49 protein-coding genes, 1 tRNA gene and 3 pseudogenes (1 of these 53 running past the window's edge) are annotated in these 51,606 nt (G+C 63.6%); 26 read left to right on the top strand and 27 right to left on the bottom strand.

Annotation, left to right across the window (positions count from 1 at the left end):
• Positions 1–2,314, top strand: partial view of a transglycosylase SLT domain-containing protein gene (locus FXB40_RS19765; RefSeq protein WP_187437008.1) — the 3' portion only. Its footprint begins 86 nt before the window's first position; 2,314 of the gene's 2,400 nt are visible here — the last part of the coding sequence; its start codon lies beyond the left edge, outside the window; its stop codon occupies positions 2,312–2,314.
• A gap of 58 nt (positions 2,315–2,372) precedes the next feature.
• Here the strand turns inward: FXB40_RS19765 and FXB40_RS19770 are convergent, their stop codons facing one another.
• Together FXB40_RS19770 and FXB40_RS19775 are read right to left on the bottom strand one after the other, a co-directional pair.
• Entirely contained in the window at positions 2,373–2,714 is a 342-nt protein-coding gene (locus FXB40_RS19770) for a hypothetical protein (RefSeq protein ID WP_148773843.1), read from the bottom strand.
• Between the two features lie 118 nt (positions 2,715–2,832).
• Positions 2,833–4,379, bottom strand: a pseudogene (locus FXB40_RS19775) (porin).
• A gap of 873 nt (positions 4,380–5,252) precedes the next feature.
• Here FXB40_RS19775 and FXB40_RS19785 point away from each other — a divergent pair.
• Positions 5,253–5,345, top strand: a tRNA-Ser gene (locus tag FXB40_RS19785).
• 361 nt (positions 5,346–5,706) lie between these two features.
• Here the strand turns inward: FXB40_RS19785 and FXB40_RS19790 are convergent.
• From FXB40_RS19790 to FXB40_RS19845, 9 genes are all read right to left on the bottom strand, one after another.
• A complete protein-coding gene (locus FXB40_RS19790; protein ID WP_148773844.1) occupies positions 5,707–5,973 on the bottom strand; it encodes a hypothetical protein in 267 nt (88 codons plus the stop codon).
• A gap of 1,576 nt (positions 5,974–7,549) precedes the next feature.
• Positions 7,550–9,034, bottom strand: a complete 1,485-nt coding sequence (gene gatB, locus FXB40_RS19810) for an Asp-tRNA(Asn)/Glu-tRNA(Gln) amidotransferase subunit GatB (RefSeq protein WP_187436995.1) — start codon at positions 9,032–9,034, stop codon at positions 7,550–7,552.
• A 127-nt stretch (positions 9,035–9,161) separates the two neighbouring features.
• On the bottom strand, positions 9,162–10,544 hold the full coding sequence (locus tag FXB40_RS19815) for a patatin-like phospholipase family protein (RefSeq protein ID WP_148773957.1): 1,383 nt from the start codon (positions 10,542–10,544) through the stop codon (positions 9,162–9,164).
• A gap of 110 nt (positions 10,545–10,654) precedes the next feature.
• On the bottom strand, positions 10,655–10,951 hold the full coding sequence (locus tag FXB40_RS19820; protein ID WP_148773846.1) for a hypothetical protein: 297 nt from the start codon (positions 10,949–10,951) through the stop codon (positions 10,655–10,657).
• Positions 10,942–12,417 (bottom strand): Asp-tRNA(Asn)/Glu-tRNA(Gln) amidotransferase subunit GatA, encoded by a 1,476-nt coding sequence (gene gatA, locus FXB40_RS19825; protein WP_148773847.1) that lies wholly within the window; start codon positions 12,415–12,417, stop codon positions 10,942–10,944. Before gatA ends, FXB40_RS19820 begins: the two co-directional genes overlap by 10 nt.
• Entirely contained in the window at positions 12,414–12,629 is a 216-nt protein-coding gene (locus FXB40_RS19830; RefSeq protein ID WP_014494728.1) for a hypothetical protein, read from the bottom strand. Before FXB40_RS19830 ends, gatA begins: the two co-directional genes overlap by 4 nt.
• An 18-nt stretch (positions 12,630–12,647) precedes the next feature.
• The gene (gene gatC / locus FXB40_RS19835) at positions 12,648–12,935 is read right to left on the bottom strand and encodes an Asp-tRNA(Asn)/Glu-tRNA(Gln) amidotransferase subunit GatC (protein ID WP_008548395.1); all 288 of its coding nucleotides are present in this window, start codon (positions 12,933–12,935) and stop codon (positions 12,648–12,650) included.
• A 76-nt stretch (positions 12,936–13,011) separates the two neighbouring features.
• Positions 13,012–14,088, bottom strand: coding sequence for an NAD(P)H-dependent flavin oxidoreductase (locus FXB40_RS19840; protein ID WP_148773848.1), 1,077 nt, complete (start codon positions 14,086–14,088; stop codon positions 13,012–13,014).
• A gap of 17 nt (positions 14,089–14,105) precedes the next feature.
• Positions 14,106–15,083 carry an NAD(P)H-dependent flavin oxidoreductase gene (locus FXB40_RS19845; protein WP_148773849.1) on the bottom strand — a complete coding sequence of 326 codons (978 nt, stop codon included), beginning with the start codon at positions 15,081–15,083 and terminating at the stop codon, positions 14,106–14,108.
• 96 nt (positions 15,084–15,179) lie between these two features.
• Here FXB40_RS19845 and FXB40_RS19850 point away from each other — a divergent pair, with 96 nt between their 5' ends.
• Entirely contained in the window at positions 15,180–16,070 is an 891-nt protein-coding gene (locus FXB40_RS19850; RefSeq protein ID WP_148773850.1) for a LysR family transcriptional regulator, read from the top strand.
• Here the strand turns inward: FXB40_RS19850 and FXB40_RS19855 are convergent.
• Positions 16,057–16,272 carry a hypothetical protein gene (locus FXB40_RS19855; protein ID WP_148773851.1) on the bottom strand — a complete coding sequence of 72 codons (216 nt, stop codon included), beginning with the start codon at positions 16,270–16,272 and terminating at the stop codon, positions 16,057–16,059. The genes FXB40_RS19850 and FXB40_RS19855 overlap by 14 nt on opposite strands.
• A 45-nt stretch (positions 16,273–16,317) precedes the next feature.
• Between FXB40_RS19855 and ruvX the strand changes: the two genes are divergently transcribed.
• Together ruvX and FXB40_RS19865 are read left to right on the top strand one after the other, a co-directional pair.
• The gene (gene ruvX / locus FXB40_RS19860) at positions 16,318–16,809 is read left to right on the top strand and encodes a Holliday junction resolvase RuvX (protein ID WP_148773852.1); all 492 of its coding nucleotides are present in this window, start codon (positions 16,318–16,320) and stop codon (positions 16,807–16,809) included.
• Between the two features lie 3 nt (positions 16,810–16,812).
• Positions 16,813–17,736, top strand: a complete 924-nt coding sequence (locus FXB40_RS19865; RefSeq protein WP_148773853.1) for an AEC family transporter — start codon at positions 16,813–16,815, stop codon at positions 17,734–17,736.
• Between the two features lie 3 nt (positions 17,737–17,739).
• Here FXB40_RS19865 and FXB40_RS19870 read toward each other — a convergent pair whose 3' ends face one another.
• The 3 genes from FXB40_RS19870 to FXB40_RS19880 form a co-directional block, all read right to left on the bottom strand.
• Positions 17,740–18,408 carry a CPBP family intramembrane glutamic endopeptidase gene (locus FXB40_RS19870; protein WP_246207726.1) on the bottom strand — a complete coding sequence of 223 codons (669 nt, stop codon included), beginning with the start codon at positions 18,406–18,408 and terminating at the stop codon, positions 17,740–17,742.
• Positions 18,409–18,634: 226 nt separating this feature from the next.
• Positions 18,635–19,438 carry a CPBP family intramembrane glutamic endopeptidase gene (locus FXB40_RS19875; protein WP_148773854.1) on the bottom strand — a complete coding sequence of 268 codons (804 nt, stop codon included), beginning with the start codon at positions 19,436–19,438 and terminating at the stop codon, positions 18,635–18,637.
• Positions 19,439–19,458: 20 nt separating this feature from the next.
• On the bottom strand, positions 19,459–20,208 hold the full coding sequence (locus tag FXB40_RS19880) for a M15 family metallopeptidase (RefSeq protein WP_246207728.1): 750 nt from the start codon (positions 20,206–20,208) through the stop codon (positions 19,459–19,461).
• A gap of 147 nt (positions 20,209–20,355) precedes the next feature.
• Here FXB40_RS19880 and FXB40_RS19885 point away from each other — a divergent pair, with 147 nt between their 5' ends.
• The 4 genes from FXB40_RS19885 (at position 20,356) to FXB40_RS19900 (ending at position 24,568) form a co-directional block, all read left to right on the top strand.
• The gene (locus tag FXB40_RS19885; protein WP_143845774.1) at positions 20,356–21,303 is read left to right on the top strand and encodes an aspartate carbamoyltransferase catalytic subunit; all 948 of its coding nucleotides are present in this window, start codon (positions 20,356–20,358) and stop codon (positions 21,301–21,303) included.
• A gap of 5 nt (positions 21,304–21,308) precedes the next feature.
• Complete coding sequence (locus FXB40_RS19890; RefSeq protein ID WP_148773960.1) at positions 21,309–22,610, top strand: dihydroorotase; 1,302 nt, start codon at positions 21,309–21,311, stop codon at positions 22,608–22,610.
• Positions 22,611–22,663: 53 nt separating this feature from the next.
• The gene (plsY, locus tag FXB40_RS19895; protein ID WP_148773961.1) at positions 22,664–23,260 is read left to right on the top strand and encodes a glycerol-3-phosphate 1-O-acyltransferase PlsY; all 597 of its coding nucleotides are present in this window, start codon (positions 22,664–22,666) and stop codon (positions 23,258–23,260) included.
• Between the two features lie 150 nt (positions 23,261–23,410).
• Positions 23,411–24,568: a patatin-like phospholipase family protein gene (locus FXB40_RS19900; RefSeq protein WP_187436996.1), complete on the top strand. Its 1,158-nt coding sequence runs from the start codon at positions 23,411–23,413 to the stop codon at positions 24,566–24,568.
• Here the strand turns inward: FXB40_RS19900 and FXB40_RS19905 are convergent.
• Positions 24,560–25,804, bottom strand: coding sequence for an amidase (locus tag FXB40_RS19905; protein WP_148773856.1), 1,245 nt, complete (start codon positions 25,802–25,804; stop codon positions 24,560–24,562). The two genes, FXB40_RS19900 and FXB40_RS19905, sit on opposite strands and share 9 nt — an antisense overlap.
• Before the next feature lie 342 nt (positions 25,805–26,146).
• Between FXB40_RS19905 and FXB40_RS19910 the strand changes: the two genes are divergently transcribed.
• The 3 genes and pseudogenes from FXB40_RS19910 to FXB40_RS19915 all read left to right on the top strand — a co-directional run bounded on the left by FXB40_RS19910 (position 26,147) and on the right by FXB40_RS19915 (position 27,318).
• Positions 26,147–26,572, top strand: coding sequence for a DoxX family protein (locus FXB40_RS19910; protein ID WP_148773857.1), 426 nt, complete (start codon positions 26,147–26,149; stop codon positions 26,570–26,572).
• Positions 26,573–26,676: 104 nt separating this feature from the next.
• Positions 26,677–26,790 (top strand): annotated as a pseudogene (locus tag FXB40_RS50135) (DNA-processing protein DprA); the annotation flags it as partial.
• Between the two features lie 72 nt (positions 26,791–26,862).
• A complete protein-coding gene (locus FXB40_RS19915; RefSeq protein WP_148773858.1) occupies positions 26,863–27,318 on the top strand; it encodes a hypothetical protein in 456 nt (151 codons plus the stop codon).
• Here FXB40_RS19915 and FXB40_RS19920 read toward each other — a convergent pair.
• Together FXB40_RS19920 and FXB40_RS19925 are read right to left on the bottom strand one after the other, a co-directional pair.
• Positions 27,315–28,241: a BstA C-terminal domain-containing protein gene (locus FXB40_RS19920; protein WP_148773859.1), complete on the bottom strand. Its 927-nt coding sequence runs from the start codon at positions 28,239–28,241 to the stop codon at positions 27,315–27,317. The two genes, FXB40_RS19915 and FXB40_RS19920, sit on opposite strands and share 4 nt — an antisense overlap.
• Positions 28,242–28,451: 210 nt before the next feature.
• Positions 28,452–29,441, bottom strand: a complete 990-nt coding sequence (locus FXB40_RS19925; RefSeq protein ID WP_148773860.1) for an IS1595 family transposase — start codon at positions 29,439–29,441, stop codon at positions 28,452–28,454.
• Between the two features lie 99 nt (positions 29,442–29,540).
• Here FXB40_RS19925 and FXB40_RS19930 point away from each other — a divergent pair, with 99 nt between their 5' ends.
• The 3 genes and pseudogenes from FXB40_RS19930 to dprA all read left to right on the top strand — a co-directional run.
• The gene (locus tag FXB40_RS19930; RefSeq protein ID WP_148773861.1) at positions 29,541–29,777 is read left to right on the top strand and encodes a DUF6471 domain-containing protein; all 237 of its coding nucleotides are present in this window, start codon (positions 29,541–29,543) and stop codon (positions 29,775–29,777) included.
• Positions 29,778–29,834: 57 nt separating this feature from the next.
• Positions 29,835–30,722 (top strand): hypothetical protein, encoded by an 888-nt coding sequence (locus tag FXB40_RS19935; RefSeq protein WP_148773862.1) that lies wholly within the window; start codon positions 29,835–29,837, stop codon positions 30,720–30,722.
• 5 nt (positions 30,723–30,727) lie between these two features.
• Positions 30,728–31,764, top strand: a pseudogene (dprA, locus tag FXB40_RS19940) (DNA-processing protein DprA); the annotation flags it as partial.
• Here the strand turns inward: dprA and FXB40_RS19945 are convergent.
• Positions 31,761–32,174, bottom strand: coding sequence for a winged helix-turn-helix transcriptional regulator (locus FXB40_RS19945; RefSeq protein WP_148773863.1), 414 nt, complete (start codon positions 32,172–32,174; stop codon positions 31,761–31,763). The pseudogene dprA and the gene FXB40_RS19945 overlap by 4 nt on opposite strands.
• Positions 32,175–32,257: 83 nt before the next feature.
• Between FXB40_RS19945 and FXB40_RS19950 the strand changes: the two genes are divergently transcribed.
• Positions 32,258–32,866, top strand: coding sequence for an FMN-dependent NADH-azoreductase (locus FXB40_RS19950; protein ID WP_148773864.1), 609 nt, complete (start codon positions 32,258–32,260; stop codon positions 32,864–32,866).
• Between the two features lie 58 nt (positions 32,867–32,924).
• On the opposite strand, the gene FXB40_RS19955 is transcribed toward FXB40_RS19950, so the two are convergent.
• Both FXB40_RS19955 and FXB40_RS19960 read right to left on the bottom strand, forming a co-directional pair.
• Entirely contained in the window at positions 32,925–33,107 is a 183-nt protein-coding gene (locus FXB40_RS19955; RefSeq protein ID WP_148773865.1) for a hypothetical protein, read from the bottom strand.
• Positions 33,108–33,281: 174 nt separating this feature from the next.
• Positions 33,282–34,055 (bottom strand): SDR family NAD(P)-dependent oxidoreductase, encoded by a 774-nt coding sequence (locus tag FXB40_RS19960; protein ID WP_187436997.1) that lies wholly within the window; start codon positions 34,053–34,055, stop codon positions 33,282–33,284.
• Positions 34,056–34,174: 119 nt separating this feature from the next.
• Here FXB40_RS19960 and FXB40_RS19965 point away from each other — a divergent pair, with 119 nt between their 5' ends.
• Positions 34,175–34,642 carry a winged helix-turn-helix transcriptional regulator gene (locus FXB40_RS19965; protein WP_148773867.1) on the top strand — a complete coding sequence of 156 codons (468 nt, stop codon included), beginning with the start codon at positions 34,175–34,177 and terminating at the stop codon, positions 34,640–34,642.
• A gap of 208 nt (positions 34,643–34,850) precedes the next feature.
• Here the strand turns inward: FXB40_RS19965 and FXB40_RS19970 are convergent, their stop codons facing one another.
• Complete coding sequence (locus FXB40_RS19970) at positions 34,851–35,090, bottom strand: hypothetical protein (protein ID WP_148773868.1); 240 nt, start codon at positions 35,088–35,090, stop codon at positions 34,851–34,853.
• Positions 35,091–35,316: 226 nt separating this feature from the next.
• On the opposite strand from FXB40_RS19970, the gene topA reads away from it, so the two are divergent.
• From topA to FXB40_RS19990, 4 genes are read left to right on the top strand one after another with little or no spacing between them, the layout of a single operon-like run.
• On the top strand, positions 35,317–38,076 hold the full coding sequence (gene topA / locus FXB40_RS19975; RefSeq protein WP_148773869.1) for a type I DNA topoisomerase: 2,760 nt from the start codon (positions 35,317–35,319) through the stop codon (positions 38,074–38,076).
• A gap of 8 nt (positions 38,077–38,084) precedes the next feature.
• A complete protein-coding gene (rnr, locus tag FXB40_RS19980) occupies positions 38,085–40,436 on the top strand; it encodes a ribonuclease R (RefSeq protein ID WP_148773870.1) in 2,352 nt (783 codons plus the stop codon).
• Positions 40,430–40,870 carry a DUF983 domain-containing protein gene (locus FXB40_RS19985; RefSeq protein ID WP_148773871.1) on the top strand — a complete coding sequence of 147 codons (441 nt, stop codon included), beginning with the start codon at positions 40,430–40,432 and terminating at the stop codon, positions 40,868–40,870. Before rnr ends, FXB40_RS19985 begins: the two co-directional genes overlap by 7 nt.
• A gap of 32 nt (positions 40,871–40,902) precedes the next feature.
• Complete coding sequence (locus FXB40_RS19990; protein ID WP_148773872.1) at positions 40,903–41,649, top strand: NUDIX hydrolase; 747 nt, start codon at positions 40,903–40,905, stop codon at positions 41,647–41,649.
• 27 nt (positions 41,650–41,676) lie between these two features.
• Here FXB40_RS19990 and FXB40_RS19995 read toward each other — a convergent pair whose 3' ends face one another.
• The gene (locus FXB40_RS19995; RefSeq protein WP_148773873.1) at positions 41,677–43,035 is read right to left on the bottom strand and encodes a metallophosphoesterase family protein; all 1,359 of its coding nucleotides are present in this window, start codon (positions 43,033–43,035) and stop codon (positions 41,677–41,679) included.
• A 73-nt stretch (positions 43,036–43,108) separates the two neighbouring features.
• Positions 43,109–43,651, bottom strand: a complete 543-nt coding sequence (locus FXB40_RS20000; protein WP_148773874.1) for a hypothetical protein — start codon at positions 43,649–43,651, stop codon at positions 43,109–43,111.
• Between the two features lie 209 nt (positions 43,652–43,860).
• On the opposite strand from FXB40_RS20000, the gene FXB40_RS20005 reads away from it, so the two are divergent.
• The 4 genes from FXB40_RS20005 (at position 43,861) to FXB40_RS20020 (ending at position 48,462) form a co-directional block, all read left to right on the top strand.
• Positions 43,861–45,186, top strand: a complete 1,326-nt coding sequence (locus tag FXB40_RS20005) for an LLM class flavin-dependent oxidoreductase (RefSeq protein WP_148773875.1) — start codon at positions 43,861–43,863, stop codon at positions 45,184–45,186.
• A gap of 124 nt (positions 45,187–45,310) precedes the next feature.
• The gene (rpmG, locus tag FXB40_RS20010; protein ID WP_007603295.1) at positions 45,311–45,478 is read left to right on the top strand and encodes a 50S ribosomal protein L33; all 168 of its coding nucleotides are present in this window, start codon (positions 45,311–45,313) and stop codon (positions 45,476–45,478) included.
• A 500-nt stretch (positions 45,479–45,978) separates the two neighbouring features.
• The gene (locus FXB40_RS20015) at positions 45,979–47,811 is read left to right on the top strand and encodes a tetratricopeptide repeat protein (protein WP_148773876.1); all 1,833 of its coding nucleotides are present in this window, start codon (positions 45,979–45,981) and stop codon (positions 47,809–47,811) included.
• A 120-nt stretch (positions 47,812–47,931) separates the two neighbouring features.
• Entirely contained in the window at positions 47,932–48,462 is a 531-nt protein-coding gene (locus tag FXB40_RS20020; RefSeq protein WP_148773877.1) for a hypothetical protein, read from the top strand.
• Between the two features lie 14 nt (positions 48,463–48,476).
• Here the strand turns inward: FXB40_RS20020 and FXB40_RS20025 are convergent, their stop codons facing one another.
• The 3 genes from FXB40_RS20025 to FXB40_RS20035 all read right to left on the bottom strand — a co-directional run bounded on the left by FXB40_RS20025 (position 48,477) and on the right by FXB40_RS20035 (position 51,395).
• Positions 48,477–49,604 carry a DUF6745 domain-containing protein gene (locus FXB40_RS20025; protein ID WP_148773878.1) on the bottom strand — a complete coding sequence of 376 codons (1,128 nt, stop codon included), beginning with the start codon at positions 49,602–49,604 and terminating at the stop codon, positions 48,477–48,479.
• Positions 49,582–49,926, bottom strand: a complete 345-nt coding sequence (locus tag FXB40_RS20030; RefSeq protein WP_210352172.1) for a hypothetical protein — start codon at positions 49,924–49,926, stop codon at positions 49,582–49,584. The genes FXB40_RS20025 and FXB40_RS20030 overlap by 23 nt, the downstream gene beginning before the upstream one ends.
• Before the next feature lie 74 nt (positions 49,927–50,000).
• Positions 50,001–51,395, bottom strand: coding sequence for an ammonium transporter (locus FXB40_RS20035; RefSeq protein ID WP_187436998.1), 1,395 nt, complete (start codon positions 51,393–51,395; stop codon positions 50,001–50,003).
• Here FXB40_RS20035 and FXB40_RS48730 point away from each other — a divergent pair.
• Positions 51,377–51,606: hypothetical protein (locus tag FXB40_RS48730; RefSeq protein WP_210352173.1), on the top strand; the 230-nt coding region annotated here is incomplete at its 3' end. The genes FXB40_RS20035 and FXB40_RS48730 overlap by 19 nt on opposite strands.

A 51,606-nucleotide genomic window follows, 5' to 3' on the forward strand; every position in this document is an offset into this window, starting at 1 on the left:
TCCCAAGGGAACCGATAAGGGAACTGATAAGGGAACCGCGAAGCCTTCAACCAAGCCTGCCGCGAAGGACGCCGCGAAGGGATCGGCCAAGGAGACCGCCAAGGGCGCGAGCAAGGGAGCAGCCTCCGCGCCGGCCAAGGATGCTGCGAACAAGGATGCTGCGAAGAAGCCCGCCGGCAAGGATGCCGCCAAGGACAAGCCGAAGCCCGCTGCTGCCGCCTCCGCGCCAAAAGCACGACCGGCCGCCAATGCTCCGGCCTCCCAAACCACGCCGGCGGTGACGGCCACTGTCAGACCTTCCGCCCCAGCCCCCGCCAAGTCTGTCGCAACGCCAGTGCTGGCGCCTGCAACCCGCCAGCACGCCGCGCCGCGCAAGCCGGTCACGCCGGCCGCGGTTGCTGCGACCTCGTCGACGTCGCAGGCCGACAAGGACACGCTCGAGAACGTCATCGAGTTGGTGCGCAAGCGCAAGGCAGGAGACGCGACCAATTACGCAGACTCGATTTCGGATCCCGTTGCGCGAAAGCTCGCGGAATGGATCATCCTGCGTAGCGAGGACAATGGCGCGAGCGTTGAGCGCTACCGCGCCTTCCTCTCCGCCAATCCGAGCTGGCCATCGCAGACCTTCCTGCGCCGGCGCTTGGAGGCCGCGATGTGGGACGACAGGCGCGACGATTCCGTTGGCTGGTCGTGGTTCGAGAACGAATCCCCTGTTTCGGCCAAGGGCCGCTTCGTGCTTGCCAAGGCGATGCTGGCGCGCGGCGACCGCGCCAATGCCGAGCGGCTGGTGCGCGAAGCCTGGCGCAGCGATCCGATGTCGGAGGACACCGAGAACAACGCGCTCGACCAGTTCGGCGCCCTGCTCACGCCGGGCGACCAGAAGGCGCGGATGGACACGCTGCTCTATGGCAGCGAGACCGAGGCGGCGCTGCGCGCGGCAAAACGGCTCGGCGCCGGCTATGTCGCGCTCGCCAAGGCCCGCATCGCCTCCTTCAAGAAGGCGCCGAACACGCGCGCGCTGCTCGAAGAGGTGCCGCGCGAGCTGCACAGCGATCCCGGCTACATCTTCAGCAAGATCCAGCTGCTGCGCCGCGAGGAGAAGTTTGCCGAAGCTGCCCAGCTCATGCTGTCGGCGCCGAAGGACCCGAACCGGCTCTACAATCTCGACGAATGGTGGATCGAGCGGCGCCTCCTGGCGCGCAAGATGATCGACACCGAGGAATTCCGCAGCGCCTATCTGATCGCACGCGACGCAGCGCTCCCCTCGCGCGACATCTACAAGACCGAACAGGAATTCACGGCGGGCTGGATCGCGCTGCGCTTCCTGAACGATCCCACGGCAGCCGCCCAGCACTTTGCCCGCATCGGCGTTGGCAGCGTCAATCCGACCACGCTGGCGCGCGCCGGTTACTGGCAGGGCCGCGCCGCGGAAGCCGCAGGCCGCCAGCAGGAGGCCCGCAACGCCTACGCTCGCGCCGCCGAGCAATCCACCAGCTATTACGGCCAGCTCGCGCGCGCAAAACTCGGCCTGCCGCAGATCGAGCTGAACAGCCAGCCGCGCGGCCGCGGCGCCGAACGGCTGGAGATCGTGCGCGCCGCGCAATTGCTCTACGAGCTCGACGAGCGCGAGATGGCGGTGCCGATGCTTGCCGACATGGGCGAGAACGGCGATCCCGAGGCGCTGACCGGCCTCGGCGAGCTGACCCAGCGCTACAGCGACGCCCGCGGCATGCTGCTGGTCGGCAAGGCCGCGCTCAATCGCGGCCTGCCGTTCGACTTCTACGCCTACCCCGTCAACGGCATTCCGCAGTTCACGCAGATCGGTCCCGAGGTCGAGCGCAGCATCGTCTACGCGATCGCGCGACAGGAAAGCGCGTTCAATCCGGCCGTGGTCTCGCCGGCGCAGGCCTATGGCCTGATGCAGGTGACGCCAGACGCCGCGCGTTACGTCTGCAAACGGCACGGCGCGACCTATGACCTCTCGCGGCTGAAGAACGATTCGTCCTACAACGCCACGCTCGGGGCGGCTGAGCTCGGCGGCCTGCTCGAGGATTATCGCGGCTCCTACATCATGACCTTCGCGGCCTACAACGCCGGTCGCGGCAGCGTGAAGAAGTGGATCGACCGTTACGGCGATCCCCGCGAATCCAAGATCGACGCGGTCGACTGGGTCGAGCTGATCCCGTTCTCCGAGACGCGCAACTACGTCCAGCGGATCATGGAGAATCTTCAGGTCTACCGCGCCCGCTTCGGCGGCGGCACGCGGCTCCAGATCGAGGCCGATTTGCGCCGCGGCGCCGGCAGCGTGGAATAGCTGCCTTCTCTCTCGCGCGTGTCAGAGTCACGCTCTCGCGATGACAGGCATGCGCGCCTCAAGCCGAAACGACCGTCGCCGACGCAGCAGCAATGAGCGCGAAACGCCATACCGCCGCGCCGTTGCCGCGACGCCATGCTCTCCGGGAGATCTTGAGCTTCTCGTGCTCGGACCAGCGCCGTGGCCAATCCGTGTCCACCACCTCAAGCCGTTCGACTTGGGTTCTCTTGTCGGTCTTTGAACCCGTCCGCTGGATGAAGCCTCGAGCCTCCAATGGCCTCGATTGATGGACCATGAAGGATTGACCTTCAGTGCTTCCGAAACTGACTTGACGGACAATCCCGGCCGTATCCGCTGCATCTTCGATTGCGACAAGGATGGTCCACTGCGGGACCATCAAGTCCAGGGTCTTGGTCCAAGTGCTGGACCAAGTCCTGGACCAGATGTCACATCGCTAAGCAGCAAAAAGCCCCCGGCGGTTTCCCGCCGGGGGCTCGCTATCGATCGAGAGATCGATATTAGAAGGTGCGGTTAGCGCGGAGGAGCAGAGTGAGAGAGTTCTGATCCTTCAGCTCATACGTCGCAGCCGGCTTCGCAAAAGCCGAAATGGCCGGATTGCGATCGTACCAGAGTACTTCTGATCCAGGCGCGACCAGCTCAGGTCAGCCGTGAACGCCAGGTTCTTGACCGGGGTCCAGACGGTGTTGACGCCGACGACGCCGAAGTTGAAGTCCGGGTTACAGGTCGCGGTGGCGGCACCGTAAGCAGCAACAAAGTTGCCGCAGATCAGGGCCTTGGCGTTGCTGGTGTAGCTCAGCTGAGCATAGCCACCGTAGACGGCGCTAACCCAGTAGGGGTTCCAGTTGTGGGTGAAGCCACCACGGACGCCCCAGGTCTTGACGGTCTCGATGCTGCCGCCAGCGCCGAAGACGCCGTCAGCAATTCCAGCGAAACCGACGCTCTGGTAGGCGATGCCCGAACCGCTGTACATGGAGAACTGCTGCGGGAACAGGACCTGGAAATTCTGCCGGCTGTCGCCATCGGTGTAGACCGCCTGCAAGTTGAGCGAGTCACCCGCACCAGTCGGGATGTTCTTGATCGACAACGAACCCTGCACAGCCCAACCCCACTTGTCGGAGGGATGACCAGTCGGTTCCGTCGTGCCGTAGTAGCCGGGATGCAGGTCATGCGCGGCAACCGAGAACTGGGCAAGACCCCAGGCCTGGTCAACACGAACAGCACCGACGATGTCGGGAGCGCGCGTGCCGCCCCAAGCGTTGACACCGTACTGACCCAGGACGAGGGCATTACCAGCGTTTGTAGCAGCGGAAGTGACCGCAATGGCACCCGCGCCACTAACAGCACCGGTGGCTACGAAGCCCGAGGTGTTCCACAGGTTGCCCTGACCATTGGACTGCGTATCGGGGCTTTCCAACGCCAGCGAACCGGTGATGCCCTGACCGAAGTCAGCGGTATAGGCGAACTGGTTGATACCGGTGACATGGTTGGAGCCGCCCGGAATGGTATCGGGACCACCAGCCGGATAGGAATTCCACGGCGCGTCGAAGATCGAGACCGTGCGACCCATGGTGAAGCCAGCGAACTGGATGAACGCATGGTAGAGGCCGAGCGTCGCACCACCTGCGGTGAACGTCGCCGGGCTGCTGCCGACGATATTGCCCGTGTCATAGCTGAAGATCATGTCAGCATAGGTACGAACAACGCCGTATTCGGTCGCCGTGCGGGTATCGACGTTGAGGTCCATACGAGCGCGGGTGTAATAGTAGTTCTGCAGACGGTTGTTCGATCCAGCGTTCTGAGTCGCCGCGCTCTGATTGAAACCGTAGTCGTTGCCGCCGCCGAGAACGGCGTCAGCGCGCAGGTAACCACCCAGCTTGATGCAGGTGTCGGTGCCGGGCATGTAGTAGAAACCCGCACCGTACAGCGAGCAGATCTTCACGTATTCGACCGCTTTGGCCTTCACGGGGAGATCGGCTGCCTGCGCTCCGCCCACGGCGATGAGACCCGCCGCTGAGCCGAGCAAAAGGCTCTTAACCAACTTCATGTTAAACCTCCAAGTTGCTCTTCAGGGAAGGTCATTGACCCGAATGGCCAATTCCCAAACCCCCTTTAAATCACCGCCTTGGCCACCTTCGCGTCTTCGGACACACCCGCATGAACGCGAGGGACTTAAGCGAAAGACCTAAACGGGACGACCTTGGGATGCCACCCTCCGTCGCCCGATCACAATTACCGAACGTCCTTGCACACACAACAACAGAACGCTCCGAAGCGGGCCTATGACGTGTGTTTTCCGACGGGTGTTGCACAAATAACACGCAGATGTGATCGTTCGACGCCTGCAACATGTTGTTTTTGCTGTATTTTTTTGAACGGTTCCATTTGCCCCCGAAATTCCCGATCCGATGGCGCGCGGGTCGGCTTACACACAGAGGCGGCTCTGACACGCTCGAATCGTGGAATCGGCACACAGACTCAGACGATGTGTAATGCGCGGTAACTCTCGGTGATTTCCGGCAGCGCAGACCCCTCATGTAGCTGAAGTCACTCGGCCGATTGGAGAATCGGGCCGGCATCCCCGCTGGCGGAGATGAGCGGTTCGCCGTCGATGCCTCCATTAAGCCGCGAACGGCGCAGCAAGCCGGCATCCTGCCTCGCAGAGCCGACCGCAGCAGGAAATTTCCAGCAAACTCAATCGCTTGAGGGAGAAGACACGACGTCGCCCGCGGAACTGTCTCTGTCACCCCTGCCAAGCGCTTTGGTTCTGCGTCCGCTCTTTTGGCGTGACGTTTCTCGACTGGAAAGCAAACCGTCATGATTGGCCCGCAGTCCTGCGGAAATCGTTGGGAATATTCGAGTGAAAACACACGCTTCCAAATTGACCGGCCCAAGTAATTAGATGCATAAGGCTCGCACCGGAGAGGTGGCCGAGTGGCTGAAGGCAACGCTTTGCTAAAGCGTCATACGGTCTCAAGCTGTATCGAGGGTTCGAATCCCTCCCTCTCCGCCACCCAGCTGCAGAATCCAGGTCTGTTCATCTGAAAGCGACCGTCGCACGGCTGCGACAGCCTGGCGCAAGGATCCGCGCGGCTGAGCCCAGCCCGATTCGCGCTCTCCTTATATATGTGTGCATGTTCCTGGACGCGGGATCGCCAGATCCGCCAATGCGACGGCGATATCAGCACCGCCTCGCCTCTCAAGGCCTTGAACCAGACGCCGGCTCTGCCGGCAGCCAGCGACTCAGTCCTGAGGCATTCCTTTTCGGGATCGCTCATGCCACGCCGGTCTTAAGTGGCGGCACGACGCGGGAACTTGATTGAGCGCAACCCAATCGCCCCGTGAAACCCACGGGGCCGGATGCGCTTCTCACTTCAATGCGCGGACACCCACGCCCGCGCGTCACGCTGCGCGGCCGAGATCTCGGACTCCGACATCTGGCCGGCCACTTCCTGGCGCAGAGCGACGGCGTCCCTGCGGCCCTTCAGCGCAGCGAGGTTGAACCATTTGTGCGCGGCGACGAGGTCGACCAGGCCCGAGCGGCCGCTCGCCCAATAGATCCCACGCTCGAACAGAACGTCCGACAGCGCGCTTGCATCGATCGGCGTTGCCGCATCGAGATCGAAAGTACCCTGAAACATAACGCATCCCCTTTTTCTTGTGCCGCCTCGTTCCCCCGAGCGCGGCTCCCGTCCAACTCTGATTTGCATGACCCCTTCTGGGATCGTGCGCTGTTCAACTCATCCCGAAGTCTTCTTGCCCAATCCGTTTGCCGGCTTGTTGGAGGCGATGATGGCGGGCAAATTTGAATGGCAGTTTAAGTATCGCGATGAAGCAGACGTAAACGGAAGCGCCTGCCACGCGCACAGGAAACTCGAGAAGTCCGTGATTTGCAGGCACTTCTGCGATTCGTCAGATTTGGTTTACCGTGGGATTTTCGGACATCGATAACCATCGCGCGCGGTGGCGCGTGTCCTGTGGTTACAATTTGTGGGAGCGGCGGCGCGGTGGAAGGGTCGCAGGATCGCCTCGCGCTGCGGGCGCCGGCCCCCGGCAGTCATGCCGGCAGGACACGGAGGCGAGACCCGGCGTCGGGGCGATGGCCTTGGCATTGTGCCTGAGTGACCGGCGTCGCGGCAACGAAAGTTTGCCGCACCCTCGCCTGCCTCAAGGCAGCACGGCCCCAGCACGACCATGCAGCACGACGGCGCGGCGCGGCTTGCGTCTAGGTCAGATCAACAATGTCCGGAAAGGGAATGCCGGCAATACCCCGGCCTCAGGGAACGAGGGCGTCGGCGAACACGTCAGGACCAGATTCCAAATTGGCCCGAAGGCCGTCTGTGGAATTGCGGAGCCCTTATTCAAGGCGCCGCACCGAACGAAGAAAACTTGTTTCTTCTGCCGGACCGGACTTTGACGAGCGAGCCCGCAAAAGCTGACGATCCGACCGTTGACCTGATGTCTCGCCGACACCCTCTATCGTCGACCAGAACCTTTTGAGAGGCGCTGATGACGTGCCGGCTCTCTAGGAGCCGGCAACTTCAGAAGCGAAGTTACTTCTTCTTGGCGACCTTGCGGGTCTTCTTCGCAGTCTTCTTCACTGCGCTCTTCGCCTTCTTCGCCTTCTTCGCCTTCTTTGCTTTCTTGGCCATGTTGCCCTCCGATGTGTGAGATGGCTTTAATCGCTGCGTACATTCGGGGATCGAATGCACTCACCCCGAATACACCAACACGACGAAAAAAACATCTTCTCACTTAAGGAAGTGTTGACGACGCAACGCGCGTGCGCCAGCCGCGCTTGATTTGCCGAGACGCAGAGACACGCGTCTGCGATTGCAAATGCTTCTCGCAACGTCGCAGCCGGCAAGCGCATCGATTGCAAGAATACCCTATGCAACAAGTATTATTCTGCGCGCGCACATCACGCATGATCAGTGCGATGACGCGCACCGCAGAGCGCGCGAATGCGTCGTGGAGGTGAGTCGCGGACTCTGAGTCGCGAATTTTGGCAACGAAATTATTTTCATGCTTAACGGCGGAAGCGCTCGTCAGAGCGAGTGCAGGTCGCCGTTTTGTGCGAATCGCGCCACCGCGATTCGCAACTGCATCGTGACCTCAACGGGATGAATCTTGCTGTCGATGACGCGTGAGTGCGTCGCATCGCGAACGCTGATCGAGATGACGAAGCGTGTCGTCACCTCGTCCGAACGCGTGACGTCAGACGCCGAGCTTGGACTTGAGCAGCTCGTTGACCGCCTGCGGGTTCGCCTTGCCGCCGGATGACTTCATCACCTGGCCGACGAACCAGCCGAGCGACTGCGGCTTGTCCTTCACCTGCGCGGCCTTGTCGGGATTGGCCGCGATGATGTCGTCGACAACCTTTTCGATCGCCGAAAGATCCGTGACCTGCTTCATGCCGCGGCTCTCGACCAATGCACGAGGGTCGCCGCCCTCCTGCCAGACGATCTCGAACAGATCCTTGGCGATCTTGCCGGAGATCGTGCCCTCGCCGATCAGGTCGATGATCGCCGCAAGCTGCTCGGCGTTGACCGGAGAGGCCGTAATATCCCGGCCTTCCTTGTTGAGACGGCCGAACAGCTCGTTGATCACCCAATTCGCCGCCATCTTGCCGTCGCGGGCGCGGTTGGCGAGCCTGTCGAGCACCGTTTCGTAGAACACCGCGCTCTCGCGCTCGGCGACGAGCACGCTCGCGTCGTAAGCCGACAGGCCGAAGTCGGCAACGAAGCGCGTCTTCTTCTGGTCCGGCAGTTCGGGAAGCTCAGCCTTCAGCTCGTCGACGAAGCTTTGCGAGAACTCCAGCGGCAGCAAATCCGGATCGGGGAAGTAGCGGTAGTCGTGCGCCTCTTCCTTCGAGCGCATCGAGCGCGTCTCGCCCTTGCTGGGGTCGTAGAGGCGCGTCTCCTGGTCGATCGTGCCGCCGTCCTCCAAAATTTCGATCTGACGGCGCGCTTCGTACTCGATCGCCTGCCCGATGAAGGTGATCGAGTTCATGTTCTTGATCTCGCAACGGGTGCCGAGCGGCGCGCCCGGCTTGCGCACGGAGACGTTGACGTCGGCGCGCAAGCTTCCCTTCTCCATGTCGCCGTCGCAGGTGCCGAGATAGCGCAGGATCGAGCGCAGCTTGGTCACATAGGCCTTGGCCTGCTCGGCGTCGCGGATGTCCGGTTTTGATACGATCTCCATCAGCGCCACGCCGGAGCGGTTGAGATCAACATTGGTCATCGTCGGCGACCGGTCGTGCAGCAACTTGCCGGCATCCTGCTCCAGATGCAGCCGCTCGATGCCGATGGAGACGCTGCGGCCTCCGTCGAGCTCGACCACCACTTCGCCCTCGCCCACCACCGGCGATTTGTACTGGCTGATCTGATAGCCCTGCGGCAGGTCCGGATAGAAATAGTTTTTCCGGTCGAACACCGAACGCAGATTGATTTTTGCGTTGAGGCCGAGCCCGGTCCGGACAGCCTGTCTGACGCATTCCTCGTTGATGACAGGCAGCATGCCCGGCATCGCGGCATCGACCAGCGACACGTGGCTGTTCGGCTCTCCGCCGAATGCAGTCGACGCGCCCGAGAACAGTTTTGAGTTCGACGTCACTTGGGCATGGATCTCCATGCCGATGACGACTTCCCAGTCGCCGGTGGCGCCCTTGAGAAGCTTGTGCGGTGTGACTGACACGTTCATCGATCCGGCTTCCGAACCATTCAAATGTAGGATGGCAAGATATGGGAAGATTTGGGCTTCGCGCAACGGCTGGCGCCAGTCAAGCCGAGGAAGCCGACATTCTGGTGATCAACAGCCGCACCCGGGGTCAAAGCCCCCGGCGAAACGCCTGGTAGGGCTTGCTCTGGCGCAGCGCGTCGGCGCCGCCTTCGATCAGGAGATCGACCTGGTCCGCCGGCAGCGAGAACCGCGTCGGGATCGTATTGAGGATGCCGGCACGCGCGGGCCCGAGCTGCTCGAAATTCACCCGATCGATGAAGAAACTGACATCGTTGCAGCGCCAATTATTGCCGACCCCGAGACGGGCACGGTCCGCCGCCGACAGGCTGCATCGCCAGCGTCTGATCTTCCCCACCCAGTCATTGGCCAGGCCGGTGAATGCCGCGTAACTGGATCGCACGCCTGCATCGATGGCGGTATCGGCTGCCGCCGACACCAGTTCGATGCCGCTTGGCCCTTCGACCCGCTGCGCGAAATCGCCGGAGATACCCCGCCCGGCATCGACGAGAAGGAACATGATCCGCCGCACCTTCACGGCCTGCCGCTCGTTCATCGGCTCGAACGGACGCTGCGCCGCCAGCATCCCGATGCTGAAACCGGACAGGCCGTAATTGTCGACGAGGCCGCCGTCGAGCAGCTTCACATAACGCATCGAGCCATCGTGATAGCGGGCGTTGGCTTCCGCAAACGACCGCAACAAGGGCTGCGCATTCGGATCGCGGCGTGCGCGTTCGATCCAGTTCGGCAGTTGCGTTGCGCAGCCGCCGGGATAGGTCTCGAGCACGATCGGCGCAAAGGCAAGCGGTACCGCCGCGGACGCTGCGACCGCCTCAGCGATGCGATAAGACCGGATATCGCTGCATAGCGCGTCAAAGGTGGTCTTCCCGAACACGAATGGCGTGCGGTTGTAGATGTCGGACGCATTGATCCAGACCCGCGGGCGCCGGTCTTCGCGAAAAATATCGAACCGCGCGCCATCGAACAGGTTTCGATCGAGCCAGTTGGTAAACTGGCTGTCGTTGACGCCGCCGCCGAGTGCGCGCCCGATGTTCCCGAGCGAAACGCTGGTATTGAGACCTTCCTCGGCGTTCCGCAGCAGGAAACGCTCGCGAAAATCCGCAATCGCAGCACGCTGCTTGAGGCCGAAATAAGCTGCCGTAACCGATCCGCCGGAGACGCCGGAGACGAAGTCCACCCGGTCAAGCAGCGTTTTCGCGTGATCGGAGCCGACGCGAGATCGATCGAGTTCGGTCAGCACCCCAAAGGAGAACGCCGCGGCACGCATGCCGCCGCCGGAGAACGACAACCCCAGCAGTAGATCGTCTGCGTAACTCTGAACTTCTCGCCCAAAATCATTGTCGGCCAACGCTTCGCCGAGCGGAGCGTTGCCCGGCAAATTGTAGACCGTCGCGCATCCCGCCAATAACCCCGCGAACGCAACGGCCAACCCGGCCAGGGCCCATCCCCGCATTTTCAACGCTTGCACCCGAATGTCCCGTCGCAGGCCCCACCCTGTCGCCGCCAGTCTATCATGCTCAAAGGTGACATCGGCATGACCCCGAGGCTAGCGCCGATACAGGGTTAACGAGGCAAAAGCGCGGACACGATCCGCTCCCACTCCGCTTCCAATGAATCCTTCGCCGCGGGCTGGCCGGCCTGGCGATACCAGTAGCCGGCATTGCCGAGATCGCCTTCGACACGGTGCAAGTATGCGTGCACCCAGGCGGCGTCGCGGCCATTGTCGTCCTGGACGATCTTGTGCGCCTGGTCCCAATCGCCCTTCGCCGCCCACCAGAGACCGGCGAGCGACGCGCTCAGGTCCGGCGCGGGCGCCGCGCCGTCGAGGCTCGCGATGAAGGCGGCGACATTCACCACCACCTCGCGGGCGTGAAGCGGCCGGCGGCCTGCTCGATCACCTCGCCGAGCGAGAACAGCGTCTCCTCGTCAAAGGGACGGCCGATCAGCTGCAAGCCGAGCGGCAGGCCCTGCGCGTCCTTGCCAGCGGGCACGGCGATGCCCGGCAGGCCCGCCATGTTCACGGTAACCGTGAAGATGTCGTTGAGATACATCTCGACGGGATCGGCGCCGCCCTTCTCGCCGATGCCGAAGGCGGCCGACGGCGTCGCCGGCGTCAGGATCGCGTTGACGCCCTTGGCGAAGCAATCCTCAAAATCCTTCTTGATCAGCGTGCGCACCTTCTGGGCGCGCAGATAATAAGCGTCGTAGTAGCCGGCCGAGAGCACATAGGTGCCGATCATGACGCGGCGGCGCACCTCCGCGCCAAAACCTCTTGCGCGGGTGTTCTCGTATTGCTCGATGATGTTCTTGCCCTGCTCGCGCAGGCCGTAGCGGACGCCGTCATAACGCGCGAGGTTGGACGAGGCCTCCGCCGGCGCCACGATGTAGTAGGCCGGCAGCGCGTATTTGGTGTGCGGCAGCGACACCTCGACGAGCTCGGCGCCGGCCGCCTTCAGCCAGGCCGCGCCCTCGCTCCAGAGTTTCTCGATCTCGGCCGGCATGCCGTCGAGGCGATATTCCTTGGGGATACCGATCCTGAGGCCCTTCACGGACCTGCCGATCGCAGCCTCGTAATCCGGCACGGGCACGTCGACGGACGTGGTGTCCTTCGGATCATGCCCGGCCATCGAGCGCAGCAGCATCGCCGCATCGCGCGTGGTCCGCGCGATCGGTCCAGCCTGATCGAGCGAGGAGGCAAAGGCGACGATGCCCCAGCGCGAGCAGCGGCCATAGGTCGGCTTGATGCCGACAGTCGCGGTGAACGCGGCCGGCTGGCGGATCGAGCCGCCGGTGTCGGTCGCGGTCGCGCCCATGCAGAGCAGCGCCGCCACGGCCGAAGCCGAGCCGCCGGACGAGCCGCCCGGCACCAGCGTCGTGTTGCTTCCCTCACGCCGCCAGGGATTGCCGACGGGGCCGAAGCACGAGGTCTCGTTCGCCGAGCCCATCGCGAACTCGTCATTGTTGAGCTTGCCGAGCATCACGGCGCCGTCGCGCCAGAGCTGCGAGGTGATGGTGGACTCGTAAGTCGGCACGAAATTGCCGAGGATTTTTGAGCACGCCGTGGTGCGCACGCCCTTGGTCGCAAAGAGATCCTTGATGCCGAGCGGAATGCCCGCGAGCGGACCGGCGTCGCCCCTGGCGATCTTCTCGTCTACGGCCTTCGCCATGTCACGCGCGCGATCGGGCGTCTCCATCACGAAGGCGTTGAGTACGCGCGCGGCTTCGATCGCGCTCAGATGCGCGTCGGTCAGCTCGAGTGACGTGAAAGTCTTGGCCGCGAGACCCTTGCGGGCCTCGGCGAGCGTCAGCGATGTCAAATCGGTCATTTATTAATCGGGCTGCAGAAGAACGGAGACAGGGTTTTGTCGTTGGCCGGGTCGTCTTTTTTCTTGGCGGCGGCATTCGCAGCGGCCTCGATCTCGTCGAGCACGGCATTGACGGCGACATTGGGATCGGCAGCCTTGCCCTGCCGCTCCATCTTGTCGAGATAGTTCATGTAGGCCTGATAAGCCTTCTCATCGTCGCAAAGCATGCACATCGGGCGGCGTCCTAAAAACTACTCGACGACTTTCGGCACCAGAAAGAAGTGACCTTCGGTCGCAGGCGCGTTGGCAACGATATCGTCGGCGATCTCGCCGTCATTGACCACGTCTTGCCGCTTCTTCATCTGCATCGGGGTGACCGAGGTCATCGGCTCCACGCCCTCGACATTGACCTCCGAGAGCTGCTCGACAAAGGCGAGCATGGCGTTGAGCTCACCCTGCAGATGCGGAACCTCGTCCTCGGAAACCGCAATGCGCGCCAGATGCGCAATGCGGCGGACGGTAGCGGCGTCGACGGACATTATATAAGGCCTCTCACGGCAAAACCTATGTGCCGTATAGCAGAGGCCGGTTTTGCGCCGCAACCGGCGCCGGGAGCTACCCCGCCATCTGGCGCAGCCGGGCCAGCGCCGATTTGGCGAGATCCCGGGTCAATTCGGCCGCCGGAAGCTCCCGTCCCATCCCAATCGCCTGTCCTGCCCAGAGATTGGTGAAGTCCACGCGCCCCTGCTTCTCGGCTGCCGCCTTCAGCGGCGCCAGGGCTGTTGCGGCATGGGGAAATGGCGGCGCATCGGGCGAGATCGGGCCGGCCTCGCGCATCAGGCGGTTCTGCACGCCACGCGCCGGGCGGCCGGTCATCACATTGGTGATGACGGTGGAATCGTCCCCCGCCTCGGCAAGCGCCTTGCGCCCGCCCGCGCTGACCTTGGACTCCGGACAGCGCAGATAAGCACTGCCGATCTGCACGCCGGAGGCGCCGAGCGCAAGGGCGGCTGCTATGCCGCGCCCGTCCGCGATGCCGCCGGCCGCAATCACCGGCACCTTCACGGCATCGGCGACCTGCGGCACCAGCGCAAACGTGCCGGGCTGCTCCGATATCTTGTCAGTCAGGAACATGCCGCGATGCCCACCGGCCTCGGCGCCTTGCGCGATGACGGCATCGACACCGTGCTGTTCGAGCCAGACGGCTTCCTTCACCGTCGTGGCGGACGAGATGACGAGGCAGCCTGCCGCCTTGACGCGCTTGAGCAGCGCCGCCTCCGGCAGGCCGAAATGGAAGCTGACGACCTCCGGCTTCAGCTCCTCGACGATCTCGCAGAAAGAGGCATCGAACGGTGCGCGGTTCGCCGCATTGATCGGTGCCGACGGATCGAGGCCATGCTCGGTATAGTAGCCCGTGAGCCGCTGCTTCCAGCGCGCTTCGGCTTCCGCCGTGAGCTCGATCGGCGTGTGGCAGAAGAAGTTCATGTTGACCGGCGCCTTCACGCGCTGGCGAATGATGTTGACCTGCTCGCGCGCCTTCTCCGGCGACAGCATCGCGCTCGGCAACGAGCCAAGTCCGCCACCCTCTGCCACGGCGATCACCAGCTCCGCATCCATCACGCCGGCCATCGGCGCCAGCACGATCGGAAATTCGGTCTTGAAGAGATCGATCAGTCGACGGTCAGGCCACATGGTGTGTCTCTCTTGGTTCAGGCGAGCGATGCGATGGAGTTGCGCCGGCCGGCAAGCAACTGCTCGGCCTCAGACGCAATCCGTTCGACGATCTCGGCCGCCGGTGGAATATCATGGATCAGGCCTACCGCTTCGCCCGCAAAGACGGCCGCGATTTCGAAATCGCCCGCCATTTTTGCCGCGGCATACTCCCCGGCGACGTCGTCTGCGCGCTGCAACAGCTCGACCTCGCGGCCGGTCCAGCTCTTGATATGGCCGTTGATCAGCGTTCGCGCGGTAAACGGCGCCGGCCAGAACAGTTTTCGCGACCAGTCGGGAACGACACCGCGCACGGTGTCGTTTGGATCGGCTATGCGGATGCGTTCCTTGGCCTCCGCGGCGCCGTTGGCCTCCACGCTTGCATAAAAGCGCGTGCCGACCAGCACGCCGGAGGCACCGAGCATCATCATCGCGGCGAGGCCGCGGCCATCGGCAATGCCACCGGCTGCGACGACGGGCACGTGTCCCGCCGCAAGATCGACGATCGCAGGCACGATATCGACGGTGGTGCGCGATGCGCCGTGGCCACCCGCCTCTGTCCCCTGCGCAATCAAGATCTCCGCACCGGCATCGAGCGCCTGCTTCGCCATGTCCTCGCTCTGGACCTGGCAGATCAATCGCGCACCGCTCGCCCTGATGCGCGGCGCGAACGGCGCGGGATCACCGAACGACAGCATGACGGCCTGCGGGCGGGCATCGAGCGCGATGTCGAGAAGCTCAGGTTGTTTTGCCAAGCTCCAGGTGATGAAGCCGATACCGAACGGCGCGAAACCCTTCAACTCCGCGGCCTCAGCCTGCAGGCGCGCGCGATCGCCGTAGCCACCGCCGAGGATGCCGAAGCCGCCGGCCTCGCTGACGGCGCGGGTCAGCCGGCTGCCCGCGATCGTGTCCATGGGCGCTAACAGGATCGGATGCCTGATCCCGAGAAGCTCCGTCAGCGGCGTGGTGATCGGCATGGGGTCTCCCACTCTGGACAAGAACACTAGGCCCAACTAGCATTCTCGAAAAATGAATTGTTGCGAACGCTGCCATCACAAAAGCGAAACGACGCCATGGAACTGAGTGACATCCAGACCTTTGCCGCGGTTGCCCGCACCGGCGGCATCACCCGCGCCGCCGAAGAGCTCAACACGGTGCAATCCAACGTCACTCAGCGCATCAAGGCCTTGGAGGCCGAGATCGGCACGCCGCTGTTCGAGCGCCACAGCCGCGGCATGACGCTGACCGGTGCCGGCAAACGCCTTTTGCCTTACGCGCAGCGTATGGCCGCGTTGTCGCACGAGGCCGTGCTCGCGGCGCGCGACGATGGCGAGCCCAGGGGTCCGCTTTCGATCGGCTCGATGGAGACGACGGCGGCGGTACGGCTGCCGCCGCTGCTGGCCGATTTCCACCGCCGCTTCCCCGCCGTGCGGCTGAGCCTGCGCACGTCGCCGACCGCCGATCTCGTCGCCGGCGTGCTCGAAGGCACGCTCGATGGCGCCTTCGTCGCGGGTCCGATCGCGCACCCCGACCTCACTGCAACAAGCGCATTCCGCGAAGAGCTGGTGCTGGTCAGCGCGCGACGCTGGGCCTCGCTCGCCGAGCTGCGCTCTGGCACGCCCGAGTCAGGCCCGACTGCGTTGGCGTTCCGCACCGGCTGCACCTATCGGCAGCGGCTCGAGCAAATCTTCGTCGAATTCGGCTGGCCTTCGGCAGCACGCTTCGAGCTCGGCACGCTCGACGGCATGATCGGCTGCGTCGCCGCCGACATGGGCGTGACGCTCCTGCCGCGCGCGGTGGTCGAACGCAGCGCGATGAACGGCAGCGTGACGATGCACGCGCTGAGCCCGTCACATGCACGCGTCGAGACGCTGTTCATCCAGCGCCGCGCCGGCCATCAAACCAGCGCGCTTCATGGCTTCCTGTCATGCCTGACCAGGGACGACGACATCATCGCGGCCTGAGCAACCACCGCCGCAGCGCAACGAAGGCCCAGATCGCCTCGACCAGACCGAACGGCCAGGCCCCCTGCAGGAAGCCGTAGGCCGAGCCGAGCGCGCAAGAGCCGGCGAACAACAGCACGAACCAATGGCTGCGGTCCTCCAGGGCGTAAGTGACCAGCATCGCCGTCACCGCAAACAGACCGAATAATGTCAGCGCATCCATGTTCCCGGTTCACTCCGCAGCGCGACGCGTGATATGCGCTAAATCATGCCGGCTCTTATCCTGCCTCTGATCGATGCTGCAACTCACTGGCCCGAACGCGGCGGGCTGGTTGGCCTTGATCTTGGCACCAAGACCATTGGCGTTGCTGTGTCCAATCCGGACCGGCGGCTCGCGACGGGCGTCGAAACCATCCAACGCAAGGCGTTCAAGCAGGACGCGGCGCGGCTGCTCGCCATCGCAGCCGAACGCAAGATCGTCGGCTTCGTGCTCGGCCTGCCCATCAACATGGACGGCAGCGAGGGCCCGCGCGCGCAATCGACCCGGGCGTTCGCCCGCAATCTTGCCAACCTGACCACGCTCCCGATCGGCCTCTGGGACGAACGCCTCTCGACCGCGGCGGTCGAGCGCGAGCTGATCGGCATGGATGTCAGCCGCGCCAAGCGTGCCGAGGTGATCGACGAGCACGCCGCGATCTTCATCCTGCAGGGCGCGCTCGACCGGCTCGCCAATCTTCGCACGGCTTCAGAGAATGGCTGATCCATGGCCATCGTGATCGCGGCACTGCTGCCGGTCTTCATCCTCATCGTGCTCGGCGTGGTGCTCCGGCACAGCCTGATGCGGCTCGACACGCAATGGCACGGGCTGGAGCGGCTGACCTATTTCGTGCTGTTCCCGATGCTGCTGATCCAGACGCTGGTGAAAGCCGACCTCACAAAAGTGCCGGTCGCCGGCGTCGGTGGTGCGCTGCTGCTGTCGGCGCTCGCGATGTCACTTCTGTGCCTCGCGTTGCGCCCTGCCCTGTCGCGCCTCGATATCGATGGCCCCGCCTTCACTTCGATCTTCCAGGGCGCGACACGCTGGCAGACTTATGTCGCGCTGTCCGTCTCCGCCAATCTGTACGGTGACGTCGGACTGGCACTGGCCTCGGTCGCGATGGTCGCGATCATTCCGCTGGTCAACGTGTTCAGCGTCGCCGTGCTCGCCCACTACGCATCGCCTGAGAAGCAGTCCGTCCGCGCGATCGTCATGACCGTGATCCGCAATCCCCTGATCTGGGCCTGCATCATCGGCCTCGTCGTCAACGTCATTCATTTGCCGCTGCCAAGGATCTGGCACGAGGTTGCGGATGCGCTCGGCCGCTCCTCGCTCGCGATCGGCCTGCTGGTCACCGGCGCAGGCCTCCAGCTCAAGGGCCTGCTCCGCCCGAGCATCAGTGCAACGCTCGGCGTGGCGTTCAAGCTGGTGCTGATGCCGGTGCTCGCGCTGGTTCTTGCGGCGTGGTTCGGCCTCTCCGGCGACAGCCTCGCCATCGTCGCGATCTGCGCGGCGGTGCCGACCTCGCCCAGCGCCTACGTTCTGGCCCGCCAGATGGGCGGCGATGCGCCACTGCTGGCGCAAATCATCACGCTGCAGACGATTTTGGCGGCGATCACGATGCCGATCGCGATCGCGCTGGTGGCGTGAGCATTAAACGTAGCGCCCCAACGTAACGGAGATGAGGATATTGCAGGCCGAATGAGCCACCACCGTAGTCCAGGTGGAATTGCTGCTCCATCGAAGATGCCCAAGGACAAGTCCAAAGGCAAAAATGATCGATCGTCCGAACCAATCGTACTGAGTATGGTTCAATGCCCATACTGCCGACGTAAGGATGATGGCGCCGACCGGCCCGAGGAATGATTCCGACCAACCACGGAACAGAAAGCCGCGAACCACGAACTCTTCCATAAGAGGTCCAGCGATAGAGCCTCCAATGAGCCACACAAGCAATCCACCGGCACTTCCGACGATGAGCGTGGGATCGGATTGATATCCACCCGTACTCATCTTCGACAGCACAACTCCTTCAATCGACATAAAGATCGTCGTGATGGCGAGAGCACGGACAATTTCGCCCCCGGTTGGCCAGTTCAGAGCGAGATATTCGCCGAAGTCTCTCCCTGCCATGCGGATCGCAACCCAAAGCACTGCGACGGCCGCCGGCGCGCCCGAAACAAGATAGACTCCATACCAGCGTCCCTGCGATGCCCACGTTTTGAATTCTCCTGGGGCGTAGGCCTTTGCTCCCACGGTCGCAGCCAGAATGAAATTCAACACCATCCAGCCTGTCAGAACGAAAGCGCCGTCTGCGATCAAGGCAACTAACGTTGTCTCCCAGAAATCCCAAGTCCGCCCCGCGGATTGCGGGCGAAGGACGGGAGCGCTCGCGTTCTTGAAATCCGGCATAAGGAATTTAGAGAACAACTTTTTAGGATTTGTGAATATTCGCTCTACCCAAAGTATCAATGCCTGTTGCCGATCGTCAATAACGAATGGCACCGCGGAAGCGACACGCCTACAGCTTGGTGGCCGAGCCTCCTCGCTAGCTCCCCAGCCACATCGTCAGCACCACCGCGGTCATGTTGTTCAGCGCATGCAGCACGATGGTGAGCCAGAGCGAGTTGGCGCGGTGGCGCATGTAGCCGAACCAGAGGCCGATGGAGAACACCTCGGCGAGGAAGTACAGATCGTATTGCAGATGCACCGCCGTCCACACCAGCGACGACAGGATGATCGCGCCGGGCACGCGCAGGAAACTTGCGGACCAGCCGCGGAACAGGAAGCCGCGCGCGAGCACCTCCTCCGACATCGGCGCTGCCACGCTGAAAGCAAATAGCAGCAACAGCGCCGCGCCCTTGTCGCGGCCCGATTTCAGAAGATCGGTCATGAAGCCCGGCGTGGCCTCGCGGCCGAGGGATCGCGACACTATTTCCCAAGTCATCACGACCAGGATGAGGCCGGCCGCGCCGAGCAAGAGCTGCCGCCAGGTCGGCCAATGCAGCGCGAGGTAGTCGACGAAGGATGCCTTCTTGAGGCGGATGGCAAGCCACACCGCCGCGAGCGTCGCAGGCAGGCCCATGATGACCGAAAGCGCCAGCGCCTGCGGCTCGCGCCCGACCGACTGGATCGAGTCCATGTCGAGCGGCAGCCCGCGCATCGCCACCAGCAGCAGGATCGCCCCGACCTGGCCGACGAACATCGCGACGAAGACGAGCAGGCCCCACAGCGCCGTGCCCCAGAACTTCCAGACGCGCAGCGGCGCCTGCTCCACCGATGTCACGGTGAGCGGCGGATGGACGGGATTGAGGGGATTGACGTCGTCGGTGGTGATCGCGGGCTCTGTCATGGCGCTTCCTGCGGCCGGAATCAGTTCCGCCGCGGCTGGATAGGGAAATCATAGGCCGCCCCGCCCGCCCCCGGCAGGGAAAAATGCCACCACTCTTTCGAATAGTTCACAAAGCCTTGCTTCGCCATCGCAGTCACCAGCCGCTTGCGCCAGGCGCGCTGATCCGGATCGATCGACGGTGCTGCGGTATGCCCTTTCGCATCCGTGCAATCATAGCCGGTACCCATGTCGACGCTGCCCTCCGGCAGCCGCGCCGCGACCGGCGCCGTGCAGTCGGCGTAGGATCTTGACGGATCGATCCTGGCGGACTTGTCAGCCTTGAGATCGACCAGCGTGAGGTCGAGCGCGGCACCTGTCGAATGCTGCGATCGGCTCGCGATATAGCCGAGGCGAAACAGCTCGGTCTTGGGGATCTTCGGATTGTAGCGCCGATCGGCGGCGCTCTCGTGGCCGTTCTGCGACCATTTCACCATATCGAGCGAGGCCCGCGCCGGCCGGTAGCAGTCGAACATCTTGAGCGAGAGATTCTGCGTGGCCAGATCCTGCTGGACCGCCTTCAGCCGCAGCCCGACTTCGCGCTTCACCACGCATTCGCCGGCGCCATAGCCGGCGAGCGGGCGGCCAATGAAATTGTTGGAGCTGGCATAGCGGATGTCCTGGATGATGGTGGGATCGACGTCGCGCAAATAGACGAAGCCGCCAGGGAGCGATTGGGCGTGAGCGGTGCAAGCCGTCATTACCAGCACAATTGCAATTCGAATTGATTTCATGGAATGCCCCCCACATCGTCGTTACCGGGTTTGTCCCGGCCCTCCACGCCTTTTTGCGGCGAGACAACCGACAGATCAGGGGATAACTCCCCGCCCCGGCATTGGCCCTTGCTCCCCCCGCCATCCGCGCCTATAGCTCTCGCTTTAATGACATCGAAATCGACCTTCGTCCTCGGCCACCGGCATTTGCTGGGCATCGAGGGCCTTTCCGCGGCCGACATCACCGGCCTCCTCGACCTGTCCGAAGAATATGTCGAGCTCAACCGCCAGGTTGACAAGAAGCGCACCGTCCTGCGTGGACGGACGCAGGTAAACCTCTTCTTCGAAGCCTCGACCCGGACCCAGTCCTCGTTCGAGCTTGCGGGAAAGCGCTTAGGTGCCGACGTCATGAACATGTCGGTGTCCTCCTCGTCCATCAAGAAGGGCGAGACGCTGGTCGACACCGCGATGACACTCAACGCCATGCACCCGGATATATTGGTGGTGCGCCATCACGCCTCCGGCGCGGTGGAACTGCTGGCCCGCAAGGTTGACGGTTCCGTGATCAATGCCGGCGACGGCGCGCATGAGCATCCGACGCAGGCACTGCTCGACGCGCTCACCATCCGCCGCAACAAAGGCCGGATCGAGGGTCTCGTGGTCGCGATCTGCGGCGACGTGCTGCATTCGCGCGTGGCCCGCTCCAACATCATCCTGCTCAACACCATGGGCGCCCGGGTCCGCGTCGTCGGCCCCTCCACGCTGCTGCCGCCCGGCATCGAGCGGATGGGCGTCGAGGTCGCGCGCGACATGCGCGAAGGGCTCAACGGCGCGGATATTGTGATGATGCTGCGGCTGCAGCGCGAGCGCATGAACGGCTCCTTCGTGCCGTCGACTTCCGAATATTTCCACTATTTCGGGCTCGACCAGAAGAAGCTCGCCTACGCCAAGCCGGATGCACTCGTGATGCATCCCGGCCCCATGAACCGCGGCGTCGAGATCGACACTGCGGTTGCCGACGGTGCGCAGTCCCTGATCCGCGAACAGGTGGAGATGGGCGTCGCCGTGCGCATGGCCGTGCTGGAAGCGCTCGCCCGTAACCTGCCGAACGCGTGATGCTCATGTTGACTGACCGCCGCCCCATCCTGCTCGCCAATGCCCGCGTCGTCGATCCCAGCAGGGATTTCGACGGCCCCGGCGACGTCCTGATTGCCGATGGCGTCATCCGCGAGACCCGCCGCGGCATCGGCGCGGCCGGTGTCCCCGAGGGCACCGACGTCGTCAACTGCTCCGGCAAGATCGTGGCCCCCGGCCTGATCGACATGCGCGCCTTCGTCGGCGAGCCCGGCTTCAGCCATCGCGAGACCTTTGCCTCCGCGAGCCAGGCGGCCGCGACCGGCGGCATCACCACCATCATCTGCCAGCCCGACACCTCTCCGGTGATCGACAATTCGGCGACCGTCGACTTCGTGATGCGCCGCGCGCGCGACACTGCGATCGTCAACATCCTGCCGATGGCGGCGCTCACCAAGGGCATGCGCGGCGAGGAGATGACCGAGTTCGGCCTGCTCAAGGCCGCAGGCGCCCTCGCCTTCAGCGATGGCGACCGCAGCGTGACCAATGCGCAGGTGATGCGCCGCGCGCTGACCTACGCGCGCGATTTCGACGCGCTGATCGTGCATCACACCGAGGATCCCGATCTCGTCGGCGAAGGCGTGATGAACGAGGGCGAGTTCGCCTCGCGCCTCGGCCTGATGGGCATCCCGAAGGCCGCCGAGGCCGTGATGCTGGAGCGCGACATGCGCCTGGTCGCGCTGACCGGCGGCCGCTATCACGCGGCGTCGCTGTCCTGCATCGAGTCGCTCGAGATCCTGAAGCGCGCCCGCGACGCAGGCCTTGCCGTCAGCGCCTCGGTATCGATCAACCATCTTGCGCTGAACGAGAACGACATCGGCCCCTATCGGTCCTTCCTGAAATTGTCGCCGCCGTTGCGCACCGAGGACGATCGCCGCGCGCTCGTGGAGGCGGTGGCCTCCGGCCTTATCGACGTCATCATGTCCGATCACAATCCGCACGACGTCGAGATGAAGCGCCTGCCGTTCGCGGAAGCGGCTCACGGCGCGATCGGTCTCGAGACCATGCTGCCGGCGGGCCTGCGGCTGGTCCACAATGACGAGCTCGACCTCAAGACGCTGATCCGGGCAATGTCGACCCGGCCGGCGGAGATTCTGGGGCTGCCTGGCGGAACCCTGCGCGCAGGCAGCCCGGCCGACGTCATCGTGATCGATCCCGATGTGCCCTGGGTGGTCGATCCCGCCGATCTCAAATCGCCTTGCAAGAACACCCCGTTCGACGAAGCCCGCTTTACAGGCCGCACTATCAGGACCATCGTCGGTGGGCGAACGGTTTACGAGCATGTCTGACGTGCGGAGGTACAGACATGGGCGCTGGCTATGTCAGCCATGGAGACACCGCCATGGGGCTTGATGCATTCCTGCCGGTGGCCTTCGTCATCGGCTATTTGCTCGGCTCGATTCCGTTCGGGCTGGTGCTGACCAGGCTCGCGGGCACGCAGGATATCCGCTCGATCGGCTCCGGCAGCATCGGCGCCACCAATGTGCTGCGCACGGGGCGCAAGGGCCTCGCCGCGGGCACCCTGCTGCTCGACGCACTCAAGGGCACCGCGGCGGTACTCATCGCGTTTCGCATCGGCGGCTCCGACGCTGCACTGGTAGCCGGGCTTGGGGCGTTCCTTGGCCATCTCTTCCCGGTCTGGCTCAAATTTCGGGGCGGCAAGGGCGTCGCGGTCTATATCGGCATCCTGCTCGGCCTGATTCCAGCAGGCGCCTTGGTCTTCTGCCTGCTTTGGCTCGCGACCGCATTCACTACCCGGTATTCGTCGCTCTCGGCACTGGTGGCAGCCTTCGTCACGCCGCTATTTCTTTGGTGGTTTAGCGATCCCAAATTGACTTCGCTGGCCGTGGTGTTGACGCTGCTGCTGTTCTACGCGCATCGCGAGAACATCAAGCGGCTGCAATCAGGCAAGGAAAGCCGGATCGGCGAGAAGGCGTAGGGGCGGAAAAAGTACGGATACCGCCGCACGGCCTCCGCATTATGTGCCAATTCCTGTTCGCAACTCGGAAGCCCTTCGCGGCCGGCAGTAGCGAACGGGTTCCATGCCTGTCATCCTGACAGCGGAAATGGCGTTACGCGGTTGCTCAGAATGAGCGAGAAGATTGACGGCACGCACGGCGACGGCTCGCAGGCCACTGCGGCAAGTCGGCTGCTCTTATCGACCAACATCTGGTCCGATGCGCCCTCACCGCCGCCTGCGCCGAAGCCTGTCCCCGCTCCCGTATCGCAAGCTCCTGTAGCGATCGAGGTCGCAGCCATTGTTGCGCCCGCGCAGGAGCGCCCCAGCCAATGGCCGCCCAAAAGACTGTCACTCGCGCTCCAGGGCGGCGGGACTTTTGCCGCCTTCACCTGGGGCGTGCTGGAACGGCTGCTGGAAGAGCCGTCCATTGAATTCGACACGATCAGCGGCACCAGCGCCGGCGCCATCAACGCGCTGCTGCTGGCCTGCGGCTTGGCCGAAGGCGGCCGCGAAGGCGCTCGCTCGCGGCTGAACCGGTTCTGGATCCGGCTGATGCACGAGGCCTCGTTCCGCTCCCTGATGCTGATCGGCGGCTTCTCGCCGGCGGGAAGCTCGGTCGCCTTCGGTCCGACGCTGCGCTCCGGCCAGTTCGATCCGTTCGATCTCGATCCGCTGCGCCTGGCGCTGTCGCGCGACATCAATTTTGCGCGCTTACGCAATGCCAAATGCCCAAAGCTTCTGATCGCGGCGACGCGGATCCGTGACGGGCAGCAGCAGATTTTTGGCAATGACGCGATCACTGCCGACGTCGCGCTGGCCTCGACCTGCCCGCCGCTGGTTCACTGCGCCGTCGAGATCGACGGTGAGGCCTATTGGGACGGCGGCCTTGGCGGCAATCCGCCGCTCATCAAACTGGCGCAGCAATCGGCAACCGCCGACCTGCTGCTCGTCCAAATCACGCCCACGCGCGACAGCTACGTGCCGATCACGCTCGCCGCGATCGATCGCCGTCTCGACCAGATCGCGGCCAACGCCGCACTCAAGGCCGAGATCGCAGCGATCGCATGGGCGCAGTCGCACGGAGCCCCCGCGCTGCGACTCTCCAAAATCGCCGCAGAAGACTCCATCGACGGCCTCGCACAGCGCTCGTCCACCGATCTCGGCCGCGGCTTCATCCGCACGCTGCACCGAAGCGGCCGCGAGGCCGCCGAGCGCTGGCTCGGGCAAGGCGCCACAGGCGCCGAGGCCCGACGCACCCTGCCCGTGGCCGAGCCCGCGCTAGCCTGATTTCGCCAGCGCGTTCTCCAGGAACCACGCCGCCGCCAGCGCGCCGGGATCGTTGCCGAAGCGCGCGATCACCTGCACGCCGATCGGCAGGCCGCCGACCTTCATCACCGGCACGTTGACGCAAGGGTTGCCCATCAGCGTCCACAGCCGGTTGTAGCGGGGCGAGCCGGTCGAGGCGAGCTCCTTGGCTGGTGCTACGCCCGGCGCCGAATAGGTGAGCAGCACGTCGAAACCTTCGAACAGCTCGCCTAGCTCGCGACGTCCGCGGCGGGCGATCCGGCGGGCGTCGTCATATTCCTTCGGCGTCAGTCCGACGGTGGCGTCGAGGCTTTCGCGAAGCATCGGCGCGATCTCGTCGTGATGCTGGTCGAACTCCCAGGCGAGCGCGCGATGCGCCTCGAAATCCTGGATGATCGGGTGGATGCGCCAGGCTTCCTGCACCGCCTCGGGCAGATCGATGGTCTGCACGCTGGCGCCGGCCTTCTCGGCCGCCTTGATCGCCGCCAGCAACCCCTCTTCCGCCGCCGGTTCGACGGCCTCGGCAAACTCCTGCCTGACCACGCCGACGCGCGGTGCCTTCGCCGCGACAATGCCGTCGAATTCAGTACGCCCGGTGATCGCCAGCAGTCCGCGCGCGAGATCTTCTGCGCGTGATCCGAACAGCCCGACCGTGTCGAGCGCCCACGAATAACATTTCACGCCGATGGTCGGCAGCATCCGGAACGACGGCTTGATCGCAGCAGCGCCACAATAGGCGGCCGGCCGGATCACCGAGCCACCGGTCTGGGTGCCCAACGCCAGCGGGATCATCCCGGCGCCGACGGCCGCCGCCGAACCGGAGGACGAGCCGCCGGGCGTATGGCCCAGATTGTGCGGATTGAGCGTCGGGGTCGGATCGCGCGAGGCAAACGCCGTCGTCGTGGTCTTGCCGATGATGGTGGCGCCCGCCCGCTTCAGCATCATCACGACAGGCGCGTCCGCGCGCGGCTGCCAGCCGCGATAGATCTCCGAGCCCATCTCGGTCGGCATATCAGCGGTGTCGATGATGTCCTTGATGCCGACCGCGATGCCCCGCAGCGGGCCGGAGGCCTGCGCCTTCGCGGATTTGTCATGACGGACGAAGGCACGGACGTCCTTCTCCTTGGCCTCGATCGCCGCGTGCGACTGGGTGATGGCGTCATCGGGCGAAAGCTCTCCGCTCGCGATGCGGCGTTGGAGGTCGGCGAGTGAGATCATGGCAAAATCCTTCTTATTGGGATCGCTTTTAGCATCGCGACGAGGCCGTGCAAGCGCACGTCGACGCGATCAATCCATGCGTGGAGTCTGGCGAGACAACACCGATCGGATGAATGCGTCGAGCGTTTCGAGACGGGCATCTCGACCGCAGCATTCGGCGCCGCGACGGTCGGCTCATAGGTCAATAATAGAAACGGTGACTTTCCATCATTTCTATTTATGCCGCAATTCAAAAGCGCCACCGTGAGGCCACAACGAAGGCCCGCGACGCAACCTCTTCCAAACGGCAGACGCTGGTGCGTCACCGCCGTCGGACCTCAACCAAGCACAGGAGCGACTACCATGGATACGACCCGTTATGCTTCCCTCGTTGGCCGGCTGATGATCGGCCTCCCGTTTGCAATGAGCGGCTTCGGCAAGCTCGCCGCCTATGGTGCGACGACTGCCTACATCGCCTCTGCTGGATTACCGGTGCCGCCGGTGGCTTATGCGATCGCAGTTCTGGTCGAACTCGGTGGCGGTCTCTTGCTGATCGCAGGCTATCAGGCCCGCTCGGTCGCGCTGGCGCTCGCCATCTTCTCGGTGGCTGCCGCAGCCTCGTTCCACAACAACTTTGCCGATCAGAACCAGATGATCCATTTCCTCAAGAACGTGATGATGGCGGGCGGACTGCTTCAGATCTTTGCCTTCGGCGCTGGTGCGTTCAGCCTTGATGCACGCCTCTTGCGTGGCGGCGTCGGTGCCGTTCAGGCGGCGCACGCACGCTAACCGGACGAGCTTGGAGAGGACCCGTCGACCGCGGCGGGTCTTCCCGGTTGTGCTTTTGACCGCGATCGAGCTCCCCCCTGTTGCCCACGCCCTCAGGTTGTTCCATGCTGCGCCCACAAGGAGCTGCCGTGGACGCCATCAATCCGAGCGTGGAGCTGACCGAGGCTGACAGGATCGACCGCCTGCGGCTGATCCGTTCGGACAATGTCGGGCCGCGCGGTATTATGGCGCAAACGCCACAAGCATGATGAGTGCTTCGCCGCCATTTCTCCAGCGAAAAGGAGATCAACATGGCGCGACACAGACCGACGCAGAATCCGTACACCCGACCGGCCATCTTCACCCTTGAACGGCTTCATGCCGAGCTAGGCGGGGCCATCCTTGAGAACCGACAGAAGTACGATGAGATGAGCGAGCAGATGCGGCAGGTGGAAGCCGTCATCAAGATGCTAGACCCGAACTACAACCTGGCTGGCATCGCCGTGAAGCGACGGAAGCCGAACAAGTGGTTCAAGCGCGGCACATTATATAGGAAGGCCGTGGACGTGCTCAGGACGGCCGCAGAGCCTATGACAGCTCAGGAGCTTGCCGCCGCCATCCTCGCCGCCGCTGGCGTACAGGAGGCTTCCAAGGAGGAGGTGCAATCTGTCTCGCTGGGGATACAGCACAGCCTCGCGAATCATGACGGCAAGGGCGTCCAGCGGGTGGGCGAAGCGAGGCCCTTCCGCTGGACGATTTCACCTTAGCGTCTTGGCGGGATCGGCTTCAGCGGCTCAAAGGCTTCAAGCGCGGCTGTCGCGATGGCGGGAGGAAGCTGGCCCTGCTTAACCTTGTCGAGCAGGTATCCCGGCATACGTTTCGGCAAGTATACCTCGCGAACCCACTTCCGGAACTCACCCAGCGCATCATCCGGGTAACAGTAAGGATGCTGAGGATTGGAGGCTGCTTGCGGGAAATAGCCGGGATAGTTGTGTTCGTACTTGATCCGGTCGCCATACAGGACTTCGAGATTTTCCGACGTCCAGTATCTGGCCCACAGTTGACCGACGCTGATGTCTGGAACAAAAGTTGGACCGAGGTTCGCCCCTTTTCGGATCAGCATTACGAAGATGTCGGCGAGTTCTTTGAAGATGCTAAAATAGCCCTGCGGCACAGTGTGGTATGCGAGCGTGACCCTGTCGTGGAATTGTTGCCACGCAACGCTCGCCGCGCCGCTGGGATTGTACCCCACCTGCGCATAGATAAAGTCATTGAAGCCCTTCCGCGCGAGGACGCGATAGCTTTTGGCGGCCTGCGTATTATCTCCGCGGGCCTCGAACGCATAGTATTCTAAGATCGCCATACACACGGCGGCCGGCACGATATGGTTGATCGTCCCGTTTTTCACTACCGCCATAAACGCGGTGCTGTCGTCGGCTCCTTGCGCCCGCACCAACTCCCGAATTTTCTGTTCGCGAGGACGCGGGGGCTTTACCGTCCAGTCCGCAGTGATCCGGACGATTGCGGCATGGTCTACGCCACACATGCGAGCGAGGCCGCGGATAGTGAGAAACGGCGTGCCGTCCGACAGGACGCCCATTCCAACGCCGTCAAATTCGCCTTCGGCGGCGACTTGAAGGTCCAATCTCAGCTGTTGCTCGGTGGTGACGGGGAGGTCGTTGTTAGTCATTTTGTCTAACCTTTTCATATGGTTGATACGGTGACCAACGAGGCTAGACACGTTCTCCGGAATGATTACATTCACGGTTGCACAGAGCGGTCCTAGCCTAGCTAGTTCCGACCTACGAAAAGCCGTCCCGGTTTCCGGAGGCGGCTTTTTGCATTCGGAACTGTGATTTTGCCACAAGTTCCATTCAATTAATAGGTGAGTTTGACTTACCTATTCTCCTTCCACGATATGGCGCTGCCAGTACCCGGTGAAGTCCACCGACTTGCCCCGCTTCAAGGCCAGTCCGGCAATCCGCTGCGTCTGATCGCCATTCGAGACGCGGCGGTTGTCCTCGCGCCACGACGACTCCTGCGCATAGCGGAGCAGATATGGGCCAGCGATATGGTGGTGAATGCCGATCTCGGCGCGGCGCAGGCGGGAGAAGTATTCTTCGGCCCAGTTGGTGCAGGCGCCATCCATGGAATACGCCTCCTGATGGTTGATGCGCTTCACCTCGAAACGCTCATGCAGGTTGTCCCAAGAGCCGGCTTCGTCCGCATGCACAACCGTCCCCTTGGCGATGCGGGAGCGAATGAATGAGGCGGCTTGGCTCTCGCTGTTGAATACGGCCGGAACCGAGTTGCCGCCGCGCTCGCGAACGATCACCACCACCTTGCGCTTGCCGTTCTGGTTGCGGGTGAAGCGACGGTCAAGGCGATCTTCCTTGCGGTTGGCGGGCTTCACGTAGCCGCCGAAATAGCCGCCATCCACCTCAGCCACCTTGCCCTCGCCGCCGATCACGCGGCCCTTGAGTTCGTCTGCCATGGCTTCCCGCAGCTTGTGCAGGAGGACGAAGGCGCACTTGTAGGAGACGCAGAGATCGCGGCTGAGCGCCAGCGCCGACTTGCCCTTCACTTCGTTGCAGAAGATCGCGATGGCCGCCAGATAGCAGCGCAGGGGCAGCTTGTGGCTGGCGAACAGCGTCCCGCTGGTAAGGGTGAAGTCCTTTTTGCAGGCGCGGCAGCGGAAGCGCGGCGCACCCTTCAAGCGACGGCAGTCATAGGCATCCACACCGCCGCAGTGGCTGCAAACCGGCTCGCCGTTGGTATCGGCCCAACGGATGCGGCGGAAGGCCATTTCGGCCTCTTCGTCCTTCATCTGGAAAACCTGGGCCAGCGAGAGGGTCTTAGCCGCCCGGGAAAGAAGAAAGTGCTGTGCCATTTGCTGCCCCTCTCGTTTATGAAAGCTATCATATGTGAGAGGTTTCGACTTGTCAACAGCAATCTATCAGATATGATAGCCTCCAAATTGGAGGTGCCCATGAACATCAAATCCGAAGAGGAATGGGCCGAGCGCGCCGCAGCATTCCTAAAGCACAAGCTGAAGGATACCGAAGTCACCTATGGCGAGCTGGCCAAGCGACTCAGGAAGCACGGACTGAAAGAGACCGAGGCGTCTATCACGAACAAGCTGGCGCGGGGAACATTCCCGGCCACTTTCTTTCTTGCGTGTATTGCGGCCTTAGAACTCGAAGGGGTAGCATTGGAAGAGATTTGAGCGCGGCGGGGCTCTGTGCGTTACCAATGGCTAGTTTGGCCGCTTTTCGCGGCTCTGATGGGATTTGCTCTCGGCGGTAGTATCGCGTGGGGGATAATGTATTCGCCCCCAGAGCATCACTCCGCCGACAATCATCAGGCCGCCGAACATACCACTGAGAAGGAAAATAAAAACGGGTTTTGGGAAAAGGCTGGCGAGGACCCCGTTGCTTATTTCACGCTGTGGCTTGTCGGGTTTACCGGCGTTCTCGCCGTTTCTACGATAGGCCTCTGGATCGTTACTTGGCGCGCCAGCAAAGCGCAGGGTCGCGACATGAAAGCCTCCATCGATGCTTCTAAGAGAGCTGCTGACATCGCGCATGATGCGATGATCGCTGGCGAGCGCGCATTCGTTTTCGCGACTGGCGTCTTGGCTTATTGGGAAATCCATAAGCCTACCGGTCAATATCACTGGAGATTCAGGCCCAACTGGGAAAACAGTGGAGACACTCCCACCAAGAATATGACGATGCACAGCGAGTGTTTGCTGGTGCCGAGCCAGATCATGCCCGGGTTTAACTTCGACTATCCCACAAACGAAATCGGAACAGCCCTCCTCCCCCCTAAAACAAAAGCTGGGGGCGGCATGGTCCCTCGTTTCCCCGCCGCGGCCATTACTCCTTCGGACATAGTCGAAATCCAGAATGGGCAGAAGCTCCTCTATTTCTGGGGCTGGGCTCGATACTATGACGTATTTCCCGGCACCCCTCAGCACATAACCCGGTTTTGCTGGCGACTGCTCGTAACGGGTGACCCCTTCCGATACAATCCCAATAGCGACCCTCAGAACGTCCAGTTCTCCAACATTCACCATTTCGAAGGCAATTGCGCTGACGACGAGTGCAAGGAGCACGGCCCCAATCGCCCTGAAGCTCATGATCGGGCCGTTGTGGCGTTTGCGCCATAATACCGGGGCCGCGCACCTTCCGTTCGCTGGTCGATCATTTCGGCTCGGCACGTGCCGCGCTGGAGCGGCTGCCTGATCTGGCGCGCCGGGGCGGTGCGGCGCGATCGGGGCGCATCGGCAGTGTGGACGAAGCCAAGGCCGAGCTTGCCGCGAGCCGCAAATTCGGCATCGCCTGGCTCGCGCCCGGCGAGGAGGGCTATCCGGCGCGGCTGGCGATGATCGACGATGCGCCGCCGTTGCTCGCCGTGCGCGGCGAGAACGCAACGCTGATGCGTCCGATGATCGCCATCGTCGGCTCGCGCAATGCCTCCGGCGCGGGCCTGAAATTCGCCGGCCAGCTCGCGCGCGAGCTTGGAGAGGCCGGCTTCATCGTCATCTCGGGGCTCGCCCGCGGCGTCGATCAGGCCGCGCATCGCGCCAGCGTCGCAAGCGGCACGGTCGCGGTGCTCGCCGGCGGACATGATTGCATCTATCCGCCCGAGCACGGCGATCTGCTCACATCGATCCTCGATCACCAGGGCGCGGCGATCTCCGAAATGCCGCTCGGCCACGAGCCGCGCGCCCGCGACTTTCCCCGCCGCAACCGGCTGATCTCCGGCGCCGCGCTCGGCGTGGTCGTGGTAGAGGCCGCGCACCGCTCGGGCTCGCTGATCACCGCGCATGGCGGCCGAGCAGGGCCGCGAAGTGTTCGCCGTCCCCGGCTCGCCGCTCGATCCGCGCGCCGCCGGCACCAACGACCTGCTCAAGCAGGGCGCAACGCTCGTCACCGAAGCCGCCGACATCGTCAACGCTGTCGCACCGATCATGGAGCGGCCGCTGATGCATCCGATCAGCGAGCCCGACAGCGAGCCGTTCGAGAACGATCCGCAAGGGCATGACCGCGACCAGATCACCGGCCTGCTCGGCCCGGCCCCCCATCTCGATCGACGATCTCGTGCGGATGTCCGGCGCCTCGCCCGCGATCGTGCGCACAGTGCTGTTGGAGCTGGAACTCGCCGGCCGGCTCGAACGTCACGGCGGCGGGTTGGTATCGCTGCTTTAGGTGTCGTTCCTCTGGTCGAAGCGCGTCCGCGCGCCCTCGATCTCCGGCAGATGCGCAAACGCCCATTGGCCGAGCGCCTGCACGGGGTCGGCGAGCCCGCGACCGAGTTCTGTCAATTCATAATCGACCCGTGGCGGAATGGTCGGAAACACCGTCCGTGTCACCAGCCCGTCCCGCTCGAGCCCGCGCAAGGTCAGGGTCAGCATCCGCTGCGAGATGCCGTCAATGATGCGCTTGAGCTCGTTGAAGCGCTTTGGTCCGTCGCCAAGCGTCATGATGACGAACACGCTCCATTTGTCGCCGACGCGCGAGAGCACCGAGGCGACGCCGCGACAGCCGGCGTGGTTGGGATCCGGCCGCGTCGGAGGGGCAGGCAAATCGATGTGTGCAGGTTTCAATGATGTGCTCATGGCCCAAAAATGTGCGTTCTTGCAGGGATTTCGACAGTCACTCATGTAGTGCGGGTTACAAATCTATACCATGGGTGACCCAAATGAAACTCCTCCATATCGACTCCAGCGTGCTCGGCCCCCACTCCGTCTCCAGGCAGGTTTCCGCTGCCATCGTCGACCGGCTGCGACAGGCAACCCCGTCGCTCGACATCGTCTACCGCGACCTGACCCAGATCCCGCTCGCCCACCTCTCCGGATCGCACCTTGCAGCCGCCCAGGGCGCACCCGCGCCTGCGGAACTCGGACCTGACCTTGCCGCGAGCGCGGCCGTGCTGAACGAGTTCCTCGCGGCCGATATCGTCGTGATCGGCGCGCCGATGTACAATTTCACGCTTCCGAGCCAGCTCAAGGCCTGGATCGATCGCATTCTGGTGGCGGGAAAGACGTTCAAATACGACGCCAACGGACCGCAGGGCCTCGCCGGCGGCAAGCGCGTGATCGTTGCGATCTCGCGCGGCGGCTATTACGGCGCGGGCTCGCCGGCCGCAGCGCTGGAGCATCTCGAAACATACCTGCGCGGCGTATTCGGCTTCATCGGCATCCAAAATCCGGAATTCATCATCGCCGATGGCATCCAGGTTGGCCCGGACCATCGCGAGAAGTCGCTGGCGAACGCGCTCCAGGCGGCAACCAGCCTGCGCGCGGCGTAAACCTTAAGCCAACGACAGCCGCTGCCGGACTCCGGCGGCGGCTGACAGCTCGCGTGAACTAAAACCAGGCGCCCTGCACACCCAGGATCACGGCGAGGAGCGAAATGAAAAGCCCGATGCCGGAGAAGATGACGACCCCGATGAACTCTGACGTGTCGGAGTGCTTGGCCGGGACTGCGGAACGTTCGGTGTAAATACGCGGTGCTGAAATCGGAGAATAAATACGAGCTGCCTTTGGCATAACGGGCTCCTTCAAAATGAGTCTTATGACCCCTGCCCGTAGAAAGGTCTTGGCAGCACCCGCGAAGGTTCAATGCATCAAGCAAGCTTCAGGAAATACATCCCGTGAGATGTGGGAACCGACCGGCGCAACCGTGTCTCGCGCGCCGGCCGATTCAATTTTCACTTCACTTGATCAACCGCGATAGATCGGCGCGCCGGCTGGCGATCCGGTCGAACCACCATCGACGAAGATCTCCGCACTCGTGACATGTGCAGAATCATCCGAGGCGAGGAACAGCACCGTCTTCGAAATGTGATCCACTTCACCAATGCGCCCAAGTGGAGTCGTCTTGGCGATGCGGCCCTCCAGCACGGCGAATGCCTGTTCCGTCGGTGCCGCGCCCTTCCAGATCGGCGTGCGGATCGCGCCCGGCGCCACCACATTGACGCGGATGCCGCGCGGCGAAAGCTCTGAGGCGAGCACGCGCGCCATCCCGCGCACGCCGGCCTTGCTGGCGGCGTAGGCCGCATAACCGGGATTGCCGAGCACTGAGATCACCGACCCGTTGAGGATAATGGATGCGCCGTCATTGAGATGCGGTAGTGCCGCCTGCACGGTGAAGAAGACCGCGGTCAAATTGGTGCGGATCACCTGCTCGAACGCCGCGAGCGTGGTGCCGCCGACCGGCGTGTTGCCGGGAATGCCGGCATTGGCGAACACGATGTCGAGCTTGCCGAATGTTGCGACCGCCTGCGCAATCGCCTTTTCCGTTGCGGCGATGTCGGTGATGTCGGCTTCGACCGCAAGGCCGTTCGGCCCGAGCTCTTTCGCCGCGGCCGCCAGCGTCTCCTTGTTGCGTCCGGTGATCACGACCTTCGCGCCCTCGGCCACGAACAGCTTCGCCGTCGCCAGTCCAATGCCGCTGTTGCCGCCAGTGATCAGTGCCGTCTTGTTCTTCAGCCTCATGCTCGCCTCCAGTGGTTTCATAATGAAACTATGTTGCCATCTAGGCCGATTGGTTTTATAATGCAACCACAAAAGCGCGTGATCCGCCCGAACTCGGGCGAATGCGACAGGGCCGCACGATGGTGAAACGAACGAGTTTTGAGGGTGACGGTTGCCCGGTCGCGCGATCGCTGGAGGCGATTGGGGACTGGTGGACGCTCCTGATCATTCGCGAGGCGATGCTCGGTCTGCGCCGCTTTGGCGAGTTTCAGAGCAAGCTCGGCATGGCCAAGAACATCTTGTCGGCGCGGCTGCGATCAATGCTCGACCATGGCATTCTGGCGATGGTCCCCGCGTCCGACGGCAGCGCCTACCAGGAATATGTGCTGACGCCGAAGGGACGCGGCCTCTTCCCGATCCTGGTCGCGCTCCGGCAATGGAGCGAGGAGTTCGACGATACGCCCGAGGAGATCGACACCATCATGATCGATCGCGCCAAAGGCCGCCCGGTGAAGAAGCTCGAACTGCACGCCGAGGATGGACGGCTGCTCAGCCTGGCCGATATCACCCTGAAGCCGCGACCGGCACCGCGGCGGCGGTCGGCTTGATGATGGTACGCAGCCGCCACACCCGTCCATTGCGAGCGTAGCGAAGCAATCCAGACTGCCTTCGCGGAAAGACTCTGGATTGCTTCGCTACGCTCGCAATGACGTGGTTAGAGCGGCGCGCTCCCATCCATCCCCGTCACCCTGAGGTGCTCGCCTCTTCGGCGAGCCTCGAAGGGCGACGGCCCGGCTGCATCTCGGCCGGCCACCCCTACGACAGCTTGCGCTTGCTCCGCAGACGCAAATGCTCGTCGGCCTCGAGCTTGGTCATGCCCAGAAGATAATGCAGCACATCGAGCTTGTGCCGCTCGGCGAGCTTGCGCAATGCGCCCGCCTGCTCGGCGATGAAGGCCACGGCTTCATCGACGCCGCCCTCCCCCGGTTCCTCGTTGCGCGAGCCTCCCCGCGCGCCTGTTGCGGCGCGCGCCCGTTTCTTTCCTGGCTTTGCCACCAGCCCCACCCGAATCCATGCCCCGCGGAAACATTACGCCGACACCGGCCACAACTCCAAGGTGGTATTTCGCAACTTTCTCGATATGAAACTTTTCCCATTCCGCGGGCTTTCAACACCCTTCGATTTGACAGCGAGGGCCTCACCACCCATGTTCGGGTCGAAAGGGCCGATCCGAATCTCGTCGATTTCGGCCCAATATTTCCCCGTAAGTTACTGGAACTACATGAATATCGTCATTGTGGAGTCGCCGGCGAAAGCCAAGACGATCAACAAGTATTTGGGCTCGTCCTACGAGGTTCTGGCCTCGTTCGGCCATGTCCGCGACTTGCCGGCGAAGAACGGTTCCGTCGATCCCGACGCCAATTTCAAGATGATCTGGGAGATCGACCCCAAGGCGGCAGGCCGGCTCAACGACATCGCCAAGTCCCTGAAGGGCGCCGACCGCCTGATTCTCGCGACCGACCCTGATCGCGAGGGCGAGGCCATCTCCTGGCACGTGCTGGAGGTGTTGAAAGAGAAGCGCGCGCTGAAGGACCACAAGATCGAGCGCGTGGTGTTCAACGCCATCACCAAGCAGGCGGTCACGGACGCGATGAAGCATCCGCGCCAGATCGACGGCGCGCTGGTCGACGCCTATATGGCGCGCCGGGCGCTCGACTATCTGGTCGGCTTCACCCTCTCCCCCGTGCTGTGGCGCAAGCTGCCGGGCGCCCGTTCGGCCGGCCGCGTGCAGTCGGTGGCGCTGCGGCTGGTCTGCGACCGCGAGCTCGAGATCGAGAAGTTCGTTGCGCGCGAATATTGGTCGCTGATCGCGACCCTGCTGACGCCACGCGGTGATGCCTTCGAGGCCCGTCTTGTCGGCGCCGACGGCAAGAAGATCCAGCGCCTCGACATCGGCACCGGCGCGGAAGCCGAAGACTTCAAGAAGGCGCTGGAAACAGCCGCCTACGCCGTGACCGCGGTCGATGCAAAGCCGGCTCGCCGCAATCCGCAGGCGCCCTTCACCACGTCGACCTTGCAGCAGGAAGCCAGCCGCAAATACGGCTTTGCGCCCGCGCACACAATGCGCATCGCCCAGCGCCTTTATGAAGGCATCGACATCGGCGGCGAGACCACCGGACTCATTACTTATATGCGTACCGACGGCGTGCAGATCGATCCGTCCGCGATCACCCAGGCGCGCAAGGTGATCGGCGAGGATTACGGCAACGCCTACGTGCCGGACGCCCCGCGCCAGTACCAGGCCAAGGCCAAGAACGCCCAGGAAGCGCACGAAGCGATCCGCCCGACCGACATGTCGCGCCGCCCCGACAGCATGAGCCGCAAGCTCGATGCCGATCAGGCGCGACTCTATGAGCTGATCTGGAAGCGCACCATCGCGAGCCAGATGGAATCGGCCGAGCTCGAGCGCACCACCGTCGACATCAATGCGAAGGCAGGTGCGCGCACGCTGGAGCTGCGCGCCACCGGCCAGGTCATCAAGTTCGACGGCTTCCTCGCCCTCTACCAGGAAGGCCGCGACGACGAGGAGGACGAGGATTCCCGCCGCCTGCCCGCGATGAGCCCGAACGATGCGCTCAAGCGGCAGTCGCTCGCCGTCACCCAGCATTTCACCGAGCCGCCGCCGCGGTTCTCCGAGGCCTCGCTGGTCAAGCGCATGGAAGAGCTCGGCATCGGCCGGCCCTCGACTTATGCCTCGATCCTCCAGGTCCTGAAGGACCGCGGCTACGTCAAGCTGGAGAAGAAGCGCCTGCATGGCGAGGACAAGGGCCGCGTCGTGGTCGCGTTCCTCGAAAGCTTCTTTGCCCGCTACGTCGAATACGACTTCACCGCCAATCTGGAGGAGCAGCTCGACCGCATCTCCAACAACGAGATCTCCTGGCAGCAGGTGCTGAAGGATTTCTGGACCGGCTTCATCGGCGCCGTCGACGAGATCAAGGATCTGCGCGTGGCGCAGGTGCTTGATGTGCTCGACGACCTGCTCGGACAGCACATTTATCCGCCGCGCGCCGATGGCGGCGACATCAGGCAGTGCCCGAGCTGCGGCAACGGCCGGCTAAACCTCAAGGCCGGCAAGTTCGGTGCCTTCGTCGGATGCTCGAACTATCCGGAATGCCGCTACACCCGACAGCTCGCCGCCGACAGCGAGACCACCGCGGACCGTTCGCTCGGCCAGGATCCTGATACGGGTCGCGATGTCTGGGTCAAGGCCGGCCGCTTTGGCCCCTACATCCAGCTCGGCGAGCAGAAGGATTATGAGGAAGGCGAGAAGCCGAAGCGCGCGGGCATCCCGAAGGGCACCCCGCCTGGCGATGTCGAGCTCGAGCTTGCGCTGAAACTGCTGTCGCTGCCGCGCGAGATCGGCAAGCATCCGGAGACCGGTGAGCCGATCACGGCAGGCCTCGGCCGCTTCGGGCCGTTCGTGAAGCACGAGAAGACCTACGCCAGCTTAGAAGCCGGCGACGAGGTGTTCGACATCGGCCTCAATCGCGCGGTCACGCTGATCGCGGAGAAGGTCGCCAAGGGCCCGAACCGGCGCTTTGGTGCTGATCCCGGCAAGGCGATCGGTGATCATCCGACGCTCGGCACCGTCACCGTGAAGAGCGGCCGCTACGGCGCCTATGTCACCGCGGGCGGCGTCAACGCGACGATCCCGGCGGAGTTCGAGAAGGACACGGTGACGTTGCCGCAGGCGATCGCGCTGATCGACGAGCGCGCGGCCAAGGGCGGCGGCAAGAAGCCCAAGAAGGCAGCAAGGCCGGCCAAGGCCAAGAAGACCGCTGCGAAGGCTGCGGATGGTGACGAGGCCGCGCCGAAGAAGAAACCGGCCGCGAAGAAAGCCGCGGCCAAAACCAAATCCGAATCCACCAGCAAGGCACGCGCAGCCGTGTCGTCGACCGCCAAGACTTCAGCAGTCAAGACGTCGCCGACCAAGGCGCCCGCCGCCAAAGCTCCGGCCAAGAAGAGTGCCGGCACGACTTAAGAGGTTAAGTGAAACGCAAGAATGACCATGGCTTTCCCGAGCGGAGCGCCATTGTCGCCTTCATCAAGGCACATCCAGGAAAGGTCGGGACCCGCGAGATTGCGCGCGAGTTCGGCCTGAAGAACGCCGATCGCATCGAGCTCAAGCGCCTGCTGCGCGAGCTCGCTGACGACGGCACCATCAAGAAAAAACGCCACACGGTCTCCGAGCCGGACAGCCTGCCGACGACGCTGGTCGCCGACATCACCGGCCGCGATTCTGACGGCGAGCTGATCGCCGCTCCCAGCGAATGGGACGAGGTCGAGAGCGGCGAACCGCCAAAAATCCTGATCGCAATGCCGCGCCGGCCAAAGCCTGGCACGACCGCCGGCGTCGGCGACCGCGTGCTGCTGCGGGTCGAGCCGACCAACGAGACCGAAGGTCCGGCCTATCGCGGCCACATCATCAAGGTCTTCGACAAGACCAAGAGCCGCATCCTCGGCGTCTTCCGCAGCCTTCCCGAAGGCGGCGGACGGCTGATCCCGGTTGACAAGAAGTCCGCCGACCGCGAGCTGAACATCGCCGCGGCTGATACGCGCGGCGCCCAGGACGGCGACCTCGTCAGCGTCGACATCGTCCGCACGCGCAGCTTTGGGCTGGCCTCAGGCCGGGTCAAGGAGAAGCTCGGCTCGGTCAAATCGGAGAAGGCGATCAGCCTGATCGCGATCTACGCCCACGACATCCCCTTGCAATTCTCCTCCGCTGCGGAGCGCGAAGCGGAGGCCGCAGAGCCCGCAAACCTGAAGGGCCGCGAGGACTGGCGCGACGTCCCGCTCGTCACCATCGATCCGCCTGACGCCAAGGACCACGACGACGCGGTGCATGCGCAGCCAGACCCGGATCCGAACAACAGAGGCGGCTTCATCGTCGACGTCGCCATTGCGGATGTGAGCTTCTACGTGCAGCCGGGCACCGCGCTCGACGGCGCCGCGCTCGACCGCGGCAACTCGGTCTATTTCCCCGACCGCGTCGTGCCGATGCTGCCCGAGCGCATCTCCAACAATCTCTGCTCGCTGGTCCCGGGCGAGCCGCGCGGCGCGCTCGCGGTGCGGATGATCATTGCGCCTGATGGCCGCAAGCGTTCGCACTCATTCCATCGCATCCTGATGCGCTCGGCCGCCAAGCTGAGCTACGCGCAGGCGCAGGCCGCGATCGACGGACGGCCTGATGACACCACCGGCCCCCTGCTCGATCCGATCCTGAAGCCGCTCTATGCGGCTTACGCCTGCGTCAAGCGCGCGCGCGACGAGCGCGATCCGCTCAATCTCGATCTGCCCGAGCGCAAGATCCTCCTGAAGAGTGATGGCACCGTTGATCGTGTCGTCATTCCCCAAAGGCTCGATGCGCACAAGCTGATCGAGGAGTTCATGATCCTCGCCAACGTGGCGGCAGCCGAGATGCTGGAGAAGAAATCGCTGCCGCTGATCTACCGCGTGCATGACGAGCCGACGCTGGAGAAGGTCCACGCGCTCCAGGAATTTCTGAAGACACTCGACGTGCCGTTCGCGAAAGGCGGCGCGTTGCGCCCCGCTCTGTTCAACCGCGTGCTGGCGCAGCTCGAAGGCCATGACCACTTCCCGCTGGTGAGCGAGGTGGTGCTGCGCGCGCAGGCGCAGGCCGAATATTCGTCGGAGAATTACGGTCATTTCGGCCTGAATTTGCGCCGCTATGCGCATTTCACCTCGCCGATCCGCCGCTATGCCGACCTCGTCGTGCACCGCGCACTGGTCCGCGCGCTCGGGCTCGGCGAAGGCGCCCTGCCCGACAGCGAGACGGCGGAAACCCTCGCCGAAGTCGCCGCGCATATTTCGCTGACCGAGCGGCGCGCGATGAAGGCCGAGCGCGAGACCGTCGACCGCCTGATCGCGCATCACCTCGCCGACCGCATCGGCGCGAGTTTTCAGGGGCGCGTCTCCGGCGTCACCCGCGCCGGCCTGTTCGTCAAGCTGAGTGAGACCGGCGCCGACGGGTTGATCCCGATCCGATCCCTTGGCACGGAATATTTCAACTATGACGAGGGCCGCCACGCACTGGTCGGCACGCGCACCCGCACCATGTACCAGCTCGGCGATGTCGTCGACGTCCGTCTGATCGAGGCAGCCCCCATCGCGGGCGCGCTGCGTTTTGAGCTGCTGTCGTCATCCAGCGAGACCGCGCCGCGCGACCGCAGGCAGGCTGGCCCGCAGCGCCGTCCCTCGCTCAAGGCGCAGCCCGGACGCAGCCCAGACAGAAAACGCAAGCCGCCGAAGCCAAAGCCCGGCAAGAAGAGCAAAGGCAAGAACAAGGGGAAAGGTGGGGGACAGAAGGGCAAGGCATGGTGACCATGAGCGCAGCCCCAAAGATCTGGACACGCGAGACCGGCCTCGTCGAGAAGCGCGACGTCTGGGCGGCGATGAGGCGGGGCTTTCGCGGCCGCTGCCCGCGCTGCGGCCAGGGAAAATTGTTCCGCGCCTTCCTGAAGACGGCGGACAATTGCGCAACATGCAGCCTCGACTTCACGCCACACCGCGCCGACGATTTGCCCGCCTATCTCGTGATCGTCATCGTCGGCCACATCACTGTGCCAGCCATTTTGTGGATCGAGACCAATTACACGACGCCGGGCTGGCTCACCTTCGCCGCCTATTTGCCCTTCACCCTCTTCGCCTCGCTCGGGCTGTTGCAGCCGGTGAAGGGAGCTGTGGTCGGCTTGCAATGGGCTCTGCGCATGCACGGGTTTGACGACAACCCGCCGGATGGTATTCCGCCGGTGTAAGCAAAATAAATAAAAGCAGTTTGGGTGAGGACATGACGGATATTGCGCAGGACGAAAAGGCGAAAGTCCACGATCAGAAGGAAGCCGACCACCATCCCTATTTCCGTCCCCGGGATGCAGCGACACTGATCCTGGTCGATCGCAGCGGCACCGTTCCAAAGGTGCTGGTCGGCAAGCGCCACGACAAGGTGGTGTTCATGCCCGGAAAATTCGTCTTCCCCGGCGGCCGCGTCGACAAGGACGATTATCGCGTGCCGGTCGCGGCCCCCATCACCACTGAGCTGGAAGCGAATCTCGCCAAGGGCAGCCCGAAGACCCCGGCCTCGCGCGCAAAGTCGCTGGCGATTGCCGCGATCCGCGAGGCCTGCGAGGAGACCGGTCTCTGCCTCGGGCGCAAGAGCGAGGGCAAAGCCAGGCTCGAGGGTCCCTGGAAGCCGTTCGCGGATGCGGGCCTACTGCCCGATCCGTCCAGCCTGTTCCTGATCGCACGCGCGATCACGCCGCCCGGTCGCGTCAAGCGCTTCGACACGCGCTTCTTCACGGCGGATGCGTCCGCGATCACCCATCACGTCGAGGGCGTGATCCATGCGGACGCGGAGCTGGTCGAGCTGGTCTGGGTCGAGCTCGGCTCAAAGCCGCTCGCCGATCTGCATCCAATGACACGGAACGTGCTCAACGAGCTCGACACCCGCCTCGCCACCGGCCCGCTGCGCCATGACGCGCCGGTGCCGTTCTTCCACTTCTACGCCGGCAAGATGCAGAAGGATATTTTGAGCTAATCCAGCCACCGATTTCTTTGGGCCCGCTCACGCGATCAGCAACCTCAGCGCCGCTCCTCTGAAGGCGCGGTCTTCGCTGCCGCCTTGTCCGTGGCCGATAGCCCAATGTTGGGGCCACGAAAGCTGCTCCAGCCCTTGCGCCGACGCAGAGGTGAAGGACGACCAATGGGGCGAGCCGTGATGGCGGTAGAGAAGACCGCCCGGGCCCATATCCGGATAGAGCGTGACACGAATGTCGAAATTCTCGCCTGCTGAAAGATCAGGTCCAAACCAATAGGATGGACTGCGCCCCGGCTCACGGCCAATGATGGCTGTCAGAGTTTGCTTCAGTCCACGGAGCCCGAGCCAGAACGGCGCGATCGAACCAGACGCGAAAGCCGTCAGGATTGTCTGGGCTGATGCGACATCGGTCGCAGCACTTTGCCCCACCAGTCTCAGGTCGATCCGGTGTCCGCTCTGCGCACGCCCGCAGAATGGCGCTTCGGCAACTCCGGACGGCAGCTCTCTCCAGCCGGCGGGATCAGGATCACGCAGCGGCCATTCAATCCTCTCCCTGATGGCGCCCTCGATATCGAGCACCTGATAACGCAGGCCTTCCGCATCAAGCGCGGCCTGAACACAATGCAGATACTCGACGCCTTCCGGCATCCTGTGAGCCGTTCCCGCACCCGCAGTGCAGATCTGCAGGACACCGCGATGCGCCTGCACATCGAAGGCGAGGATGTGGCTGCACAGATAGGCAAGCACGTTTTCGTTCACCAGGATGTCCCAAAACGGGCGAGCATATTCGTGACCGATCTCGCGCTGATACGTCCCCGTAAAGCCGTTGATAGGAAACACCGGGTGATGGCCGAGGACGAGCTTGTGCCGCGCGCTGGCATGTTCTCTCAGCGTGGCTTCCAGCCACGCGAGCTCGACATGGCCCTCCCCGCCAAGGCCGCTCCAGAGCGTGTTGACGAACACCATCAGGAGGTCGCCGCGCCGCACGAAGTAGGAAAGACCACTCTGCCCCGGCGGCCCATTGTCCGGCAGGTCCAGCACTTCGCGAAACATCGCCTCGCTCATCACATCGTAGGTCGTGTGATTGCCGGTCGTGTGCCACATCGGAATGGCCGCACGGTCGAGCCAGGCCATTTCCGTATCCAGCCAATATCGCCACTGCGCGCGCAGCGCGCCCGGATCCGGCGTCAGTCCAATGATCTCATCACCTGGAAAGAGAATGAATTCAGGCTGCGGTCTGAGGCGTTGAACGACCGCGTTGACCGAGGCGAAGGTCTTCTCATGCAGTGCAGCCGGCACGCCCGAACAGGCATCGCCATACAAGAGAAATTGATGGCCCTTGCCGCGCGGTCGAATCGCGGGAATGGAATTGTTCGCAGAGGTCATGGCCTTCCATAGCGGTGTTCGGCCGCGAGGATGGCAATTTCCGGAGCAGGCCGCAACAGGTCGTGGTGAGGCCCTAGTCCGCGTCCGGTTCGGTGCCGACATAGTCGCGCGCCGGCAGTTTCAGCGCACGCCCGAGCTCCTCAGCGAGCTGGTTGGCATCGTCGCGTTTGGTGAAGCTCATCAGCGAAATCGCTTCGGTGCCCTTGTTGCCGCAGAGATTGACGTCGTAGGTCGTCAGTTGCGGATCGTCATCGTCGGTGATGCTGATGAAGTGATAGTCGGCGAGATCACGCTGCTTGCGGATATTCAGCGGCCCGAACTGCCTGGTGATGACGATCTGGCGCAGCGCCTCGTTGAGCACGACGAAGGTGCGGAACGTCAGCAGGATCAGGCCGGGAATGCCGACGAGCAGCCCGAGCCCCGTGAACACCAGCACCGGCACGAGGTCGTCGGCGAGCCTGCCGAATCCGGAAAAGTCCTGGCGCAGGCCGAGCCCGACATTCCACAGCAGATAGGCGCTCGCCGCCAGCAGCGGCAACGACAGCAGTCGGCCGAACCACGGCATCGGCCGGTCGATCCGGACGATGCTGCCGTCCACGGTCATTGCGCCTGCCATCAAAAATCTCCTCGGGAGTGGAAGTCTTGGCTTGGTCGGCACGAGCGCCGGGTTGGTTCGACGGCCCTCTCCCCCGCCGCCCCGGAATGACGCGATTGTGCTGGGGCGCCAGCGAAAAACAAAAAATTCTTCCCGTCTCCCCCAATGGCGGAGTTCCCACTCGTGCCTATGTCTTTCCCCAACGACACCAGAACGGGATTTTGGGCGCGATGGCACAACGGCAACTCAAGCTTGGCGCGTTCATGCGCCCGATCAGCATCCACACCGGCGCCTGGCGCTATCCCGGGGCGTGGCCCGACGCCAATTTCAACTTCGGCCACATCAAGACGCTGATTCAGAAGCTCGAGGCCGGCAAGTTCGACGCCTTCTTCATGGCCGATCACCTCGCCGTGCTGAACATGCCGGTCAATGCGCTGAAGCGCAGCCACACCGTGACCTCGTTCGAGCCGTTCACGCTGCTGTCGGCGCTGTCCGCCGTCACCGAGCGCATCGGCCTGATCGCGACGGGATCGACCACGTTCGACGAGCCCTATCATGTGGCGCGGCGCTTCGCCTCGCTCGACCATCTCAGCGGCGGGCGCGCGGGCTGGAACATCGTCACCACCTCGAACCCGGATGCGGCGCTGAATTTCGGCCTCGACGACCACATGGAGCACGCCGAGCGCTACAAGCGCGCCCGCGAATTCTACGACGTCGTCACCGGCTTGTGGGACTCCTTCGCCGATGACGCCTTCGTCCGCGACGTCGAGAGCGGGCTTTTCTTCGAGCCGTCGAAAATGCATGTGCTCGATCACAACGGCAAATATCTGAAGGTCCGCGGCCCCCTCAACATCGCCCGCCCGGTGCAGGGCTGGCCGCTGATCGTGCAGGCCGGCGCCTCCGAGGACGGCAGGCAGCTCGCGGCCGAGACCGCGGAAGCCGTGTTCACCGGCGGCGGCAGCCTCGCTGACGGACAAAAGCTCTACGCCGACATCAAGGGTCGCATGGAAAAGATCGGCCGCGATCCCGAGCACCTGAAAATCCTGCCCGGCGCCTTCGTCGTGGTCGGCGACAGCATCGACGAGGCCAAGGAGAAGCGCGCCCTCCTCGACAGCCGCGTGCACTACGACAGCGCCATCGCCTCGCTCTCGGTCGTCCTCGGCACCGATGCCTCCGGCTTCGATCCGGATGGACAATTGCCGGAGATCCCGGAGACCAACGCCAGCAAGAGCGGCCGGCAGCGCATGGTCGACCTCGCCAGGCGCGACAAGCTCACCGTACGCCAGCTCGCCCAGCGCGTCGGCGGTTACGGCGGGCTGTCCTTCGTCGGCACGGCGAAAACCATCGCCGACCAGATGGAGGAATGGCTGGTCGGCCGCGGTTCCGACGGCTTCAACATCATGTTCCCGTTCGTCCCCGCAGGGCTCGACGATTTCGTCGACAAGGTGGTCCCGGAGCTGCAGCGGCGCGGGATTTTCCGGAAAGAGTATGAAGGGACCACTTTGAGGGAGAATCTGGGCCTTCCCCGGCCCAAAAACCGCTTCTTCGAGGCCTGAAGGGTCCGATTTGAGTGGTTCTCGGGGTGTAAAACCTTGACATCAGGCGGTTTCTGGCTAGGTTGCCGGCCAACGCGGGCCGTTTGGCCGGCTCCAGATTCCCCAATATTCTGAGGTTCAGAACATGGCCAAAGCGGTCACCATCAAGGTCAAGCTCGTGTCCTCGGCCGACACCGGCTTCTACTACGTCGCCAAGAAGAATTCGCGCACCATGACCGACAAGCTGGTCAAGAAGAAGTACGATCCCGTGGCGCGCAAGCACGTCGAATTCCGCGAAGCCAAGATCAAGTAAGATCGGCGATAGCATTGAAGAGTTTGCGGGGCCCTTTCGGGCCCCGTTTTCGTTTGGGCCTCTCTCCACGCCGTCATTGCGAGGAGCCCTTGCGACGAAGCAATCCAGAGCCGTTCCGCAGAGACACTCTGGATTGCTTCGCTGCGCTCGCAATGACGGAGGGATTTCGGATGGGGGAAATGAGAGCGCCGTTGGTTGTTTTGCTCGCAGGCTTGCTGGGATTCGCGCTTGGCGCAGCCACGCTTGCGTTCGCGGCTCTGTCGATCGGGATCTCGCTTCTCGGTCACGCAAAGGAAGGCATTCACAGCGATTGGACCCTCCTGGTGCTCTTCGTAACCCTGGTGTGCTTTGGAGTTGGTGGAGTGGCAGGAGCCAAGGGAGCCGTCAGCCTCGCGAAATCCTGGCGTGGTTAGAAGGAAGTGCCGCCTTCAATTGCGAGGCTGCTACGACCTCCACCGCTCTAACTCACCAGCCCGGAGCGCGACAATTTCCAGCCGTTCATGAATCGCAGCGAGGCCAGTGCCATACCATCCGGACAAGCGACGCCGGCGGCGCTTTGCCAGGCGGGCTTCGCGCATCTTCAATTGGGACGACTTGCGGAGGCCGAGCTCTGTTGCCAGCAGGCGCTGACGCTGGACGAGCAACACCCGGATGCCCTCCATTTGCTGGGCGTGCTTTGTTTTCGCGCGCGTCAGCCTGACGCCGCCGTTGAATGGATCGGGCGCGCCGTCCAGCAGGCCCCGAAGGCAGAGTACCTCCTGAGCCTCGCCACGGTGCTGGAGCGGCATGGTCGGCTCGAGGACGCCCGGCAGCACTACAGCCACGCCTTGAGCCTCAAGCCTGATGATGCGGGCCTCTGGAATCACATCGGCAACCTGCTCTGGCAACTCGCGCAGAACGACGAAGCTGTGCTGCATTACCAGCAGGCCCTGAAGCTCAATCCGCAATATTGGGAGCCAGCGCAAAACTGCGGCATGCTGCTGCTCGAACTCGGCCGTCACGCGGATGCCATAAAATGCTTCGACGTCGCCGAGAAGCTGAATCCATCGGCAGCCCTGTACCAGATGCGCGCCGTTTGCCTCTCGGCGGTGAACCGCTTCGAGGACGCGGAGACCGACTACGATAAATCCATTGCGCTGGATCCGCGCCTCGCGGAGACGCACAACAATCTCGGCCTGCTGCATTGGCGCTTTGGCCGGCTGGAACAGGCCTTTGCCTGCTTCGATCGGGCGCTGGCGCTCCGACCGGATTTTCACGCCGTGCTCAACAACAAGGCCGTGGTCTTGTTGCATCTGCAATTGCTGGATGAAGCTTTCGCGACCCTGCAGAGGTCGCTGGCGGCCGCCCCCAACGATGCGCAAACGCTGTTCTATCTGGCGACGCTTCAGCTCCTGACCGGCGATTTCGAGCGAGGCTGGATCGCGCGCGAGGCGCGTTGGCGACTTCCGTCTGTCGGTCTGGTCGATCGCGGCTTTTCAAAACCGCTTTGGCGTGGCGACCAGCCGATCGAAGGCAAGACCATCTTGCTGCACTCCGATGAGGGACTGGGCGATGCAATTCAGTTCGCGCGCTATGTGCCGATGGTGGCCGCACTCGGGGCTCGCGTCATCCTGGAGGTCGAACCTCCGATCCAGCAGTGTCTCGGCGGCATCGCCGGGGTCGCAGAGTGTGCCGGCCGGTCGTCTCCGCCGGCGTTCGACCTGCACTGCCCTCTCGGCACGCTGCCGCTGGCGTTCAGGACGCGGCTCGATACGATCCCGCTCGCGCAAGGCTACGTTCCTGCGCCCCCAGCGTCGCGCGCGAAGGCGTGGGACAACCGGCTTGGTCCCCGCACCCGCTTCCGCGTCGGTCTGGTCTGGGCTGGCAATCCGGATCACAAGAACGACCACAATCGATCGATGACGGTGCGCACGCTCGCGCCGCTGCTGGATTGCGACGTCCAGTTCATCTCCTTGCAAAAAAGCGTCCGCGATCAGGACCGGGCTTTCCTTGCCGAACGCTCGGACATCGTCGACCTCACAGAACATCTGACGGATTTCAGTGAAACAGCAGCGCTGATCTCCCGTCTCGATCTGTTGATCTCGGTCGACACCAGCGTCGCTCACCTCGCGGGCGCACTGGGCGCGCCCGTCTGGACGTTGGTGCCGTTCAACCCGGACTGGCGCTGGTTGCTCAACCGCGACGACAGTCCGTGGTATCAGTCGATGAAGCTGTTTAGGCAACCCAAGAGAGGTGACTGGGCCAGCGTGGTGGACAACGTTCGCCTCGAACTCGAAGGCCTACTGTCTGCGTGGCGGTCGAGGCAGGATCAGTCTTCCCTCCTGCCTGCCTGATTGGCGCGCAGGCGGCCAAGTCGTCGAGATCAAGTAAGATCGGCCAATGCTGCTGAGTTTTACGGGGGCCCTCGCGGACCCCGTTTTTATTTGCGGCCAATGGTCGTAGCCTCCACGTCCATGATCGCAGCCTTGGACGAGGGACATGTCGGTGGCTATTCGGTCGCTTATGGCCGCGACGATACTTATTTCCCGGTCTACGTCACGGCGGCGCTGGCCGCGATCTTCTGCACGGCCGCGCTTCTCACCGGCGCGCTCTACTGGCTTGCGCTCGCGGCACTCGCGGCCGGGTTTACCTACTACAACATTCCGCTGCTCGAGACCGGCCGTCCCACGATCGGCGCGAACCAATATGGCATCTTCATTCAGGCCTTTGGCCTGATCCGGTGGCGCGCCGTCGAGCGCATCGATCTTGTCGAGATCGCCGAGCGCGCCATGACGGTGCATGAACTCCAGATCGTACTGAACGCGCCGCTAACCAGCGCGCTGGTGGCCGACTGGCGCAAGCAGCCGGTCTGGCGCTGGCTCATGCGCCTGCCCTGGCGGATGAGCCACACCAACATGGTGCGGATCAATGTCGAGCCGTTCGATCAGCCGCCGGACATGATTCATCGCACCTTCCTGCGGATGTGGCGCTACTACCGCAGCTAGCGACCAAGCATGCATCACGTCCTCAGCACGAGGTGTGCATAGGCCTCCGCCCTCATGCCGTAGGTCCATGCGACTGCTTCGCGCGCCGTGCGCAGATTGGCCGGCACCTGGAGGAAGAAATGCCTGCGCGTGCCGTCCGGCTCAGGCGTGGCGTTGATGACCTCCACGGCCGCCCAAGCGTCCGCGGCGAGCCAGTTGCGGCGCCACAGGATTCCGGTCTCGTCCTCGGCCACACGGGTGGCGCCGCCGAACGCGACGTAACGTTCCGGCGTCATGATCTCGATCATGCAGCGGCGGACCTGGACGTCGACTTGCTCGTCGATCGCAGCGAGCGTGATCCGGTCCCGATGTTCGATGATCCAGCGGGGCACCTCCACCCCGCGCCAGGCCCAGATCGACCAGCCGTCGGGGTAACGCAGCGCCGGACCGCCTGCGTGATGCAGCCGGTCGCGCGCGTCACCGCACATGAGGTTCGGTCGATCCGCGAGCCGGCAGGTGCGCTCGTGCGGCAGCAGCCAGCCCACACTCGTCGCGAGCCGCATCAGGCCGCGTAGCGGCTCCGTCTCAGCGCGCAGACCAAGGACCTCGCGGAGATAATCGTACGCGCCAAGCCAAGACAGATCGTGCGGCCCCGCTGCGCAGTTCGAAAAGCCCCGCGGGGCGGTGAGGGCCTGCTGCACGCCGGGCAACGACAGACCGGTTCGGCGCAGCTGGCCCAGCATGGACAGATTCTGCTCCGGCACGTTCCGTATCACCGCCTCAGCCGCAGCGGCGACCAGCAGGTCGGCGGGATTGACTGCGCTGTCGACCGCGGCAAGCACCTTCCGGTGAACCCGCGCTTCGACTAGCGAAGCTATGCGCCGGCGCAGGCGATCGACGAGACGAAAGCGCACATTGCGGCCGTCATCGCGCGACATCCGGACGGCAAGCCCAGCCAGCGCCAGCGGGCTGTCGCACCATACGATGCGGGCCGGCGGCTCCAGTCCTGCGGCCTGATAAGCAAGCCGCACGCCCTGTTCCGCGGTGTCGCGATCGGCAGGTGCAGTCGAGCGCCATATGGCTCTCCACCGCGCACGGTAATCGCCAAACGCCGCCGTCTGCTCCGCGGACAGCGCCTGCTCAGTCGGCGAGGACGCGCGCATCCCGAGGCCCAAGCTCGCGCTGGCGACGGACCCGATAGGTCCCTCGCGGCAGCGTCAACGGCGCATGCTCCTGATGCGTCACCCGCGCATAGGCCGAGGCGATCAGGAGATGCCCGACATAGAGCCCGGCTGGAATGTCGCGCGCCAGATCGTCGTCGCGAAACAGCGTCACGCGTTCGCGGATCGCGTGACAGTGTCCCGTGGCCTCGCCCTCCAGGAGGACCAGCGGCACACCTTCGGCGGCTTCGGCGAGCGTTCCCGATGGCGCCACATCGGGTACCCGCTCAATCAGCAGGTCACCTTGCGCAAAGATCTCGGTCATCGTGCCTTCTCCCGTGCCGGCGCATCCGCTGGGCACGCGGATGGCCGGATTGGTTCAACATCGTCATCGGCGATCTAGTGCACGACCTCGCCATGCAGTGCGAGGTCGAGACCGTCGCGCTCCATATCCTCCGACACCCGCAAACCGATAAACAGCTTGATCACGTACAGGATGATCAGGCTGACGACGGCGTCGTAGACAAAGACCGTGGCGACGCCGATGCACTGGTTGATGAACTGGCCCGGATTTCCCTCCAGAGCCCCCGCGGTGCCGCCATATTGCTCGACGGCGAAGATGCCGGTGAGCAGCGCGCCGACAATGCCTCCGACGGCGTGGACGCCGAAACAATCGAGCGCGTCGTCATAACTGAAAATGCTCTTGAGTCCGGTGCATCCCCAGTAGCAGAAAACACCGGCCGCGATGCCGATCACGAAAGCGCCGATCGGGCCGACGAAGCCGGACGCGGGCGTGATGGCGACGAGGCCCGCGACCGCGCCCGAGCAGATGCCGACGACCGTCGGCTTGCCCTTGAGCGACCACTCGACCAGCATCCAGGTAAAGCCGGCAACGGCGGTCGCGATCTGCGTCACCAGCATCGCCATGCCGGCCTGCATGCCTGCCGTCACCGCAGAGCCCGCGTTGAAGCCGAACCAGCCGACCCACAGCAGCGAGGCGCCGATGAAGGTCAGCACCATGTTGTGGGCCGGTCCCGCCTCCTTGCGCTTGCCGAGCATGATGGCGCACATCAGGCCTGCCACGCCGGCATTGATGTGCACGACAGTCCCGCCGGCGAAGTCGAGCACCTTGACCCAGGCGGCGTCGTTGCCGGAGGAGAAGATGCCGTCAGGGCCCCACACCCAATGCGCGATCGGCGCATAGACGAAGATCGCCCACAAGCCGATGAACCAGAGCATCGCGGAGAACTTCATCCGCTCGGCGAACGCGCCTGCGATCAGCGCCGGCGTGATGATCGCAAAGGTCATCTGGAAGCAGATGTAGACGCTTTCCGGAATGGTCGCCGCAAGCGGATTGGGGTTACCGATTCCGCCCTTGCCGATGTCGCTGAGGATGTCCTTCAGGAACATGCGGTCCAGCCCGCCGATGAACGGCGTGCCGGCGCGGAAGGCCAGGCTGTAGGTCAGGATCGCGAACAGGATCGTGACCAGGCACGTCACCGCAAAACTCGTCATCACGGTATCGCCCACGTTCTTCTTGCGCACCATGCCGCCATAGAACAGCCCGAGCCCCGGGACCGTCATCATCAGCACCAGCGCAACGGAGGTGAGCATCCAGGCGGTATCGCCGGGATTGGGCGTGCACTTCTCGAGGATCTTGCCGCCGCAAGCGGGCGGGCCCGCATCCTCCGCGAGCGCAACGTCGCCCAGGGCGAGGTACAGAAGTGCAATTCCCAGCAACGCGACCACCAATGTCACGAGCCTTTGGCGCGTGGATGTTCTTGATTCCATCATCGTCCTCCCAAGTCGCAAGAGATGTCTTCTGGGCATTGTTTGAGTGGAACCGCAGAGATGATCATTCGCGCCGGCGCGACGACGCCAGCGTGATCAGCTCGGATTTTCGGGACACAATGATCGCGGCTCGGCGCGATGAGGTCGTCGAGCGTCGATGGCTGGAGACTGGCATCGACCAGCCTCATGGCTTATCGGCCTTTCCCTTGTCGCC

The organism is Bradyrhizobium rifense (genome assembly GCF_008123425.1).
Taxonomy (GTDB): Bacteria; Pseudomonadota; Alphaproteobacteria; order Rhizobiales; family Xanthobacteraceae; genus Bradyrhizobium; species Bradyrhizobium rifense.

What these genes read in the sequence shown, in the direction of transcription:
- plsY (WP_148773961.1), top strand. Translation starts at nt 22,664, where the DNA reads ATGGGGCTTGATGCATTCCTGCCGGTGGCCTTCGTCATCGGCTATTTG.
- FXB40_RS19900 (WP_187436996.1), top strand. Translation starts at nt 23,411, where the DNA reads ATGAGCGAGAAGATTGACGGCACGCACGGCGACGGCTCGCAGGCCACT.
- FXB40_RS19880 (WP_246207728.1), bottom strand. Translation starts at nt 20,208, where the DNA reads ATGAAATCAATTCGAATTGCAATTGTGCTGGTAATGACGGCTTGCACC.
- FXB40_RS19865 (WP_148773853.1), top strand. Translation starts at nt 16,813, where the DNA reads ATGGCCATCGTGATCGCGGCACTGCTGCCGGTCTTCATCCTCATCGTG.
- FXB40_RS19960 (WP_187436997.1), bottom strand. Translation starts at nt 34,055, where the DNA reads ATGAGGCTGAAGAACAAGACGGCACTGATCACTGGCGGCAACAGCGGC.
- gatA (WP_148773847.1), bottom strand. Translation starts at nt 12,417, where the DNA reads ATGACCGATTTGACATCGCTGACGCTCGCCGAGGCCCGCAAGGGTCTC.
- FXB40_RS20025 (WP_148773878.1), bottom strand. Translation starts at nt 49,604, where the DNA reads ATGCGCGCGTCCTCGCCGACTGAGCAGGCGCTGTCCGCGGAGCAGACG.
- FXB40_RS20030 (WP_210352172.1), bottom strand. Translation starts at nt 49,926, where the DNA reads ATGACCGAGATCTTTGCGCAAGGTGACCTGCTGATTGAGCGGGTACCC.
- FXB40_RS19955 (WP_148773865.1), bottom strand. Translation starts at nt 33,107, where the DNA reads ATGCCAAAGGCAGCTCGTATTTATTCTCCGATTTCAGCACCGCGTATT.
- FXB40_RS19995 (WP_148773873.1), bottom strand. Translation starts at nt 43,035, where the DNA reads ATGACCTCTGCGAACAATTCCATTCCCGCGATTCGACCGCGCGGCAAG.
- FXB40_RS19925 (WP_148773860.1), bottom strand. Translation starts at nt 29,441, where the DNA reads ATGGCACAGCACTTTCTTCTTTCCCGGGCGGCTAAGACCCTCTCGCTG.
- FXB40_RS19840 (WP_148773848.1), bottom strand. Translation starts at nt 14,088, where the DNA reads ATGTGGCCTGACCGTCGACTGATCGATCTCTTCAAGACCGAATTTCCG.
- FXB40_RS19930 (WP_148773861.1), top strand. Translation starts at nt 29,541, where the DNA reads ATGAACATCAAATCCGAAGAGGAATGGGCCGAGCGCGCCGCAGCATTC.
- FXB40_RS19990 (WP_148773872.1), top strand. Translation starts at nt 40,903, where the DNA reads ATGACGGATATTGCGCAGGACGAAAAGGCGAAAGTCCACGATCAGAAG.
- FXB40_RS19985 (WP_148773871.1), top strand. Translation starts at nt 40,430, where the DNA reads ATGGTGACCATGAGCGCAGCCCCAAAGATCTGGACACGCGAGACCGGC.
- FXB40_RS20015 (WP_148773876.1), top strand. Translation starts at nt 45,979, where the DNA reads ATGAATCGCAGCGAGGCCAGTGCCATACCATCCGGACAAGCGACGCCG.
- FXB40_RS19845 (WP_148773849.1), bottom strand. Translation starts at nt 15,083, where the DNA reads ATGCCGATCACCACGCCGCTGACGGAGCTTCTCGGGATCAGGCATCCG.
- FXB40_RS19950 (WP_148773864.1), top strand. Translation starts at nt 32,258, where the DNA reads ATGAAACTCCTCCATATCGACTCCAGCGTGCTCGGCCCCCACTCCGTC.
- FXB40_RS19910 (WP_148773857.1), top strand. Translation starts at nt 26,147, where the DNA reads ATGGATACGACCCGTTATGCTTCCCTCGTTGGCCGGCTGATGATCGGC.
- FXB40_RS19850 (WP_148773850.1), top strand. Translation starts at nt 15,180, where the DNA reads ATGGAACTGAGTGACATCCAGACCTTTGCCGCGGTTGCCCGCACCGGC.
- FXB40_RS19965 (WP_148773867.1), top strand. Translation starts at nt 34,175, where the DNA reads ATGGTGAAACGAACGAGTTTTGAGGGTGACGGTTGCCCGGTCGCGCGA.
- FXB40_RS19920 (WP_148773859.1), bottom strand. Translation starts at nt 28,241, where the DNA reads ATGACTAACAACGACCTCCCCGTCACCACCGAGCAACAGCTGAGATTG.
- FXB40_RS19945 (WP_148773863.1), bottom strand. Translation starts at nt 32,174, where the DNA reads ATGAGCACATCATTGAAACCTGCACACATCGATTTGCCTGCCCCTCCG.
- ruvX (WP_148773852.1), top strand. Translation starts at nt 16,318, where the DNA reads ATGCCGGCTCTTATCCTGCCTCTGATCGATGCTGCAACTCACTGGCCC.
- FXB40_RS19905 (WP_148773856.1), bottom strand. Translation starts at nt 25,804, where the DNA reads ATGATCTCACTCGCCGACCTCCAACGCCGCATCGCGAGCGGAGAGCTT.
- FXB40_RS19855 (WP_148773851.1), bottom strand. Translation starts at nt 16,272, where the DNA reads ATGGATGCGCTGACATTATTCGGTCTGTTTGCGGTGACGGCGATGCTG.
- FXB40_RS19875 (WP_148773854.1), bottom strand. Translation starts at nt 19,438, where the DNA reads ATGACAGAGCCCGCGATCACCACCGACGACGTCAATCCCCTCAATCCC.
- topA (WP_148773869.1), top strand. Translation starts at nt 35,317, where the DNA reads ATGAATATCGTCATTGTGGAGTCGCCGGCGAAAGCCAAGACGATCAAC.
- FXB40_RS20035 (WP_187436998.1), bottom strand. Translation starts at nt 51,395, where the DNA reads ATGATGGAATCAAGAACATCCACGCGCCAAAGGCTCGTGACATTGGTG.
- FXB40_RS19935 (WP_148773862.1), top strand. Translation starts at nt 29,835, where the DNA reads ATGGGATTTGCTCTCGGCGGTAGTATCGCGTGGGGGATAATGTATTCG.
- FXB40_RS19890 (WP_148773960.1), top strand. Translation starts at nt 21,309, where the DNA reads ATGTTGACTGACCGCCGCCCCATCCTGCTCGCCAATGCCCGCGTCGTC.
- FXB40_RS19815 (WP_148773957.1), bottom strand. Translation starts at nt 10,544, where the DNA reads ATGCGGGGATGGGCCCTGGCCGGGTTGGCCGTTGCGTTCGCGGGGTTA.
- FXB40_RS19915 (WP_148773858.1), top strand. Translation starts at nt 26,863, where the DNA reads ATGGCGCGACACAGACCGACGCAGAATCCGTACACCCGACCGGCCATC.
- FXB40_RS19790 (WP_148773844.1), bottom strand. Translation starts at nt 5,973, where the DNA reads ATGTTTCAGGGTACTTTCGATCTCGATGCGGCAACGCCGATCGATGCA.
- FXB40_RS20005 (WP_148773875.1), top strand. Translation starts at nt 43,861, where the DNA reads ATGGCACAACGGCAACTCAAGCTTGGCGCGTTCATGCGCCCGATCAGC.
- gatB (WP_187436995.1), bottom strand. Translation starts at nt 9,034, where the DNA reads ATGAACGTGTCAGTCACACCGCACAAGCTTCTCAAGGGCGCCACCGGC.
- FXB40_RS20000 (WP_148773874.1), bottom strand. Translation starts at nt 43,651, where the DNA reads ATGGCAGGCGCAATGACCGTGGACGGCAGCATCGTCCGGATCGACCGG.
- rpmG (WP_007603295.1), top strand. Translation starts at nt 45,311, where the DNA reads ATGGCCAAAGCGGTCACCATCAAGGTCAAGCTCGTGTCCTCGGCCGAC.
- FXB40_RS19830 (WP_014494728.1), bottom strand. Translation starts at nt 12,629, where the DNA reads ATGTGCATGCTTTGCGACGATGAGAAGGCTTATCAGGCCTACATGAAC.
- FXB40_RS19885 (WP_143845774.1), top strand. Translation starts at nt 20,356, where the DNA reads ATGACATCGAAATCGACCTTCGTCCTCGGCCACCGGCATTTGCTGGGC.
- gatC (WP_008548395.1), bottom strand. Translation starts at nt 12,935, where the DNA reads ATGTCCGTCGACGCCGCTACCGTCCGCCGCATTGCGCATCTGGCGCGC.
- FXB40_RS20020 (WP_148773877.1), top strand. Translation starts at nt 47,932, where the DNA reads ATGATCGCAGCCTTGGACGAGGGACATGTCGGTGGCTATTCGGTCGCT.